General features: G+C 52.9%; 57 protein-coding genes (2 of these 57 only partly in view). 15 read left to right on the top strand and 42 right to left on the bottom strand.

What is annotated here, in order from left to right:
* The 19 genes from LX66_RS06975 to LX66_RS06885 all read right to left on the bottom strand — a co-directional run.
* Window positions 1–221 carry the 5' end (the start) of a S41 family peptidase gene (locus LX66_RS06975; RefSeq protein WP_145711240.1) on the bottom strand. It extends 1,444 nt beyond the left edge of the window, so only the first 221 of its 1,665 coding nucleotides appear in the window; the start codon lies at window positions 219–221; its stop codon lies off the left edge, out of view.
* A 135-nt stretch (window positions 222–356) separates the two neighbouring features.
* Window positions 357–605: a membrane protein insertion efficiency factor YidD gene (gene yidD, locus LX66_RS06970; protein ID WP_145712074.1), complete on the bottom strand. Its 249-nt coding sequence runs from the start codon at window positions 603–605 to the stop codon at window positions 357–359.
* A 25-nt stretch (window positions 606–630) separates the two neighbouring features.
* A complete protein-coding gene (locus LX66_RS06965) occupies window positions 631–1,035 on the bottom strand; it encodes a ribonuclease P protein component (protein ID WP_145711239.1) in 405 nt (134 codons plus the stop codon).
* 21 nt (window positions 1,036–1,056) lie between these two features.
* Window positions 1,057–1,212, bottom strand: a complete 156-nt coding sequence (rpmH, locus tag LX66_RS06960) for a 50S ribosomal protein L34 (protein ID WP_012788729.1) — start codon at window positions 1,210–1,212, stop codon at window positions 1,057–1,059.
* Between the two features lie 295 nt (window positions 1,213–1,507).
* A complete protein-coding gene (locus tag LX66_RS06955; protein ID WP_145711238.1) occupies window positions 1,508–2,017 on the bottom strand; it encodes an OmpH family outer membrane protein in 510 nt (169 codons plus the stop codon).
* Window positions 2,018–2,068: 51 nt separating this feature from the next.
* Window positions 2,069–2,584 (bottom strand): OmpH family outer membrane protein, encoded by a 516-nt coding sequence (locus LX66_RS06950; RefSeq protein WP_145711236.1) that lies wholly within the window; start codon window positions 2,582–2,584, stop codon window positions 2,069–2,071.
* A 67-nt stretch (window positions 2,585–2,651) separates the two neighbouring features.
* Window positions 2,652–5,390, bottom strand: coding sequence for a BamA/OMP85 family outer membrane protein (locus tag LX66_RS06945; protein ID WP_145711235.1), 2,739 nt, complete (start codon window positions 5,388–5,390; stop codon window positions 2,652–2,654).
* On the bottom strand, window positions 5,371–6,132 hold the full coding sequence (locus tag LX66_RS06940) for an isoprenyl transferase (protein ID WP_145711233.1): 762 nt from the start codon (window positions 6,130–6,132) through the stop codon (window positions 5,371–5,373). The genes LX66_RS06945 and LX66_RS06940 overlap by 20 nt, the downstream gene beginning before the upstream one ends.
* Window positions 6,133–6,372: 240 nt before the next feature.
* The gene (gene porG, locus LX66_RS06935) at window positions 6,373–7,239 is read right to left on the bottom strand and encodes a type IX secretion system protein PorG (protein WP_145711231.1); all 867 of its coding nucleotides are present in this window, start codon (window positions 7,237–7,239) and stop codon (window positions 6,373–6,375) included.
* 78 nt (window positions 7,240–7,317) lie between these two features.
* Window positions 7,318–8,205, bottom strand: coding sequence for an NAD kinase (locus tag LX66_RS06930; RefSeq protein WP_145711229.1), 888 nt, complete (start codon window positions 8,203–8,205; stop codon window positions 7,318–7,320).
* Window positions 8,206–8,223: 18 nt separating this feature from the next.
* Window positions 8,224–9,642: a POTRA domain-containing protein gene (locus LX66_RS06925; RefSeq protein ID WP_145711228.1), complete on the bottom strand. Its 1,419-nt coding sequence runs from the start codon at window positions 9,640–9,642 to the stop codon at window positions 8,224–8,226.
* A gap of 68 nt (window positions 9,643–9,710) precedes the next feature.
* The gene (locus tag LX66_RS06920) at window positions 9,711–10,373 is read right to left on the bottom strand and encodes a CBS domain-containing protein (RefSeq protein WP_145711226.1); all 663 of its coding nucleotides are present in this window, start codon (window positions 10,371–10,373) and stop codon (window positions 9,711–9,713) included.
* 216 nt (window positions 10,374–10,589) lie between these two features.
* Complete coding sequence (locus LX66_RS06915) at window positions 10,590–11,363, bottom strand: alpha/beta fold hydrolase (RefSeq protein WP_145711224.1); 774 nt, start codon at window positions 11,361–11,363, stop codon at window positions 10,590–10,592.
* A 70-nt stretch (window positions 11,364–11,433) separates the two neighbouring features.
* Window positions 11,434–11,976, bottom strand: coding sequence for a CvpA family protein (locus tag LX66_RS06910; protein ID WP_158642557.1), 543 nt, complete (start codon window positions 11,974–11,976; stop codon window positions 11,434–11,436).
* A gap of 8 nt (window positions 11,977–11,984) precedes the next feature.
* Window positions 11,985–12,437: a GatB/YqeY domain-containing protein gene (locus tag LX66_RS06905; RefSeq protein ID WP_145711219.1), complete on the bottom strand. Its 453-nt coding sequence runs from the start codon at window positions 12,435–12,437 to the stop codon at window positions 11,985–11,987.
* Window positions 12,438–12,461: 24 nt separating this feature from the next.
* Window positions 12,462–12,806 carry a gliding motility protein GldC gene (gene gldC, locus LX66_RS06900; protein WP_145711217.1) on the bottom strand — a complete coding sequence of 115 codons (345 nt, stop codon included), beginning with the start codon at window positions 12,804–12,806 and terminating at the stop codon, window positions 12,462–12,464.
* Between the two features lie 31 nt (window positions 12,807–12,837).
* Entirely contained in the window at window positions 12,838–13,953 is a 1,116-nt protein-coding gene (locus tag LX66_RS06895) for a glycosyltransferase (protein WP_145711215.1), read from the bottom strand.
* A 53-nt stretch (window positions 13,954–14,006) separates the two neighbouring features.
* Entirely contained in the window at window positions 14,007–14,438 is a 432-nt protein-coding gene (locus LX66_RS06890; RefSeq protein ID WP_145711213.1) for a hypothetical protein, read from the bottom strand.
* Between the two features lie 63 nt (window positions 14,439–14,501).
* Window positions 14,502–15,632 carry an ABC transporter permease gene (locus tag LX66_RS06885; protein WP_145711211.1) on the bottom strand — a complete coding sequence of 377 codons (1,131 nt, stop codon included), beginning with the start codon at window positions 15,630–15,632 and terminating at the stop codon, window positions 14,502–14,504.
* 118 nt (window positions 15,633–15,750) lie between these two features.
* Here LX66_RS06885 and LX66_RS06880 point away from each other — a divergent pair, with 118 nt between their 5' ends.
* Window positions 15,751–16,935 (top strand): glycosyltransferase family 87 protein, encoded by a 1,185-nt coding sequence (locus tag LX66_RS06880; protein ID WP_145711209.1) that lies wholly within the window; start codon window positions 15,751–15,753, stop codon window positions 16,933–16,935.
* A 76-nt stretch (window positions 16,936–17,011) separates the two neighbouring features.
* Here LX66_RS06880 and LX66_RS06875 read toward each other — a convergent pair whose 3' ends face one another.
* Window positions 17,012–18,154, bottom strand: a complete 1,143-nt coding sequence (locus tag LX66_RS06875; RefSeq protein ID WP_158642556.1) for a glycosyltransferase — start codon at window positions 18,152–18,154, stop codon at window positions 17,012–17,014.
* Between the two features lie 34 nt (window positions 18,155–18,188).
* A complete protein-coding gene (locus LX66_RS06870) occupies window positions 18,189–18,989 on the bottom strand; it encodes an alpha/beta fold hydrolase (protein WP_158642555.1) in 801 nt (266 codons plus the stop codon).
* 137 nt (window positions 18,990–19,126) lie between these two features.
* On the opposite strand from LX66_RS06870, the gene LX66_RS06865 reads away from it, so the two are divergent.
* The 4 genes from LX66_RS06865 to LX66_RS06850 all read left to right on the top strand — a co-directional run bounded on the left by LX66_RS06865 (window position 19,127) and on the right by LX66_RS06850 (window position 24,561).
* Window positions 19,127–20,920 carry an acyl-CoA dehydrogenase family protein gene (locus LX66_RS06865; protein WP_145711203.1) on the top strand — a complete coding sequence of 598 codons (1,794 nt, stop codon included), beginning with the start codon at window positions 19,127–19,129 and terminating at the stop codon, window positions 20,918–20,920.
* 111 nt (window positions 20,921–21,031) lie between these two features.
* A complete protein-coding gene (locus LX66_RS06860; protein WP_158642554.1) occupies window positions 21,032–22,783 on the top strand; it encodes an N-acetylmuramoyl-L-alanine amidase family protein in 1,752 nt (583 codons plus the stop codon).
* 271 nt (window positions 22,784–23,054) lie between these two features.
* The gene (locus LX66_RS06855; RefSeq protein WP_145711200.1) at window positions 23,055–23,402 is read left to right on the top strand and encodes a carboxymuconolactone decarboxylase family protein; all 348 of its coding nucleotides are present in this window, start codon (window positions 23,055–23,057) and stop codon (window positions 23,400–23,402) included.
* Window positions 23,403–23,520: 118 nt separating this feature from the next.
* Entirely contained in the window at window positions 23,521–24,561 is a 1,041-nt protein-coding gene (locus tag LX66_RS06850) for a 2-oxoacid:ferredoxin oxidoreductase subunit beta (protein ID WP_145711197.1), read from the top strand.
* 87 nt (window positions 24,562–24,648) lie between these two features.
* On the opposite strand, the gene LX66_RS06845 is transcribed toward LX66_RS06850, so the two are convergent.
* The 6 genes from LX66_RS06845 to LX66_RS06820 all read right to left on the bottom strand — a co-directional run bounded on the left by LX66_RS06845 (window position 24,649) and on the right by LX66_RS06820 (window position 33,848).
* On the bottom strand, window positions 24,649–26,430 hold the full coding sequence (locus LX66_RS06845) for a RagB/SusD family nutrient uptake outer membrane protein (RefSeq protein WP_145711195.1): 1,782 nt from the start codon (window positions 26,428–26,430) through the stop codon (window positions 24,649–24,651).
* Window positions 26,431–26,465: 35 nt separating this feature from the next.
* A complete protein-coding gene (locus LX66_RS06840) occupies window positions 26,466–29,726 on the bottom strand; it encodes a SusC/RagA family TonB-linked outer membrane protein (protein WP_211366043.1) in 3,261 nt (1,086 codons plus the stop codon).
* A gap of 86 nt (window positions 29,727–29,812) precedes the next feature.
* Entirely contained in the window at window positions 29,813–30,865 is a 1,053-nt protein-coding gene (locus LX66_RS06835) for a FecR domain-containing protein (RefSeq protein ID WP_145711193.1), read from the bottom strand.
* 62 nt (window positions 30,866–30,927) lie between these two features.
* The gene (locus tag LX66_RS06830; RefSeq protein WP_145711191.1) at window positions 30,928–31,443 is read right to left on the bottom strand and encodes an RNA polymerase sigma factor; all 516 of its coding nucleotides are present in this window, start codon (window positions 31,441–31,443) and stop codon (window positions 30,928–30,930) included.
* A gap of 102 nt (window positions 31,444–31,545) precedes the next feature.
* Window positions 31,546–32,184, bottom strand: coding sequence for a LysE family translocator (locus tag LX66_RS06825; protein ID WP_145711189.1), 639 nt, complete (start codon window positions 32,182–32,184; stop codon window positions 31,546–31,548).
* Window positions 32,185–32,309: 125 nt separating this feature from the next.
* Window positions 32,310–33,848 carry a GH3 family domain-containing protein gene (locus LX66_RS06820; protein ID WP_145711187.1) on the bottom strand — a complete coding sequence of 513 codons (1,539 nt, stop codon included), beginning with the start codon at window positions 33,846–33,848 and terminating at the stop codon, window positions 32,310–32,312.
* Window positions 33,849–33,916: 68 nt separating this feature from the next.
* Between LX66_RS06820 and LX66_RS06815 the strand changes: the two genes are divergently transcribed.
* Together LX66_RS06815 and thiL are read left to right on the top strand one after the other, a co-directional pair.
* Window positions 33,917–34,687 carry an inositol monophosphatase family protein gene (locus LX66_RS06815; RefSeq protein WP_145711185.1) on the top strand — a complete coding sequence of 257 codons (771 nt, stop codon included), beginning with the start codon at window positions 33,917–33,919 and terminating at the stop codon, window positions 34,685–34,687.
* Window positions 34,688–34,700: 13 nt separating this feature from the next.
* Entirely contained in the window at window positions 34,701–35,735 is a 1,035-nt protein-coding gene (gene thiL, locus LX66_RS06810; protein WP_145711183.1) for a thiamine-phosphate kinase, read from the top strand.
* Here thiL and LX66_RS06805 read toward each other — a convergent pair whose 3' ends face one another.
* The 14 genes from LX66_RS06805 to LX66_RS06740 form a co-directional block, all read right to left on the bottom strand.
* Window positions 35,736–37,421 (bottom strand): ArnT family glycosyltransferase, encoded by a 1,686-nt coding sequence (locus LX66_RS06805; protein ID WP_145711181.1) that lies wholly within the window; start codon window positions 37,419–37,421, stop codon window positions 35,736–35,738.
* Between the two features lie 8 nt (window positions 37,422–37,429).
* Window positions 37,430–38,527 carry an N-acetylglucosamine-6-phosphate deacetylase gene (gene nagA / locus LX66_RS06800; RefSeq protein WP_145711179.1) on the bottom strand — a complete coding sequence of 366 codons (1,098 nt, stop codon included), beginning with the start codon at window positions 38,525–38,527 and terminating at the stop codon, window positions 37,430–37,432.
* Between the two features lie 10 nt (window positions 38,528–38,537).
* Complete coding sequence (gene gloA2, locus LX66_RS06795) at window positions 38,538–38,921, bottom strand: SMU1112c/YaeR family gloxylase I-like metalloprotein (protein WP_145711177.1); 384 nt, start codon at window positions 38,919–38,921, stop codon at window positions 38,538–38,540.
* Window positions 38,918–39,712, bottom strand: a complete 795-nt coding sequence (locus LX66_RS06790; protein WP_145711175.1) for an amidohydrolase — start codon at window positions 39,710–39,712, stop codon at window positions 38,918–38,920. The genes gloA2 and LX66_RS06790 overlap by 4 nt, the downstream gene beginning before the upstream one ends.
* Before the next feature lie 32 nt (window positions 39,713–39,744).
* Window positions 39,745–40,206, bottom strand: a complete 462-nt coding sequence (locus LX66_RS06785; RefSeq protein WP_145711173.1) for a regulatory protein RecX — start codon at window positions 40,204–40,206, stop codon at window positions 39,745–39,747.
* A 35-nt stretch (window positions 40,207–40,241) separates the two neighbouring features.
* Window positions 40,242–42,578 (bottom strand): ATP-dependent helicase, encoded by a 2,337-nt coding sequence (locus LX66_RS06780; protein ID WP_145711172.1) that lies wholly within the window; start codon window positions 42,576–42,578, stop codon window positions 40,242–40,244.
* Window positions 42,579–42,631: 53 nt separating this feature from the next.
* Window positions 42,632–43,132 (bottom strand): RNA polymerase sigma factor, encoded by a 501-nt coding sequence (locus tag LX66_RS06775; RefSeq protein ID WP_145711170.1) that lies wholly within the window; start codon window positions 43,130–43,132, stop codon window positions 42,632–42,634.
* 414 nt (window positions 43,133–43,546) lie between these two features.
* Window positions 43,547–45,145, bottom strand: coding sequence for a M28 family peptidase (locus LX66_RS06770; protein ID WP_158642553.1), 1,599 nt, complete (start codon window positions 45,143–45,145; stop codon window positions 43,547–43,549).
* A 110-nt stretch (window positions 45,146–45,255) separates the two neighbouring features.
* Window positions 45,256–45,714, bottom strand: a complete 459-nt coding sequence (gene rpiB / locus LX66_RS06765) for a ribose 5-phosphate isomerase B (protein ID WP_211366040.1) — start codon at window positions 45,712–45,714, stop codon at window positions 45,256–45,258.
* Window positions 45,715–45,743: 29 nt separating this feature from the next.
* Window positions 45,744–46,568 carry a twin-arginine translocase subunit TatC gene (gene tatC, locus LX66_RS06760; RefSeq protein WP_244620319.1) on the bottom strand — a complete coding sequence of 275 codons (825 nt, stop codon included), beginning with the start codon at window positions 46,566–46,568 and terminating at the stop codon, window positions 45,744–45,746.
* 610 nt (window positions 46,569–47,178) lie between these two features.
* Window positions 47,179–48,447 (bottom strand): hemolysin family protein, encoded by a 1,269-nt coding sequence (locus LX66_RS06755; protein WP_145711164.1) that lies wholly within the window; start codon window positions 48,445–48,447, stop codon window positions 47,179–47,181.
* 19 nt (window positions 48,448–48,466) lie between these two features.
* Window positions 48,467–49,033 (bottom strand): guanylate kinase, encoded by a 567-nt coding sequence (gene gmk, locus LX66_RS06750; protein ID WP_145711163.1) that lies wholly within the window; start codon window positions 49,031–49,033, stop codon window positions 48,467–48,469.
* Between the two features lie 12 nt (window positions 49,034–49,045).
* Window positions 49,046–50,356, bottom strand: a complete 1,311-nt coding sequence (gene murA / locus LX66_RS06745) for a UDP-N-acetylglucosamine 1-carboxyvinyltransferase (RefSeq protein WP_145711161.1) — start codon at window positions 50,354–50,356, stop codon at window positions 49,046–49,048.
* On the bottom strand, window positions 50,353–51,030 hold the full coding sequence (locus LX66_RS06740; protein WP_145711159.1) for a DUF4290 domain-containing protein: 678 nt from the start codon (window positions 51,028–51,030) through the stop codon (window positions 50,353–50,355). Before LX66_RS06740 ends, murA begins: the two co-directional genes overlap by 4 nt.
* 255 nt (window positions 51,031–51,285) lie before the next feature.
* Here LX66_RS06740 and LX66_RS06735 point away from each other — a divergent pair, with 255 nt between their 5' ends.
* A complete protein-coding gene (locus tag LX66_RS06735; RefSeq protein ID WP_145711157.1) occupies window positions 51,286–52,038 on the top strand; it encodes an SDR family NAD(P)-dependent oxidoreductase in 753 nt (250 codons plus the stop codon).
* A 252-nt stretch (window positions 52,039–52,290) separates the two neighbouring features.
* On the opposite strand, the gene LX66_RS06730 is transcribed toward LX66_RS06735, so the two are convergent.
* On the bottom strand, window positions 52,291–52,758 hold the full coding sequence (locus LX66_RS06730; RefSeq protein WP_029465139.1) for an Lrp/AsnC ligand binding domain-containing protein: 468 nt from the start codon (window positions 52,756–52,758) through the stop codon (window positions 52,291–52,293).
* Window positions 52,759–53,191: 433 nt separating this feature from the next.
* Between LX66_RS06730 and trmB the strand changes: the two genes are divergently transcribed.
* The 7 genes from trmB to LX66_RS06695 all read left to right on the top strand — a co-directional run.
* Complete coding sequence (gene trmB, locus LX66_RS06725; protein WP_145711155.1) at window positions 53,192–53,899, top strand: tRNA (guanosine(46)-N7)-methyltransferase TrmB; 708 nt, start codon at window positions 53,192–53,194, stop codon at window positions 53,897–53,899.
* Window positions 53,871–54,074 carry a DUF5522 domain-containing protein gene (locus LX66_RS06720; RefSeq protein WP_145711153.1) on the top strand — a complete coding sequence of 68 codons (204 nt, stop codon included), beginning with the start codon at window positions 53,871–53,873 and terminating at the stop codon, window positions 54,072–54,074. The genes trmB and LX66_RS06720 overlap by 29 nt, the downstream gene beginning before the upstream one ends.
* Window positions 54,001–54,441: an MGMT family protein gene (locus LX66_RS06715; protein ID WP_145711151.1), complete on the top strand. Its 441-nt coding sequence runs from the start codon at window positions 54,001–54,003 to the stop codon at window positions 54,439–54,441. The genes LX66_RS06720 and LX66_RS06715 overlap by 74 nt, the downstream gene beginning before the upstream one ends.
* 18 nt (window positions 54,442–54,459) lie before the next feature.
* Complete coding sequence (locus LX66_RS06710) at window positions 54,460–54,903, top strand: IPExxxVDY family protein (RefSeq protein WP_145711149.1); 444 nt, start codon at window positions 54,460–54,462, stop codon at window positions 54,901–54,903.
* Window positions 54,904–54,981: 78 nt separating this feature from the next.
* Complete coding sequence (locus tag LX66_RS06705) at window positions 54,982–55,212, top strand: 4a-hydroxytetrahydrobiopterin dehydratase (protein WP_145711147.1); 231 nt, start codon at window positions 54,982–54,984, stop codon at window positions 55,210–55,212.
* 17 nt (window positions 55,213–55,229) lie between these two features.
* Window positions 55,230–57,311 (top strand): histidine kinase, encoded by a 2,082-nt coding sequence (locus LX66_RS06700; RefSeq protein ID WP_145711145.1) that lies wholly within the window; start codon window positions 55,230–55,232, stop codon window positions 57,309–57,311.
* A 37-nt stretch (window positions 57,312–57,348) separates the two neighbouring features.
* Window positions 57,349–57,671 carry the 5' end (the start) of a LytR/AlgR family response regulator transcription factor gene (locus LX66_RS06695; protein WP_145711143.1) on the top strand. It continues 424 nt past the right edge of the window, so the window shows 323 of its 747 coding nt (coding positions 1–323); its start codon is at window positions 57,349–57,351; its stop codon lies beyond the right edge, outside the window.

Below are 57,671 nucleotides of genomic sequence, written 5' to 3'. Positions count from 1 at the left end.
TCTTCCAGCATGGCCTCAATGCCTTTGTGCATTACCTGTTCCGGTGAAAGGTCATCTACATAATAAGTGTTCAGCTCCCGGTAAAAGGCGGCAAAAATGTCCAGGTTCTTGGCTATCTGGAAGTATTTGTCGTTCTCGGTAAAGGCCAGTATGCCGGCCCCTGCCAGCAGCACGGTTACCAGCAGCAGTATCTTTATTCTTTTATAGCGGATGTTGCGCATAGACTATAAATAAAAAGGAAAAAATTAAAAGGGAAAAGTTAAAATTACCCGCCCTGTATACAGCCTAAAGCAATTCTTCTATGCATGAAAGGCCAGCCCGATCTTTTTTATTTTTAATTTTTAGCTTTTTACTTTTCAAGGCACCGGGTCGTAGCCGTGCCCGCCCCAGGGATGGCAGGACAGGATGCGCTTTATGGTAAGATAGCCTCCCTTAAAAAGCCCGTATTTCCTGAAAGCGGTAATGCCGTATTGGGAGCAGGAGGGAGTATAGCGGCATTTGGCGCCCAGCAGTGGCGAAATTACCCATTGATATACCTTTATCAACCCAATGAAGGGATACCCCAGCCAAACCAGCACGGATGCCTTTTTCTCTGATCTGTCCATCACGCTATCGAAATTGCCGTAATATTTAAATTTTCCCGGGATTTTGCCCGGTCTCTTTCTTCAAACGTTCTAAAATTACCGATATTTTCTGGTGCAGGACGGGAAAGGGGGCTATTTTTTTGTCTGTATAAATGAGGAAAACGGCCAACTGCCGGGACTGCCCGCGAAGGTGATCATACAGGAACTGTTTCTGCAGGCGCCAGGCTTCGCGGCCCAGGCGTTTTACCCGGTTGCGGTCTACGGCGCGGGGAAAGTGGCGGGAGGAGGCGCTGAAACCTACCTGCACAGGATATTTGTCTGCCGGCAGGGTGGCCGGCAGGTACACTACGCGGTATGGAAAAACAGAAAACGCTTTTCCTTCCCGAAAAAGCGTTTCAATCAGTTTTCTGCTTTTTAACCTTTCTTCCTGTGTAAAAGAATAAGTTTTTATAGCGAGTTGCGTTTTATGATCTTATTTCAGCTTCCGCTCATCAGATACCGTCAACTTCTTACGACCCTTAGCCCGGCGGGAAGCCAATACTTTACGGCCGTTAGCAGTTTCCATTCTCTTTCTGAAGCCATGGACGCTCTTTCTGCGCCTGTTATGCGGTTGAAAAGTACGTTTCATCTGTTAATTTTTAATCTTTTAAGATGTCAGATGGAACTCCCATGCTATTTTACCCTATTCAGCAGCAGCACTTTCAGCATCACATCTGCCGCTATTGGTGTTAGCAAGGTCGTTTCATTTCAATTTTTGTTTTTACCTGTACTATACTAGATCCGCCGGAGACGGATACCCTGTTTTCAAAATGGAAGGCAAAGGTAGCAGATATTCTTTAAATTGTAAAGAAAAATTTGCCCTCAAACGTAAAAAGCCTGCTCTGCCGGCCGGCGAACAGGCTTTTACAAATGACTTATTTCAATTATTTAATCCCCAGCTTGGTCTTTACAGCAGCCAGCAGGTCGTCACCGGCAGGTGATACCAGCAGTACGCCTACAGAGCTGTCTACCACATAGTTATAGCCTTTTTCCTTGGCTACGTCTTCTATCGCCTTACGGGCCTTGTCATAGATAGGCTTCAGCACTTCCTGGCGTTTAGCGTCGATCTTCTGGTCTGCAGCATTGCGGTACTCTTCAATACGGCGCTGTATGTCCTGGATCTCCTTGCCTTTGATCTCCTTCATGTTATCTGTCATGCTGGCGGCTTTCTCGTCAAATTCCTTCATTTTCTTGGTATACTCTTCCACCAGGGCTTTTCCGTCTGTTTCCAGGCTCTGGGCATAGGTTTGCAGGGTAGTTTGCGCTGTTTTGGTTTCGGGCATGGCATCCAGCAGTGCCTGGGTGTTAATGTGAGCTATTTTGGATTGCGCCATCACACTTGCGCTGAATAACCCGGAAACGGCCACAAATGCAATAATTACGAACTTCTTCATGATGTTGTCTGTGTTTAAAAAAATCTGAAAACTTATTGGTTAAAAAATGGTTTACTTCTTTACGCCTAACGACCGCAATATGTCCTCGCTTTTATCCAGTTTGGGATCGGAGAAGATGACGGTGATGCCGGCAGACTTGTCCAGCACGAAATCATACATCCTGCTGGCGGCCAGCTTCTGCACCGCGTTATAGATCTTGTCCTGGATAGGTTTTATCAGTTCCTCCCTCTTTTTGAACAGGTCCCCTTCGTAGCCGAAACGCTTGCGCTGCAACTCCTTTGCTTCTTTTTCCTTTTCAATGATCTCGTCCTCCCTTTTCTGCTTCAGTTCTTCCGTGAGCATTACCTCTTCCGCCTGGTATGCCTTGTACATTTTATCGATCTCCTGGAAGCGGGCATCCACTTCTTTCTGCCACTGTTCCGCAATAGCGTCCAGCTTTGTTTGCGCCTCCTTGTATTCCGGTATGCTCTCCAGGATATATTTGGTATCTATCACACAATACCGTTGGGCATTGGCGGCAAACGTGGCGGCAAGGATAACAGCTAATGTGATGAATAATTTTTTCATTCTTTCCCTATTTTTTAATTCGCAACTTAACAGTATTGCAATATATAATTTAAAATCAAGTATAACATCATTCCGGCTCAAAGCCTAACATAAAGGTGAACTTAGCTGCATCCTTCAAACCATTGCCGGGGGTGAGACGGTCAAAACCTATGCCATAGTCAAAACCAAGCAGGCCAAACATGGGCAGGTAGAAGCGCATACCCAGGCCGGCAGAGCGACGCAGGCGGAACGGGTTATATTCGTTGAAATCGCGGTAACCGTTGGCCGCTTCCAGGAACGCCAGCCCGAAGATGGTGGAGCTGGGGTTGAGGCTGAGCGGGTAACGCAATTCCATCACGTATTTATTGAAGATGGTAAAGCCTTCATAACCAACGGGCTGCCCGTTTTCCGGGTTCAGCTTGGGATTGCTGGTATAATATACCGGGTAACCACGCTGCGAGATGATGTCGCGGTCGTAAATGGCGAAGTTGCTCAAACCATCGCCACCCAGCTCAAAGCGGCCAAAGGGCGACAGGGTGGTACGGTTATTATACCGGCTGATGTAACCGAACTTGGCGGCCACTTTCAGCACGAAGGATTTGTTGTCCGTGCCTTTGGGACGGCTCAGCGGTACATACCATTCCGCATTGAAGCGGTACTTCTGGTACTCGATGAAGTTAAACTGGTCGGAGATCGGCTCCTTCGTATAGTCCTTTTCGGGATTGAATACAGAGTACGGCGGCGTGAACTGCCCGCTGAGCATGAAGTTGGAACCGCTCCTGGGGAAGATCTGCTGGTCCACGGAAGAGCGGGCCAGCGTCAGCTTAAAGCTGATATTGTTGGAAGTACCGTCGTCAAAGCCGGGTATATTGAAATAGTTATAGTTCTTCAGCTTGTACTGCTGGTAGTTCAGTGAGTAGATCAGTGTGAAATAGTCATCGGGCCATTTCAGTTGCTTACCCAGGGATACGGAAGCGCCCAGCACCTTGAAGTAGGCATCCTCGCTGGTGGTGGTACCATAAATATATTCGTTGTACGCGCTCGGGTTCTGGTAGCTGCTGTAGAAGCTAACGGAGAACTGGTTCTGCTTCTTGCCTCCCAGCCAGGGCTCCGTAAAGGAGAAGTTATAGGAGCGGTAGGCCCGGCCGTTGGAGGATACCCTCACGGACAGCTTCTGGCCATCGCCGCTAGGCAGCGGGTCCCAGCTTTCCTTGCGGAAGATGTTGCGCAGGGAGAAGTTGTTGAACGTTACGCCCAGCGTACCGGTAAGACCGATATAACCACCCCAGCCGGCAGACAGCTCCAACTGGTCATTGGCTTTCTCTTCCACCTTATAATCAATATCTACGGTACCGTCCTGTATATTGGGCACCGGGTTGATGCCGATTGTTTCCGGGTTGAAATAGCCCAGGTTCGCGATCTGGCGCTGTGAGCGGATCAGGTCTGCACGGCTGAATTTCTCACCGGGCAGGGTACGCAGCTCACGACGTATCACGTGCTCATTGGTCTTATCGTTACCGGATATACGTACTTCCTTGATGGTGGCCTGCGGACCTTCCGTGATGCGGATCTCGTAGTCGATGGTATCGCCATGGATACCCACTTCCACCGGGTCTACCCGGAAGAACAGGTAGCCGTAGTCCATATACAGGCCGCTGATATCGCCGCCTTCGGGAGAAAGCTGCTTGCCCAGGCGCTTTTCCAGCAGCTCCAGGTTATAGGTATCGCCCTTCTTGATGCCCAATACGCGGGTGAGCAGGGAATCGTTATAGCGGGCATTACCTTTCCAGGTAATATCGCCAAAGTAATATTTCCTGCCCTCCAGCATCTCCATGTCTATGTTCAGGCCACCGGCGGGCGTTTTATACGTGGTATCCCTCAGTATCTGCGCATCGCGGAAGCCCTGTGAATTGTAGTAGGCAATCACCTTCTCCTTGTCCTCCATGTACTTGGTTTCGTTAAACTTGGCGGAGGTAAAGAGCTTGAAACGGAAATAAGGGTCCAGCGCTTCCGCGGTGCGGGTAGGCACCAGGAAGCCGAATGTTCTCCAGTAGTCGGATTGTTGTTCTACCGAGTCGGTATATACCTGGTACTCGTCCGGGTGCAGGGTAAAGCGGGTACGCTCCTTGGTGCCCTTCATCTTCTTCTTGATCTTCGCATCCGATATATTCTGATTACCAACTATGTTTATATCATTAATCTTTACCTTATTCCCTTTGATAACCGTAAAGATCACGTCCGCAGAGTTAACCTGGGAGGTATCGGTACGCTCGGTCACATTTACGGTCACATTCCGGAAGCCTTTCTCCTCGTAGTTCTTGCGGATCACCGCGATGGTGTTCTGCTTCATGCTTTCGGTGATCACGCTTCCTTTGCGGAGGGTGGCCTTTTTGGCCAGGTCTTCCGCTTCGGATTTCTTGATCCCCCGGAATATGAAATTGGCAAGGCGGGGCCTTTCCGTCAGGTTTATTTCCAGCCATATTTTGCCATCTTCCACTTTGGTGACGTAAATGGCTACGTTCGCAAAAAGGCGTTGGCCCCAGAGCGTTTGTATCGCCTTGGCAAACTGGTCGCCGCCGGGATATACCACCTTGTCACCTACATTCAGGCCAGACAGGGAGATCAGCAGTGATTTGTCGAGGTACTGGGTACCGGTAACGGTAATTTCAGCGATCTCGTATTGCTGGGGATTTCCCAAAGCCATGGGCACTTGTGGCTGGCTGGTTACAGGCACGGGTATGGTATCTTTCTGTTGGGCGGATACACGAATGCCTGCACTGCAACATAAAGCTATGGCCAGTAGGCTCTTAGGAAATAATTTCTTCATTCTGCTGGATTTGTTCGCTTGTTTTGCCAAAACGCCTTTCTCTGGTTTGATAGTTTAAGATGGCTTCGTAAAGATTTTCTTTGCGGAAATCGGGCCAACGGGTGTCAGTGAAATACAGTTCCGCGTAAGCCAGTTGGTACAATAAGAAGTTACTGATCCTGCATTCCCCGCTGGTCCTGATCATCAGCTCGGGGTCCGGCAGTGCGGCAGTACATAGGTATTGCTGCCATACGTCCTGGGATATATTTTCCGGCGCCAGTTTGCCGGACTTTACGTCTGCCGCTATTTTCCGGGCTGCATTCACGATCTCCCAGCGCGCGCTGTAGCTCAGCGCCATCACCAGGTTAAGGCCCGTATTACCTGCCGTAATGGCAATCGCCTCTTCCATTTCCTGCTGGCATTGTGCCGGCAGCATGTCCATATCCCCGATTACGTGCAGTTTTATATTGTTTTTGGTGAGCGTATTCACTTCCTTCCGGATGGTGTTCACCAGCAGTTCCATGATACCATTCACTTCATACACCGGGCGGTCCCAGTTCTCTGTAGAAAAGGCATACAGGGTCAGGTACCCGATCCCCAGCTCGGCAGTGGCCTCCACGATGTTCCGCACACTTTCCACCCCTTCATGATGACCATAAAGCCTGTCCTGCCCCTTCTCCTTTGCCCAACGGCCGTTCCCGTCCATAATGATAGCAATATGGCGCGGCAACCGTTGCAAGTCTAGTTTATCCTTCAAACTCATGAGTGTTTCAGGCGTATTAAACAGAATAACAGATGATTTACTAAAAGTGTGCAAAGATACAAAAATAGATATATGCCTCTTGCAGCAAAGTACGGCAAGGTGTTTTAACGTAGTTTTAACAGCGAAAGCCCGCTGGTTGGGAGTTTGCAGTTGGCAGTCGGCAGTTGGCAGTCGTTGGCCAGGAGTAAAATCGACAATTGGCGGTTTCATAACTGCCAACTGCAAACTGCTGTCTGTCAACTAAAATTTACAGCGATAGGAGGTGAAGAGAATGCTGATAGTAAATTCCAGGGAAACAAACTGGTCCTTGTCCCGGCTATTGCCCCGCTGGCGCCCTGCTACTCCTATGGGGTCGCCGGTGGCATAGGAACGGTCCTGCAGGAGGTAGGCCACGGTATTTTCCCCGTTAGGCTTGGGCGGGAAAAGGGCCGCGCCGGCGTAGGTCTTGCTGACATCGTCCAGGTAATCCGTTTGCGTAAAACGGTACAATAGCTCCAGGCCGATGTTCACCGACCGGGAAATGTTGTATTTGAAACCGCCGCCCAGCAAAAAAGCGTAGGATACCAGGCCGTAAGGCTTACGGTCCGGGTACTGGGCAGAGCCCTGGCCTTCCGTGCGCAGGGGCTGCAGGTCGTAACGCTGGCCGTCCAGGTAGGCATAGGGATTAAAATGAAAAAGCCCCACCCCACCGGTAAAATAAGGCGAGAAGCGATAGCGGTAGCTGCCTGGCTCAAAACGGAAGAAATTGAAGTCGCCCTGCAGATCCAGCTCATATACCTGGCTGTTGAAGCTCAGGTTGCGCCGGCGCTGGAACTCATTGGTATTATACACGTCGGAATAACCCAGTTGCGAAACGCGGAAATGGGCTCTTACGCCGATATAGTCGTTGAGATATTTACGGTAGAAAATGCCAACGGTGGGCTTAATGGTGTTCAGGGCGCCCCCGGTGTTGAGGTCCCCGAAATACTGGGCCCCGCCTACGGAAAAACCCAGCTCTCCTACATACTGCAGTTCATTCTGCGCCAAAACAGGGCTGGCCAGTAACATTCCCAGGGCAATAAGGCCGGAAGTAACGATACGCTTAGAGTAAAAAAAAGGTTTTTGCATAAATTCGGTCCTTCTTAAACGCGATAATCCCTGCTTTTGGTATTACAAAATAAACAAATGTAGGAAATAATGTGTACATCATTTAGGGTTCCTGGCATCTATGCCCCATAAAAGCTTGTGACGAAGGGTATGCAGGAAATTGCCATCGTCCAGGCGTAAGAGGCTGAGCTTGAACTCCTCTTTCTTCACAGCCAGTTGCACGGTATTGTCAATTGTCTCCATCCGGCTGTCCAGCGTACATAAAAACAGGTCGCTGCGGCCTTCCACCTCAAAGGATATGATATTGTTATCCGGCACCACGATAGGCCGTACATTCAGGTTATGCGGCGCTACCGGCGTGATCACAAAGCTGCCCGCCTCCGGAAACACCACCGGCCCGCCGCAACTGAGGGAGTACCCGGTAGACCCGGTGGGCGTGGACACGATCAACCCATCGGCCCAGTAAGTGTTCAGGAAAGCGCCGTTCAGGTACGTGTGGATCTTTACCATGGCGGAAGTATCCTTTTTGTGAATGGTAAAGTCATTGAGCGCATAAGGCACATCGCCAAACAGGGGAATGTTGGCGTCCAGGTGCAGCAGGGTCCTTTTATCCACTACGTATGTGCGGTGCAGCAGCGCATGCACGGCGGCCTGTATCTCCTCCTTGCCAATACTGGCCAGGAAACCCAGCCGGCCGAAGTTGACGCCCAGCACCGGGATGTTCTTATCCCGTACATAGCATACCGTATCCAGCAGGGTACCGTCTCCGCCCAGGCTTACCAGGCATTCTATGGTCATGCTGTTCAGGTCTTCCGCACGGGAAAAGGTGGCCGGCCGCTCCTTAAAAGGAATATGCGGCTGCAGGCTATGATAAAACGGCTCGTAAATAACCGCGGTGATCTCCTGCCGTTGCAGTTCATCCAGCAACTGCCGGATATTGGCCAGGTCTTCTGTAATAAATCCACGACTATAAAGGGCAATTTGCATGTTGGATCCGCTGTTTTATCACATATCAATTTTAGTGTGTAAAAATAGCCCTTTTTGCCCTAACTGGTTGATGCTGTATTCCAGCCGCACACAGGAATCATAAAAAGAAACGATGTCCATCCCGATACCGCCGGTGTACAACATGCGGTTGTTCAAAAAGCCGTTGCCCGGAAACCTGCTGTAGGTATAGCCTGCATCGCCATAGATCTTCAGCAGCATCCGTACATTCACCGTATTGAACTTCTGCGGCACCCAGGGCAGTTTCACATCAAAAGCGGCAACCTGCCTGCGCAGGGTGGACTTGAGTATAAAAAAACTGGTGCCGTCCACTACATAGTATTCCAACCCGCGCAGGTAATCTTCCTGGTAACCCATGGCCCGCTGGTTCAGGTAAGGCTGGTCTGCCGGGAACTTGGCCTGGCCCCTCAGGCCCAGGGCGCCATAGGTAAGGGGGAACAACTGCCAGTAGCGGTTGGCCTTTAGCCTTATCTTCCAGTGGTCCATATCGTTCAGCGGGGCAATGCCCAGCTTTTCCAGCTCCCCTTCCAGTGCAATGCCTTTGAGGGGATAGATCCAGCTATCCGCTTTGATGTAGGAAACACGGTACAGCAGGTCCAGGTACTGGATGCGGCTGCGGCCCCGGCCCAGGTAGTTGGGTGTGTGCAGGGCCACGGAGTCGCCTATCTTTTCAAAATTATAGGTAAGGAATACCTGGTGGCGGGTATGAAGGGCGCGGCGGTAGGCATAGCTGAAGCCTACATTGTACACTTCCCGCAGGAAATTATCCCGCCGGTAGAACACCTGCTTGTTGCCGCTGGAGCTGTCGTTGATCTCACGGTTACGGCTATAGGCGAATGTAAAGCCGATCCCCCGGCGGAAGCTCCTGTCCACGTAGGGCAGGCTGTAGGTAAAGGCCAGTTGCTGGGTATAGCCTATCTGCACAATGCCGTTCAGGTAATCATTACGGCCGGTAAGATTGCTGTGGGTGCCTTTCAGGCCCACGTTCACGCGGTTCAGGCTCCTGCCCTGCTCCACCCACCACTGGTTGAAGTTACGGTCTGCCAGCTTAAAGATGGGAAGCGCCAGCAGGGGCCAGCGTTCGTACACTTCAAACACCAGGTCGGCGGAATGGCCCTCCCAGTTCCTGACATTGCCAATCACATTGAGAAAGAGGGTGGTATTCATCAACTGGCGGCGGCCGGCTTCCAGGGTGGCGGATAGATCTTTTAAGCGGATGGTATCCCCGGGCAGGTAGCTTAGCTCGCGGAGCACATAGGAGCTGCGGGTCCTTTTATTGCCGGTAATGGTCACATTGCGCACCACGATGTAGCTGGTATCCGTTACTACAGCCAGCGTTGACGCTGCGGCCTCCTGCGCCCGGCAGGGTCGTAGGCAGCAGAGCCATAGTAAGGCTGACAGATAACAGATCCTGAACATGCAATCGTGACAGTAGCGCTTTTGTAAAAACCCGGAAAGCGGCAAAGGTAGTAAAAAAAGCAGCGATGTTACAGGCTGATGTAGTTCATCAGGAGGTCGTAATTCTTTTTGAGGGTGTCTTCTTCCTCCTCGGCGGAAATGGCATATCTCACCACGTAATATTTAAACCGCTCAAAGGTGGCGATGAGGGACTGCAGCTCCTGGCGGTTGGTTTTCAGCAGCACTTCCAGGCGGCCGGTGTTGGGGTTGGTAATGGTATTCACGCTGAGCAGGATCACGTCATTGGATTCCGCGATACGGGCTATTTCGCTGAGGCTGTAATCGCGGGGCTCTATTTCCAGGGACAGGATACCGCCGGGCTCCTTTACGCCGTTGTACTGCGCCAGCACATCCAGCAGGTTGTCGCGGGTCAGTATGCCCAGGTATTCATTGTCCTTGCTGATAACGGGCAGTACGGACAGCTTCTGGTCATGGAAAACCTTGAGGGCTTCGTAGAAGTGCACGTGCTCGGGAATGGCCGGCCTGCCGCCGTTGTACTCCATGTTCTCCAGGAGGGTATCCGGGTCTTCCAGGTCCAGGATATCATCTTCCTCTACCATCACCAGGTACTTGTTCTCCAGCACCATGGGCAGTTGGGTAAGGTGATACTCATTCATGAGGCGCAAAGCCCTGGCTGCTGAATCCATGGGATGCAGAACAGGAACTGTTGATATGAGGTCTCTCGCCAACATGACTGGAAAAATTGCGATTTGGTCACTTACAATATAACAAAGAATATTCCAAACTTTTCACCAATATACCTCACCGTTATGGACGGTGTCTATACAAAGATACGTTTAATCACAGCGTAGAGATTGCAGGCAGTGTAATTTAATTACGAATGGACGATTACGGATTACGAATGGTGATAACCGCTGCCCGGAATACAGCAGGCCGCCGGCGGATACTCAGCTCACCTGTTTCTTCAGTTTTTCCAGGAAACCGTGCAGTATGACGTTGAATTCCCCTGGCACTTCCATCATTGGCGCATGGCCGCACTTATCAATGAAATGCAGTTCCGAGTTAGGTATCAGGTTATGGAACTCTTCCCCTACCATCGGCGGGGTGATCGTATCATTCTGCCCCCAGACCAGCAGCGTGGGTATCTTAATATCCCGCAGCTCTTCCCCCAGGTTGTGCCGGATGGCGGATTTGGCCAGGGCAATGATCTTGATAACCTTTAACCGGTTATTAACAATTTCGAACACTTCATCCACGAGCTCCTTGTTGGCGATAGCCGGATCATAGAAGGTGAGCTCCGTCTTTTTACGGATATATTCGTAATCGCCCCGCTTCGGGTATGTTTCCCCCATCCCGTTCTCAAAGAGGCCGGAGCTGCCGGTAAGCGTAAGCGAGCTTACAGGCGCTTCAGGGTGCTTCAACAGGTATACCAGGGCTACGTGCCCCCCCAGGGAGTTGCCCAGCAGGTGCACGTTCTGGTACCCCCGGGCTTCTATGAACTTATGTACATATTTTGCCAGTCCGCTGACAGTAGTTTCCAGGATATTCAGATCAAACAAAGGCAACATCGGGATCACCACTTTATTGTACTGCCGGAAATGGTCCAGCAGGTCCCTGAAATTACTTAATGCACCGAACAGTCCATGCAACAGCACCAGCGGCTCCCCTTCTCCTTCCTCAATATACTTAAACTTCCCCTGTGTTTTGATTTCGTAATCCATTGCCAAAGCTTGAAGTCAATTTTGCGCTAAAATAATTCTTTTTATTAATTCAAATAATCTTTGAAGCGAGTTAGATAGCTTGTAATTCTTTAGCTGCATTATCAAAAAAAGCCTGCAATCCGGCAAATATATCTTTAAAGACGGGTACGATCCTGCCCATACCATCTATTACGGCAGGACCCAGCGGAGCAATAAGCGGGTATACAACAGACTGCAGCTTCGTTTCCGGGCTCAGCCAGTACAACTGGTTCGCTATCCACAGCAGGATACTGTAATTTAAAGTAAAGATAACACTATACAATAAAATCCCTCCCAGCCGGTTCAGCCATCCCAGGAGGGCCAGCTCTACCAGTTGCTGTAAGGCGCCGGCGCCCAGGCGCACCAGCAGGATCACACCAAGGAACAACACGATGAAGCAGAGGACCGGGAGCCAGCGCCAGTGCACCTCCCAATGCTCCTGGGCATAGAGGGCGGCCACGGAAGTGAGCTTCAGGGCGGCCGCCAGGCCCAGCAGCACGGCAATAAACGAAAACACAGCCACGATCAGGCCCCGCATATATCCTTTATATATAGCGATAACCAGGATAATGGCAAAGAGGATGTCGATAACCAAAAGCGGGACTATTTGCTTAGCAATTCTTTTACGATGGCGGAAATGGCTTTGCCGTCGGCTTTACCGGCCAGTTGTTTGGTGGCGGCGCCCATTACCTTGCCCATGTCTGCAGGGGAGGTAGCTCCCGTTTCTGCGATAATATGGGTAACGGCTACCCGTAATTCCTTTTCATCCAGTTGTTTAGGCAGGAAACGCTCGATCACTTCCAGTTCTTCTTCTTCTTTTTTGGCCAGGTCTTCCCGGTTCTGCTGCCGGAAAATGTCCAGGGAGTCTTTCCGCTGCTTGGCGAGCTTCTGCAGCATTTTTGATTCTTCTGCCTCCGTTAGTTCGCCGCTGCCGCCTTCTGCCGTTTTAGCCAGCAGGATAGCGGCCTTGATAGCGCGGAGCGCACGCAGTTCCGCCTCGCTTTTAGCCAGCATGGCTGCCTTGATGGCGGCATTGATGTTCTGTTCTAATGACATACGGTTTATTTTGGGTCTGTTGGATTATTGTTGCGTTTTCAGCTTTTCGTTCACCTTGCGGAAGAAGTCCTTTGCAAAGGCGCGGAGCTCCTCCGACTGGTCTTTGTAAGGCGTGGCCCGCTGCCAGGTATCGGCCATGGTCATCATGGTCTGGTAGAAAAAATCGGCCATTTCATCCAGCATCATATCCTTGGTCCAGAGGTCAATACGCAGGGCGGTAGATTCTGTTCTATCCCAGAAGGCCACCATCATGGCTTTGGCTTTGTTCATCTTTTCGGCGGTGGTGTCAGACGCGGTCCACTCTATTGTTTCCGGCACTTTGTTATCATCCAGTCCCACCTGGATCTGGATCGTAGATGTTTTACCCATAACTTTTTATTTCGAAAGGCAAAAGTAATGTTTAATATGCGAATGTGCAGATGAGTTCATCCGCGCAGGCGTCCCATCCCCCCGTGCGGGGCAGCGCCGCCATTTCCTGCAGGAGGCGGGCGCGGAGCTGCTCATCCTTATAGAGCAGGCAAAGCTTGTCGGCCAGGTCCTCCTGGCGCCGGGGATCGGCGTACAGGAGGGCGTCTTTACCGGCTTCCCGGGCAGCCGGGCCGTCCAGGGCAATGACCGGCACTTCGCATTGCAGGGCGGCGTATACCGGCAGGGCCGTGCCGGCGAGGCGGGTAGTGTATATCATGGCGTAGGCGGCGGCAGTAAGCTGCGCCAGCGCAGCCTGGTCCGGCTCCTGCAGCCATACCACATCCTGCCGGAAGCGGTAGGTGCGCAGGCTGTCGGCTATTTCCAGGCCGGCGGGCGTTGGGCTGCCGGCCAGCACCAGCTTCATATTGGAATGCAGGCGGCGTTTCAGTGCAGAGAATGCCTTTAGCAGCGGCGTAATGTTGTTGCGTGGATGCAATGCCCCTGTTACGATGAAATATTCCACACCATTGGTATACTGCTGCTTCACCGCTTCCCGCTCTTCCCAGGAAAGGGGGTGGTAGCTTTCATGCACGGCGGCAGGCAGTACCCGGAGCTTGCCGGCCGCGGCGGGCGCATATTCCAGTAATGCCTGCCGGAGGGCACCTGTGAGCAGGAGCACCTTTTGCGCTTTGTCAACATACTGCACCGTTTGCCGCTGCAGGTAGCGCTGCCATTTCCCCGGCATGCCGGCCGCGCCTTGTAAAAAGGAAAGGTCATTTATAAAAAGCACGGCGGGTATCCGGCTGCGCAGCGGCAGCATGCCGTCCATGGCCAGGAAAACAGCCGGGCGGTGGCGCAGCAGCGCACGGTGCAACTGCCATTGCCACCACCAGCGGCGGCGCCAGCGTGCATTGCCTTTCAATGGCAGCACTACGGGCGTGGCGTTGACTGGCAGGGATAGCTGCGGCGGTACGGGCCGGTCAAAAAACAGGATAAAGGAATGTTCAGGATGGCGCGCGCACATGCGCAGCACTATTTCCGTATAGGCATTGTTACTGTCTGCAGGCGTATCCTCCGGGATGGATACGGCGCTCACTCCGATGGTCATGGAGCAAAAGTAAAACTAATGTGCAAATGTGCGGACCTGCACATTGCACATGCTTATTCGTCGGATTTATTCGTGATCCAGAATTCTTTGATCAACTGGTTGTTAGGATTGCTGACGGAGGCGATGGTCACGATCACCTTCACGGTCCGGATCGGCTCCAGGTCAGTAAGGGTGAAGGTGGTAGTGGCGGTCTTTACCGGGGAAGGCACCGTATCCTGCGGCACCGGCACCCCGCCCGGGTCGGTAGTAGCGGTCACCTTAATGGTTACGCCGCTTGCCGGCAGCGGGGAAGTGATATTGATGGTAAATGGATAGGTGGCGCCGGGGGATGCGGTATAGCTACCTTCTGCCACACCATCCAGCGTGGCTTTGATCAGCTCCTCCTGGGGAGCAGGATCTCCGCCGGAGCCTTTTTTTTTCTTGCAGGCGGTAACAGTGAGCAGCAGGAGCGCACAGCAGGCTAAAAGATATGATCTGATAGGCATAGTCTTCTGTTAAGAATTGAGGATTTGCATAAAATTATATTATTTTATAATACTATGCAAATTTCACCCTCTTACGTCCATGGCGTCCCGTAAACCATTGCCCAGCAGGTTAAAGGCCAGCACCATCAGCATAATGGCCACCCCGGGCGCCAGGGCCAGCAGCGGGTTGTGGGTAATAATGAAATTGTAGTTCTCCTTGATCATCAGGCCCCAGGAAGGCTGTGGCGGCTGTACCCCTACCCCCAGGAAGCTCAGGCCGGCCTCTACCACGATAGCCGTGGCAAAATTGCCGGCCGCCACCACCATTACCGGGCCCATGATATTGGGCAGGATATGCCGGGCGATAATGCGCCCATGACCGTATCCCAGCGCCCGGGCTGCTTCCACAAACTGCAGCTCGCGCAGGGCCATTACCTGCCCGCGGATAATACGGGCCACCTGTACCCACATGGTGAGCCCCACGGCAATGAACACCTGCCAGAAGCCCTTGCCCAGCGCCAGCGTGATGGCAAATACCAGCAGCAGCGTAGGTACCGACCAGATCACGTTGATCAGCCACATCACCACATCGTCCGTGCGGCCGCGGAAATAACCGGCCAAGGCGCCCAGCAGCACCCCGATACTGAGGGAAATGATCACCGCTATGCAGCCTACGCTGAGGCTAACCCGGGTGCCCACCAGCAGGCGGCTCAGGATATCACGGCCAAAACGGTCTGTGCCCAGCCAGTAGGTTTTACTGATGATGCGCTCCTCTGCAATGCGCTGCCGGATCACTTCAGCCGGCTCCTGCAAGGGCTGCTCCCGGCCATACCACACTTTAGCCAGGCTGTAATGCTCCGCTATGACCGTTTCTTCATCCACGTACTTTTGCACTACGATCCCGTTACCGGCAAAGCGCCATTTACGTACAGGCACATAAGTGAGCGGCGCCTCCCGGCCGTACAGCAGCCGTTCAAAAAATCCGGCCTGCGGCACCGTGCGCTCCTTCTGCAGGGCCAGCATGGTAATGCGGAAACCCGGGCGCTGCCCGCTTATTTCCAGCACCATGCGGTTGGCATAAGGCGTGCTGTCCGGCGCTATCCAGTAGGCCGTAATGCTGACCAGCACGGCCAGCGTTATCAGGCCGAGCCCGGCCACCGCGCCCTTGTTGCGCAGCAAGCGCTTCCATGCCTGGCGGCTGAAAGAGGACCGTATGTTAGCGGCGGGATGAATGATTAAAAATTGAAATGCTTAAGTTCTGAAAAATTTCTATCATTGCTGCGCAGTAAGTTACAAACTCTGCTGCGTATTGTGGAGGACATTCTATCACCCTATGGACAAACATCAACAGCCGGCCAAGTTCTTTATCAACCTGGGAGAAAAAATCTCGTTGCTTCCTGTACGTTACCTGTTCCTGTTCTTCCTGCTGATGGCGGCAGGCATATCCTGCCATGCCTGGTTCAGCTCACAGGATATGGAGCAATGGACCCGTTACAACAACTTTGTGATCTTCAAGCAATCCTTCTTCCACCTGCTGCATTACCAGGACCTTTATACGCACTACCCGGCGGAGCATTACGATGTATATAAATACAGCCCCTCCTTTGCCTTATGGATGGGGCTTTTCGCCTGGCTGCCGGACCTGCCGGGGCTGATCCTCTTCAACCTGCTGAATATGATCGTGCTGCTGGCAGCGCTGCGCAGGCTGCCGGTGGCAAAAGAGCGCTTTAACCTGCTGCTGCTCTTTATCCTGATAGAAACCATGATCTCCCTTACCAGCTCGCAAACCAATGTGCTGATAGCCGGCCTGCTGATACTGGCCTGGCACCTGCTGGAAAACGACCGGCCCTGGTGGGCGGCGCTGCTGATCGTTGTGACGGTGTACATCAAGCTGTTCGGCGTTGTGGCCTTTGCCCTGTTCCTGCTGTACCCTTCCCGCTGGAAAGCGGCCATCGCCACGCTGTGCTGGCTGATCGTACTGGGGCTGATGCCGCTGCTGGTGGTGTCCCCGGCGCAACTGCAGTTCCTCTATAAAAGCTGGGGCGACCTGCTAACGGCGGACCATGGCGCCTCTTACGGGGTGTCGCTGTACGGGTGGTGGCATACCTGGTTTGGATTTGATATGAACAAACAGGTGTTCGTACTGCTGGGGGCAGGGTTGTTCTGCCTGCCGCTGCTGCGTGTCCGCGCCTGGCGACAGCCCCTGTTCCGGCTGCTGATGCTGGCCTCTGTGCTGATCTGGGTGGTGATCTTTAATCATAAAGGAGAATCGCCTACGTATATCATTGCCATGACCGGCATCGCTATCTGGTATTTTACCCAGCGGCCCGGCGGTTTTCACCTGGTGCTGCTGCTGCTGGCACTGGTGTGCACCTCCTTCTCCTCCACGGACCTGATTTTTCCGTACAAACTGGCAAGAACGTATGTAGAACCTTATGCGGTGAAAGCGGTGTTTTGCAGTGTGATCTGGTTTGTATTGATTGCGGAGCAGTTGAAGCAATTAATAATTAAGAATTAACAATTAATAATCGTAATGCCGGTGTTTTAGCGAAACACAAGTGCTACAGGTATTATTAATTATTAACTGTTAATTATTAATTAACCGTTCGTCCCTTCCACTGGTAAGTACCAAACTTACCCAGCCAGCCTGCTATTACAATGTAGGGGATGTGGAACAACTGGCCCGGGATCACCCATAGCAGGAAAGTGGTTTTCCCGAAGAAGCGGGCCACCGGCACCATGAAATACAACTCCACGGTTATTTTAAACAGCAAAAATATCAGCAGCCAGTACCACCACAGGGGGAAAAACACCGCCGCTATTCCCATCAGCAGCAGCGCGGCATTCCAGAGGTACACCACGGCCAGCATCCAGGTAAGGCGCTTGTCGTCATACTTGTCCGCCTTGGACGACCAGCGAATACGCTGATGCATAAACGCTTTTAAGGTATCCACAGGCAGCGTGCGCACAATGGCCGCCTCATTTTTGAGATAACCAATACCATCCGGGTACCTGCGGTATACCTTATACATCAGCAGCATGTCGTCGCCGGAAGCAATATTGTCAATACCACTAAAGCCGCCCACTTCATAAAACACTGCTTTTTCATAGGCCAGGTTGGCGCCGTTGCACATAGTGCCGATCTTCAATTGCGTGACCGCGCCGGTAATGCCCTGCATGTTCATAAAATCGAGGGACTGCAGTATCTTGAAAAAGTTCCGCTCCTGGTAAAAGCTCACCGGGGCGGCAATAAATTTGCGCCCGTGGGTTTCGTAGTACTGCACCAGGGTTTCCATCCACTGCGGGCCCATAACGCAGTCCGCGTCCGTGGTTACAATTAGCGCACCGGTAGCCTGGCCTACGGCTATTTCAATGGCTTTTTTCTTGAAGGAGTTCAGGCGCTGCTCCCGGTCCAGGTGATCGGACAGGCGCAGCAACCGTACATTGGCTGCGGGGAAATCACGGACCACCTGCTCGGTATTATCCGCAGAGAAATCATCTATCACTATGATCTCCAGCAGCTCCGCAGGATAGGTTTGCCGTTGCAGGGCCTCCAGCAGGGGCGGCAGGTTCTGCGCCTCATCCCTTGCAGGTATAATAACGGTGACGCGGGTACGCCCGCTTACCGGCGCAGCCGGTGAAAAGACGGGCAACCGCTTCCAGCCGAGGCCATACCACAGCAGCAGCAGGCCGTAACCGGCGCCCAGCAACCCTATTATAACAAGCAAAATGTTCATAGCCATGTCCCTTGCAACGGGGGTCAAAAGTATATCATATTTTTAACATGATCTCTTTACCCAGTTCTTCGGACATGAGCTGATGCCCTTTATTGAGCACCAGTATCTCTCCTTTAATGGAGCCGTCTGCCAGGCGTCGGCCCAGCACGGCCGGCATAATACGGTCATATTTGCCATAAATGAGCAGGGTGGGAATATGGTATTGCGCCAGCAGGCGTTTGACCTTTTTAAGGTCCGGCAGCATCCTGCGCATGCACATCCACACCTTGTACACCAGCAGGCGCTTATCCAGCTTGTCCATGCTGAAAAAAGCGAACTTGTAAATGCTTTCATTCAGCCACCCCAGTTTGCGCACGGTGAGCAAGAGCCAGAAAAACAGTTGCGGATGCCAGGTGAAGTATTTAAAAAGACGACGGCCCAATACCGTACGGGTCACAAACATATGCCAGGGATTGTTCCTGATGCCATCGGGCGCCAGCAGCACCAGGTGCTGCAACTGCGGCGCCATAGCAGCGGCCAGGCACAGGGCCAGGCGCCCGCCCATGCTGTAGCCCAGCAGGGAGAACTGCTGCCGCTCCTGCCGCTGCAAGATCATGGCTACCAGGGCCTGCAGGTCATGGCCGGAGAAGGGCCGGTTCTCATTCCATTCTGTTTGGCCGTGAAAAGGCAGGTCCAGCCCTACAATGGTAAAACGCCGGCCCATATGCTTTACCAGGGGCAGGAAATGCATCGCACTCTCCCCAAAACCATGCAGGCATACCAGCAGTTGCGGGCCGCTGCCTTCGCAGATACCATGAAAACGGCTATTGGCATATGGCAGGAAAAATGAGGGCATAATTTTAACAGTAACAATTTTAATCAACTTTTGCCAATTGCCCCAAACTAAGTAAATTACGAATAGGCCGGTTGCTTGCATTCCTGACATCCTGCTCCTGCCTGTTTCAATATCAAATACGCTAAAAAAAGTTCAACATGGACGCAACAGTTGATAAAAAGGCCGCCTTGAAAGGGGCCGAATTCCTCGTAAAGGAAAGCGCCCCTTATGATGTGTTTGCCCCGGAAGATTTCACGGAAGAGCAGCGCATGATCAAGGAAATGGCGGAGCAATTTGTAGAAAAAGAGGTAACGCCGTTACTGGACCGGCTGGACAAGCTGGAGGAAGGGCTGATGCCTTCCCTGCTGGACAAAGCCGGCGAACAGGGCCTGTTGGGCGCCTCCTTCCCGGAAGCATACGGCGGGCTGGGAAAGGATTTTGTCACCGCTACCGTGATCAATGAAGCGCTGGGCTCCGGCCATTCCTTTTCCGTAGCCATGGCCGCGCATACCGGCATTGGCTCCCTGCCCATCCTGTACTTTGGTACGGAAGAGCAAAAGCAAAAGTATGTGCCCAAGCTGGCCACCGGCGAAATGAAAGGCGCCTATGCCCTTACGGAGCCCAATTCCGGCTCCGATGCGCTGAGCGCCAAAACCACCGCCAGGCTGACAGACGACGGGCAGCACTATATCCTTAACGGGCAGAAGGTCTGGATCACCAACTCCGGTTTTGCGGACGTGTTCACCGTATTTGCCAAAGTGGACGGCGACAAGTTCACCGCCTTCATCGTAGATAAGGATACGCCCGGCTTTACCCTGGGCGTGGAAGAGCATAAAATGGGCATCAAGGGCTCCAGCACCCGGCAGATCTATTTCCAGGATGCTAAAGTACCGGCAGCCAATGTGCTGGGCACCATCGGCAAGGGCCACCTGATCGCCTTCAACATCCTGAACATCGGCCGCCTGAAGCTGTGCGCCGCCGCGCTGGGCGCCTGCAAAAGGTCCATTACCAACACGGTGCAGTATGCCAATACCCGTGAGCAGTTCAAACAACCCATCGCCAACTTTGGCGCCATAAAACATAAACTGGCCGAAATGGTGATCCGCACCTGGATGTGCGAATCCTCCCTGTACCGCACGGCCCAACTCATAGAACTGCAGGAGCAGGAGCTGCTGGCTGCCGGCAAACCCTTTAACGAAGCGGTGCTGGGCGCAGCGGAAGAATATGCCGTGGAATGCGCCATCCTGAAAGTAAACGGATCAGAAGTGCTGGACTATGTGGTGGACGAAGGCGTGCAGATACACGGGGGCAACGGCTTCAGCGATGAATACGTGATCTCCAAATCCTACCGCGACGCCAGGATCAACCGCATATTTGAAGGCACCAACGAAATAAACCGCCTGCTTACCCTGGACATGACGCTGAAACGCGCGATGAAAGGCAAGCTGGACCTGATGACGCCCGCCATGAACGTGATGAAGGAGCTAATGAGCATACCGGAATTCGGCAGCGACGATGAAACACCCTTCAGCGCGGAAAAGAAACTGCTCGGCAACCTGAAAAAAGCCATCCTGCTGGTAGCCGGCGCCGCCGTGCAAAAACTGGGCACCAAACTGGAACAGGAGCAGGAAGTGCTGATGAACATTGCCGATATGGCCATTGAGACCTTTACCGCCGAAAGCGGGCTGCTGCGTCTGCTGAAGATCGTGGACAAGGAAGGCGAAAGCGCCGCCGCCCTGCAGGCTGACATGGTGCGCACCTACTTCACGGATGCGGCGGACCGTATCCACAAGTACGGCAAAGACGCCATCAACAGCTTTGCAGAAGGCGATGAACAACGCATGATGCTGCTGGGCCTGAAACGTTATACCAAAACAGCGCCCCTTAATACCAAGGACGCCCGGAGACGGATAGCGGACAAAATGATCGGGGAGAACCGGTATGCCTGGTAAGGTGCGGTTATGGTTATTTAATGCATTAGCATATATTTGAAGATGTATTGACGTGTTGATGTGATGCCTGGATGTTGCATCAACACATCAATACATCAAGAAGACGGGATCATGATGAAACTAATGCGACGCCGCCTGTTGGGAGTGATGGCTTTATTATGTATACAGCAGCAGATCATTGCACAGGCCTTTATACACCTGCAACAACCTACCCGGGAACAGAACAATGTAAACAGCCCCCGGCAATTCCTGGCGGGGCGCACCTGCAAAAGCTGCGCACTGCGCATTAATAACGACAGCATTTACGTATATCCTACCGGCACTTTTGCCATTAAGCGGGAGCTGGGCGCCGGCCGTACTGCTTTTACGGTGACCGCTACCGATACGCTCACCGGCCGCAGCGCCAGCAGGCAGGTAGTGTACTACTACCACCCCCTGCCGCCGGCCAAAGCCACGCCTGTTTTTAAGATCGATTATTTCAGCATCAGCCCCCGGGGTAACCTGCAGGTGACCGAAGGCGATACCCTGCGCATTAAAATGAAAGCCTTCCCCGGCTGCAGTGCCACCTGGATCAACGATATGCCGCTGCGGGAGCTGCCGCCCGCGCAAAGCGAGGGCCTGCCCGGTTTCTACGAAGGCGTATACGTGGTCAAAGCAGCGGACAGCCTGCTGAACGGCCGTATCACCATCACGCTGAAAGACGGCGAGGGCCATACCACTTCCCGCCACAGCCCCAACACCTACCGCTACCTGCCCAACAACGGGCTGTTTACCGGCCGCACCATCGATAACATGACCTACCTCACCACTGCCGCCCGCGGCGACCGCCTGGGACCGGAAAAGGCCGGCTACCTGGACGAAGGCGTGCTGCTGCACATCAGCGGACGGGAAGACAATTATTATAAAGTAAGACTGTCTGCCCGGCACAGCGCCTACATACCGGAAGCGCTGGTAGATACCGCCACCCTGGCGGAGCCGTCGCCGGTCAGCATCGTTACCCAGGCCAGGGTATGGGCGGATGATCAGTATGATTACGTGTCCGTGCCGCTGGCGGACAAGCTGCCCTATCTTTCCACCCAGGAAGTGCGGCCGGGTAAGATCATCGTGGATGTGTACGGGGCCTATGCGGAAGAAGGGTTGAGCGCCCAACTGGGCAGTACCCGCGAAATACGGCGGGTAGCCTGGCAGCAGGTGGAGCCGGAAGTGTTCCGCATAGTAATAGACCTGCAGCATGCCTTCCCCTGGGGCTACCAGTTGTACTACGAAGGCAATACCCTGACCGTAAAGATAAAGCCTACCCCGGCCAGCCTGCGGCTGCGCGACCTGACCATAGGCGTGGACGCCGGGCACGGGGGCAGCAATGTAGGCGCCAGGGGGCTTACCGGTACCTACGAAAAGGAAATGACCCTGACCATTTCCCGGCTGCTGACAACCGCGCTGGAAAAAGAAGGCGCTATCGTACTTACCACCCGCACCCGGGAGCAGTTTGTGGCCAACGAGGACCGCCTGCTGTATTTCCGCCGCACCAACCCGGACCTGCTGCTGAGCATACACCTCAATGCCTCCGGCAACCCGGTGGATATCAGCGGCACCGCCACCTACTACAAGCACCCCTTCTGCGAGCCGCTGGCCCGCGCCATCTATAACAGGATGCTGGAAACCGGGCTGAACGGCTTCGGGTGCAATGGCGGCTTTAATTTCATCCTGAACAACCCTACGGAATTCCCGGACGTACTGGTGGAGACCCTCTTCCTCAGCCACCCGGCAGACGAGGCCCGGGTGCTGGACCCGGATTTCCGGCAGGAAATGGTGCAAAAGATCATCCAGGGGCTGAAGGATTTTTTGGAGGAATGTAAAATGTAAAATGACGAATATAAAATGTAAAAGTTGGTGGCAATGTTTCATTAAACCGGTAAGGCTGCGTTGGAACGCTTCCTCCAACTTTTACATTTGAAATTTTACATTTAGAATTTGACATTCCCGGTATAATAAAAGGTTATCGGCAATAACCTTTTATTATGCCGGCAGGAGCGGCAATAGTCCACTAATACGGTAGATTATTAATATATTTGCCAATCCTTTCATAGTTTTAGCCATGAAAGCCTGGCTTGAAAGAAGGCATAAAAAAACAGATATGTCAGACGAGATCAAAGCATTTAACGATTACCGGGCCAGGATGAACGAGGTCATCCTGGGGAAACAGAACAAGGTGATCAACCGGCTTTTTAACCTGGATACCAATACCTATGCGGAAGGTGCGCTGAGCACCAAAGTGAAGGAAATGCTGGGCCTGGTGTCCTCCATGGTGCTGCGCTGTGACGACTGCATCCGGTACCACCTGGGCAAATGCCATGAGCAGGGCGTGACCACCGAGGAAATGTATGAAATATTTGCTGTAGCCAATATTGTGGGCGGCACCATCGTGATACCCCATACCCGGCGTGCGGCAGAGTACTGGGAACTTTTAATTAATAATGAATAATTAAGAATTAATAATATGCGTAACATTATTGCCCAGAGCAACACTTGTGTTGCAGATATTATTAATTATTCATTCTTAATTCTTAATTAATTTTGTGGTATACCTCTAATATAAAACAATGTCAACAACTACTATAAACACACCAGCGCAAACGCTAACGGCCAAAGATTTTGCAACGGACCAGGAAGTACGCTGGTGCCCTGGCTGCGGGGACTATTCCATATTAAAACAGGTACAGACCATTATGCCGGGGCTGGGTATTCCCCGTGAAAATATCGTGATCATCTCCGGGATCGGGTGTTCTTCCCGCTTCCCGTACTATATGAACACCTATGGGATGCACTCTATTCACGGGCGCGCTACCGCTATTGCCTCCGGCCTGAAAGCTACCCGCCCGGAACTGAGCGTATGGGTAGTGACCGGCGATGGCGACGGCCTGTCCATTGGCGGCAACCATACCATCCACCTGCTGCGCCGCAACTTTGACCTGAACGTGATGCTGTTCAATAACCAGATATACGGGCTCACCAAAGGCCAGTACTCCCCTACTTCAGAGGAGAACAAGGTGACCAAGTCCACTCCCTTTGGCAGCATAGATCATCCCTTTAACCCGCTGGCCCTGGCCCTGGGTGCGGATGCTACATTCATTGCCCGCAGCATGGACCGCGACCCCAAGCACCTGCAGGAAATGCTGAAACGCAGCCACGCCCACAAAGGCGCTTCCTTCCTGGAAATATACCAGAACTGTAACATATTCAATGACGGGGCTTTTGAAGTATTCACCGAAAAAAGCACCAAGGCGGAGGAAGCCATCTTCCTGGAACAGGGACAGCCGCTGGTGTTCGGTGCGCAAAAGAACAAAGGCGTGCGCCTGGACGGCCTGAAACCAGTAGTGGTAGAGCTGGGCGGCGAGTACAGCGCCAGCGACCTGTGGGTACATGACGAGCAGGACTTCTATAAAGCGCAGCTCCTGACCCGCATGTTCGACGATCCGCGTATTGAAGGTCACCTGCCCCGCCCCTTCGGCGTGTTTTACCAGGCCAGCCGTCCTACCTACGAGGACAGCATGGCCCTGCAGATCGAGCAGGCCATTGCCCAGCGCGGCGCCGGCGACCTGGACAAACTGCTGGCCGGCCGGGAAACGTGGACGATCAGGTAAGTAAAAAAGAAAAAATTAAAAAGAAAAGGAGCGAGTGATATACATCATTCGCTCCTTTTCTTTTTCTTTTTTACTTTTTACTTAAAACTACCAGCCCGGGTTTTGCCCCAGCGCGGGATTCACCAGGCGGTCTGCTTCCGGTATGGGGTACAGGTAGTACTTATCATTCCATTTCCGGGTAATGTGGCTCAACCAGGTAAGCTCTCCGCTGGTACCCTGCGAAAGCCGCTGCGGGTTGGTGGAACCGTCGCCAAGGGTGGGCGCTACGTTTATGTAGGTAACACCGGGCAACTGGGTGGCGGGCGCCTGCTGGTAGAACACTACATCATTCACGCCATCGCCGTTCAGGTCCATCGGCACATCCAGGGCAGGCACATAAAAGCCGTTCCATACCTGGTCCATCAGCTCCCCGCGTTTCCAGCGTACAATATCATAAAAGCGGAATCCTTCCAGTGCCAGCTCAATGCCTCTCTCCCTTCTTATCTCCAGCAGGGCCGGGTCCGTAATGCCGGGGAAATAATTCGCAGTAAGGTAGGGATCAGCCGTTACCGGTTTAGCGGTGAGCCCGGCGGTAATACCAGCCCTGCTGCGCAGTGCGCCGATCGTTTCGCTCCAGTCTGCATCCGTAAAGGCGCCCAGCTCGGCTTTGGCCTCCGCATAATTCAGCAGCACTTCTGCATACCGGATAATGGAGATGGAGTTATCATTCCGGTTGCCGCCGTCATAGTAGGTATCGTCCAGGCACCACTTAATAGGCTGGTAGCCGGTATAAGTGTAAGAGAATACGGGCGGGGCCGGTGCTGCTGCACCGCCGTTGATACGTTTGTAGTCGCCCATGCGGATGGTCTGCTGCAGCCGCTTGTCCCTTCCTTTTACTTCCTCCGCAAAAGGCAGGGTAGCATAACCGGCTTTGGAGGTAAAGGGCGTGCCGTCAATATTCAGGTAAGTATTGATAAAGGTCCGGGTGAAACTTACCCTGGAACCGTAGGTAGAGCTGGTCCACCACCAGTTGGCGTCATTGAACACGCTGAGCTCGGGATCGCAGATAGCGGCCAGCATCACCTCGGAAGCTACCGGGGCTTTGCTGATGAACAACTGCCGGTAGGACATATCCGTGCCATTGGCGGTGTTCAGCGTAAAACCGGATTCGTCCATCACGGTGCGGGCGGCATTCATGGCTTCGGTCAGCCAGCGGTCTGCGGTGCCTTGCAGGTTGTATTCCGTATGATACTTCCTGAAAGTGCCCTCAAACAGGCATACCCTTGATTTAAAGGCATAGGCCACGTATTTGGTGATCAGGCTGCGGGAATCATCCTCCAGGGTAGTAATGCTGGCGCAGGCGGAATCCAGGTCGGCCAGTACGGAGTCCATGACCAGCGTGCGGGAGTCGCGCCCCTTGTACAGGTCCGGATCGTCAATGCTCATGGTCTTGTTGATCCAGGGCACATCGCCAAACCTTTTTACCTTATCGAAATAGAACCATGCCCGGAAGAACTTTGCCAGCCCGATGTAGTGCCGCCTTACAGCCGGCGCTATTTTGGGGTTGGTGCAGTTCTCAATGAAGTAATTGATATTACGCAGCTCATCCCAGTCCCAGCCGTCACTTTGCTGGGGACCATAGGCGCCGGCCCGCAGAAAATCGGGCACCTGTGTCCTGGCGGCGTAGTCGGCCATGGCGTCGCCCTTATGCACATCATTGGCCATAGGCAACACTTCATAAAAGGAATTTGCATAGGTGGCCAGCCCTGTTTCACTGCCGAATATCGTTTCGCCGGTGGCCGTATCTTTCGGCACCTGGTCCAGGTCCTTGGTGCAGGCAGCAAAAAGGAGGGTGGAAAAGACCAGTAGCCGGGAATATTTTATACGCATATGTATCGCTGTATTTTAAGTTTTACAAAGTCTGGTTATAAAGTCACGGACAGGCCGAAGGTGATGCTCTTCAGTATCGGGTAGTTGTTACCGTTACCACTGGTGCCGCTGGTCAGCACCCGGTCTGATCCCTGGATGCTTTCCACATCCAAGTCCCTGGTGATGCGGTAAAGCGGCGACCATGACCATAGGTTTTCACCGGATACGAACACCCGGGCATTGCTGATCCCGATCCTGCTGACCAGGTGTTTGGGCAGGTGGTAGCCCAGTTGAATATTTTTCATACGGATGTAGGCCACGTTCTGCAGGTAACGGGTTTGCGCCGTCAGCTCACGCGTATCGCCCAGGGCCACATATCCTTTATAGCGGGGGAAATAGGCATCCGGGTTTTCCGGCGACCAGATATTGCCCAGCATGGATTTGGGAATATCATTATACGGACGGTTATACTGCCCCCAGAAGGTGCCTGCTTCGCCGCCGGGCCACCAGTCCTGCTTGCCTACGCCCTGGAAGAACACGCTGAAGAAAAAGTTGTTCCAGTCTGCATCCAGGTTAATGCCGTAAGTATAACGCGGGGTGGCGTTACCGATCACTACCCGGTCGCCGGGGTTCGTTACCGTTTTATCACCGTAGCTGATCACGCCATCGCCGTTCACGTCCCTGAACTTGATATCGCCGGGCAGCCATTTGCCGCCGGTAGAAGCGCTTAGCAGGGCCTGGCTGGGAGATTTTGCCACATCTTCTTCGGAGGTAAAGAAACCCTCTGTAACATAGCCCCATATTTCTCCTACCTGCTGGCCGGTGTAGTAATCACTCAGGTTCTTGTTGGGATTGTTATACTTGGTGACCTCCGACTGGTAATCTGCCAGCACCAGGCGTACGCCGTACTGGAAGGGTTTGGCAGACAGGCTGAAGCGGTCGTTCCAGGCCAGGGATACTTCCCAGCCTCTGGTCCGCAGGTCGGCATAGTTGCCTTTGGGCACGCTCGTACCAAACACTGCGGGGAGCGTCATGCCCACGGTAAACATATCGGTAGTGTTACGGATATATGCATCGGCCGTTACACGCAGGCGGTCCGACAACAGGCCCAGGTCCAGGCCCAGGTTCTGCGTAGTGGAGGTTTCCCAGGTAAGGCCGTCCGGTATCACACCGGGCTGGCTGGTTTTCTGCGGGCGCACGCCGTTGAGCACCAGACCCGATTGTGAAATGGAAAATTTTTCCTGGAAAGCATAGGAGCTGATGTTGCCATTGCCCAGGGAGCCCCAGGAGCCGCGGATCTTCAGGTCAGAGATGATCTCCTGCGGCACATGCCAGAAAGATTCGCGCGATACGCGCCAGCCGGCAGATACAGAGGGGAAGAAAGCGTACCTTTCATCCGCCGGGAACTTGGAAGAGCCGTCATACCGGCCATTCACCTCCAGCAGGTACTTATCATTGTAGATGTAATTCAACCGGAAAAAGCCGCCCAGAATATTCCATTTTTCCCAGCCGCCGGAAGTCGTAACCGACTGGCCCAGGGCCAGGTTAATGTCCTCCGCATCTTCAGAGATCAGCCCGTTGCGGGAAGTGGTCAGTCTTTTGTAGGTAGACTGCTCGTAGTTGTAGCCCAGCATGGCCTTTACATAGTGGCGGCCTGCAAAGCGGTTCTCATATTCGCCGTAAATGTTGGCCGCCAGGTATTCCGTTTGCCGGTAGGTATTCTGCAGATCGTTGGTATTGGTGCCTACATACTCTATCACGCCCGGTATACGGCTGTAGGGCACAGGCACGCGCCGCTGCTTTGCAGTACTGTCCGTGTCCTGGAAAGTGAAATTACTTTTGATCCGGAACTTGTTATCGAAGAACTGGGCGGAAAGGCCGGTGGTATTGCGGATAACGCGCTGGTCCATATCGATCCCGTTCTTGCCATAGTAGAAGTCTCCCACCGTATAGGCGGCAGAGTAAGTAAGCGTGCCATCCGGGTTCAGCAGCGGCGACATGGGATGCCCTTCATCCGCCAGGTTACGCCATATACTGCCGCCTTCTCCCACATTCAGCGGGTTATGGTACTTCGAGTAAGAGTAGTTGGTGCTATTCTCCAGTTGCAGCCAGGGCAGCAGCTCGATAGTGCCTTTTGCACGGAAATTGTACATCCTGTAATCATCGGAATTATAGCGGAACAGCCCGTCCTGGCCATAGTACCGGCCGGTCACGTAAAAGCTGGTCTTGCCGCTGCTGCCGGAAAGGGAGAGGTTATGCTCCGTAGCGCCGGTAGTGTTCTTGTACAATTCCTTATACCAGTCCGTACTGCCGTAATACACGTACTCCCCGTTAGGCCCCACCTCTACTTTGGGCAGGCTGGGATCCTTGGAGCGGCGCTCAAATTCAGCCAGGTATTCCTGGGAGAACTTCACGGTCTTGTTCACGTTCTGCGGCGTCTGGGAATAGTCGTTCCAGGCGGTCCATGCTTCGTTGAACATCTTGGCGTACTGGTAACCGTCCGTCACCACATCGGGTACCGTAGTAGGGCTTTTGATGGAGTGGCTTACCGAATAGGTAATGCTGGTCTTCCCCTTGGCAGGTTGCTTGGTAGTGATCAGCACTACGCCAAAAGCGCCCCGGGCGCCGTAAATGGCGGCGGAAGATGCATCTTTCAGCACCGTGATGGTAGCAACATCATTCGGGTTGATCAGGCTGGGATCGCCTTCCACCCCGTCTATCAGCACCAGCGCATTGCCGCCCTGGCCAATGGAGGTAGTGCCCCGGATATTGAATGCAGGCGCCTGTATGGGCTTACCATCACCCATGACAAGGTTAAGGTTGGGCACCACGCCCTGCAGGCCCTGGGTGAGGTTGGTCAGGGAGCGGTTCTCCAGCACTTCCGGCCCTACCTGGTCTACCGCGCCGGTCAGGTTGGCTTTCTTCTGCGTGCCGTAGCCCACCACGATCACTTCTTCCAGCGATTTGTTATCGGGCTTCAGCTTCACGGCCAGTGAAATATGCCCGTCTGCCGTTACCATGTAGCCACTCATTTCCCTTGGCGCATAGCCAATGCTGGAGAACTTGAAGGTGTAAGGCCCTCCTTCGGGCAGGCGTGCAAACTGGAAAACGCCTTTTTCATCTGTAAAGGTGCCGGTGGAGTAGCCGGTAGCCGTGTTAACGGCGCCTACGGTCACCCCGAACAGGAACTGGCCGGTGCTGTCCTGCACCACGCCTTTTACCGCCGGCTGCGCAACGGTTTGCGCCATGCTGCTGCCGGCACAGATCAGCAACCCCAGCGTCAGCCACATGTATACATGCGCTTTCATAAAATGCATACGAGTACCATTTAATACCATAAATCGCGTTTTTGATATTATCAGAAATAATAGAATATGTGATGTGAATACCGCCTGTCTAAAGATTATGGTTTAACCGCTGACAATGTAAAGCCGGTACTGTCCTCTTTTACCTGCAGTCCGTTCAGGGCACTGATCGTATTCAGGATATGTGATAATGAATCGTTCGCTGTAAACTCGCCGCTGAAATAATACTGGCGGAGCTCCTTTTGCGGATAGTGCAGCGGAACACCGAAATGCGCTTCCAGGGCCGCCAGCACGGTAGTCAGCCGCTGGTTCTCAAATACCAGTCCGTTAACAGCAGCCGGCGCCGTTTCTTCTACCTGCCGCTGCGTTGCGGGCTGCGGCACTGCCGGTTCCTTTTCCCCGAATGACTGCACGGCCCAGGTACCCTGCTGGTAGCGAAACTCCTTACCGGGCAGGAGGTCTATCTCTTTCCCCGCCGTTCCTGCTATGGCCGGTGTCCCTATCCGTATCCTGCCGCTGAACAGCTTAATGTTCGTTCCTTCTCCTGCCTTGTCAGCATATACAAAAAAACGTGTGCCCAATACCGTTATATCCAACTTTCCCGTATGGACCCTAAAAGGATGGGCCTCATTTTTCGCCACATCAAACAGCGCGTCGCCCTGTAGCAGCACCTGGCGGTTGTGCCTGAAGTCCTCCGGGAACTGAATGGTGCTGCGGCCTTCCAGCAGCACCAGCGATCCATCCTGCATGCGTATAGCCTTTACCGTATCCAGCGGATTGGTTATGGTGATCATGGCCGCGGCTACCGGGGCGCTGTTCCCGCTGTCGCCAGCCTGGCGCTGCTGCCACCACAGGAAGCCGGACACGGATACCAGCACACACAGCATGGCGGCCACCGCCAGCCTGCGGTAATGCACGCGCCTGGTTTTGGGCGCTGTTGTGCTGATGGCCTGCATCACCGCCTGCTTCATGGCAGCGGAGCGGGGCGTAAATGCCTGCTCCTGCGTAATGAGATCCATCCATTCCGCTTCGCCCAGGTAGCGTTCCATCTCATCGGGATGATCATGTAAATATTGCGCCACCAGTGCTCTTTCTTCCGCGTCACATGCATTGTTTAAAAAGCGGGTAATTAAAGACGGATCTAATTTCATCTGATTCCTTTCGCCTTTAAATACGATAAACAGGAAAGGCACTCCCTACTGTTAACATTAATTTAAAACAGCCACTCCTGCAACTGGCGCACGGCATGGCTGACCTGGTGCTCTACGGTGCGGGGAGAGATCTGCAGGCGGTGGGCAATTTCCTTGTAGGTGAGGCCTTCCAGGCGGCTCATGCGGAAAATAGTGCGGCGGACGGGGGGCAACCGGTCAATGGCTAACTGCAGGCGTTCCATTACTTCTTTTTCCTCGTACAGGGAGGAGGTTTCCGTAACGGTTTCCAGTTGCTCGCGGATCACGTGCATGCGCTTACTGGCTACGGCCTCGGTCCGGAGCTTATCTATTAAAGTAGTGCGGGCAATGCGGAACAGTTGTATGGGCAGGTCAATATCCGGGGCCAGGTGCCGCCGGTGGTTCCAGAGTTTGATAAAGGTAAGCTGCACCAGCTCTTCTGCCAGGAAATCAGAGCCGGTCTTTTTCCTGAGGAAGAAAAACAGGTGGGTATGGTATCTGTCAAAAAAATCTGCGAATGCGGTTTCATCATCATGTCTGATCCTGTCCAGCAACTCCATGACACTTCAGGTATTTGAAAAATGATACGGTGTAGATACGGGGAACAAAATTAGAATATGGAAAAGAGCCGGCAGGTTATCTTTATGTGAAGAGATGGTAAATCAGTGTCCCAGGCCTGCTGCATCAAACAGCACCTTGTAGAGCAGCACTACGCCAAACAGCACCATGCTGGCGCCCGCAATGCGGTTGAGCCACACCACGTTGTTCAGCGTGAGCTTATGCCGGATCTTGTCGCTCACAAACACTTTTAAAATATCCATGGACAGTACAAAGGTGAGACAAACAATATACATCACCAGGCGGTGGCTGACGGTAGTGGCGCTGTTGGCTACGCACACGCCCAGCCAGAATATCATTACGCCGGGGTTCAGGGTGTTCATGAGGAAACCGGCCAGCCATATTTTCAGGTAATCATGGGTGCGGAACATTTCCGGTTTCTCTTCCCCGGTGCTGATCCTGATCTTCTTAAAGAACAGCCCGTACAATCCCATGCCTACCAGCATCACGCCCCCTACAACGCCTATGCTCCTTTTATAATCTTCCAGCCCCACGATAAAGGAAGTAGCGAGGTTACCTACCAGCACAAACACGATATCGCTGAGGGATACACCGAGCACAAAGCTGATGCCGGCCTTAAAACCATTATTCACACTGTATTTGATGATGGCGAATATAACCGGCCCCACCGATACTGATAGAAATACTCCCAGCCCTAATCCTGCTACGATTGCTGCTACCATGCCTTAAAATTCCAAATCCCAAATCCCAAATTCCAAACCTTGAAGAAGTGTCAAAAATAAAAGCAGTATGCTTTTAGTCCGGACCTTTGTTTTCATTTTGGGATTTGGAATTTGGATTTTGGAATTTATTTACCTACAGTTTTTGTTTCCAGGAAATGCTCCCAGTCCTTCAGTTTGTCGCCCTTCAGTACCCGGGGAAACTTGTTCATAGCGCCCTCCTTGCCTTTACAGCGCAGGTAGTCGATAAACACCTCGTTGGGCAATACTTCCACAAACACCTCTTTTAAAGCGGAGGTTCTTTCCACAGCGTAATCGTCATTCACCTCGCAGAGGGTCTGGTCAATGATCTCCCGCACTTTGGCGGCATCTACAGACACATCGTTGGTGCCTACGTACCAGCGGTGGGCAAACAGGTTCTCATAAGGGAACCCGGCAATGGTAAATTCCTTTACCGTAATGCCCAGCTTTTTCTGCACGGTATCAATGGCCTTGTTCATATTGTCAATGCTCATATGCTCCCCGCACAGGCTCAGGAACTGCTTGGTACGGCCCACGATCACGATCTCGTGCTCTTTCACGGAAGTGAACTTCACCACATCTCCTATCAGGTAGCGCCAGGCGCCGGCGCAGGTGCTCAGCATCACGGCGTATTCCACATCTTCCACCACCTCGTGTATCATGTAGGATTTGGGATTGGGTTTTACCTCCCCGTCCGCATCAAAATTATCTTCGTTAAAGGGAATGAACTCAAAGAAGATACCGGCGTTCAGCACCAGCTTGATGCCTTTGGTACCGGGCCGGGCCTGGAAACCGAAGGAGCCTTCGGAGGCCATATAAGTTTCAATGAAAGTGATGGGCTTGCCCAGCAGCTTCTGGAAGCTTTCCCGGTAGGGCTCAAAAGAAACGCCCCCGTGTATGTAAATGGCCAGGTTAGGCCATATTTCGTGAATATTTTTTACGCCGTGGTATTTGATGATCTCCTCCAGCACGATCTGTACCCAGGCAGGCACGCCGCATACGGTGCCTACGTCCCACTGCGGGGCCTTTCTCACGATCAGCCGGATACGCTGCTCCCAGTTGGGCTTTTTGGAGATGCGGCCGCCGGGCTTGTAAAAGCGCCGGAACCAGCGGGGAATGTTCTTGGCCTGTATGCCGCTCATGTCACCTTCGTAATAGTCGCCCTTTTCGTACAGGGAGGTGGTGCCCCCCAGCATCAGGATGCCTTTCTCGAATGATTTGGACGGTATGTTGAAGTTGGCCATGGAGTAGAGCTGCTTCACCCCTACTTTCTTTACCGTGCGCAGCATGTCGCGGGTAACAGGGATGTGCTTGCTGGCGGACTCCGAGGTGCCGGAGCTGAGAGCGAAGTACTTTACCTTTTCCGGCCAGCTTACATTGTCTTCCCCTTCCAGGCACTTGTGCCACCACTCCCGGTACATCTTATTGTAATTATGCACCGGTATGCGGGTGCGGTACTGGGCCATAAAGTTAGGACTGTCCAGTATCTCCTGGAACTTGTAGTGGCGGCCGAACTGGGTGCCCTTGGCCTTCATCAGCAGGCGGTGCAGTACCTGGAGCTGGTATTGGCGTGGTGTTCCTAACTTGACCGTGAATTTTTTACGGATGCGTAGTGACCTGGATATAAGATTACCGATGATGGCCATTAATTTCCTTCACATTATTTGAAATGCAAAAATACACTAATTAGTTGTAAGTGTCCTACCTTTGCGGCATGTTAAAAGCCACATTACTCAAAGCTACGCAAGCCGGAGGAAAAATCTTACAGGAATATTTTAACGGCAGCTTCCAGATAGACAGTAAAAGTACCGTTAACGACCTGGTGACGGAGGCTGACAAACAGGCGGAAAACGCCATTATCGGTACCATCCGGGCCACGTTCCCGGATCACTATATCCTGAGCGAGGAAGCCGGGGAGATCAGCACCGCTTCCAATATCAAATGGATCATAGACCCGCTGGACGGCACGGTGAACTTTGCCCACGGTATTCCGCTGTGCTGCGTATCCATTGGAGTGGAAAAGGATGGCGAAATGATACTGGGGGCGGTGTACAACCCCTTTATGAACGAATTCTTCTTTGCGGAGAAAGGCGCCGGCGCCACCCTGAATGACCAGCCCATCCGCGTATCCGGCAAAAGCCACCTGGCCAATGCCTGCCTGGTGACCGGCTTCCCCTACACCTGGGAAGAGCAGGACAACGACCCGGTAGCCGTGTTTGGCCGCTTCATCCGGGAGGGTCTGCCCCTGCGCCGCCTGGGATCCGCCGCCATAGACCTGTGCTGGGTAGCCTGCGGACGCTTTGACGGCTTTTACGAGCACAAGCTAAACGCATGGGACTCTGCAGCCGGCTTTATTATTGTGGAAGAAGCCGGGGGCAAGGTGACTGACTTCAGCGGACAGCGCTTTTCTCCCCACCAGAAAAAGATCATTGCCACCAACGGCAAAATACACAGCGAGCTGCTGGATGCCGTAAATGGCAAATAAACCATACCAACACATGAGCGAAGAAAGGACGGAAGTCAGCTCCCTGGGGGAGTTTGGACTGATAGACTACCTGACCCGTAACATAGAGATACAGCAAGCCGGCACCGTTTTAGGCGTAGGCGACGATGCCGCGGTCATCGACCATTTTGGCAAGCAGACCGTGATCAGCACGGACATGCTGCTGGAAGGCATTCATTTTGACCTGATGTACACCCCCCTGAGGCACCTGGGCTACAAGTCCGTGGTAGTAAACCTGTCGGACATTTACGCCATGAACGCCACCCCTACCCATATTACCATGAACATCGGCTTCAGCAACCGCTTTTCCGTAGAGGCGCTCAGCGAGTTCTACGAAGGCGTGTACGCGGCCTGCGAGCGATACGGGGTAGACCTGGTCGGCGGCGACACCTCCTCTTCCCAAAAAGGGCTGGTGATCAGCGTAACGGCCATCGGGGAAGTAGCGCCGGACCAGTTCGTAAAACGCTCTACCGCCCAAAAGGGCGACCTGCTCTGCGTATCCGGCGACCTGGGCGCGGCCTTCCTGGGCCTGACCCTGCTGGAACGGGAAAAGAAGGTGTACCGGGAGCACCCGCAACTGCAGCCCGACCTGGAGAACCAGGCCTACATCATAGGCCGCCTCCTGAAACCGGAGGCCCGCAAAGATATCATTGCCTACCTGGAAGAACAGGATGTGCGCCCCACGGCCATGATGGACGTTAGCGACGGCCTCAGCTCCGAAGCCCTGCACATCTGCAGGCAAAGCAACCTGGGCTGTGTGATATACGAAGAGAAAATACCTATAGACGACCAGAGCAGGCAGCAGGCGCTTAAATTCGGCCTGGACCCTACGGCTTGTGCGCTGAGCGGAGGAGAAGATTATGAGCTGCTGTTCACTATCCGGCAGGAAGACCATGATAAACTGGTGCTGTCTGAACAGATCAGCGTGATCGGGTATATGACGGATATCAGCGAGGGCGCCCACATCGTCACCAAAGGCGGCAACAAATTCAAGCTGGTAGCACAGGGATGGAACGCCTTTGAGCAGTAACTACTCTTTCACTTCCACCGTCACGGCATCACTGTTATGCGTAGGCGGCAGCACTCCTGCAAACACGCAGAACTTCAACTGGTAAATGCCCGGCTGTTCCGGCATGTTCACCTGCATACGGATGAGGTGGCGCTGTAATGCACGGAACAAGCCTACATCTGTTCTTACCGGCGGCAGCCCTTCTTCTTTATTACGGACAAATGCATAGCCCAGCACAGCTTCATGCACGGTATCCTCCTGCACCGGCTGCCCGTAACCGTTGCGCAACTGGAGAATGAAGGTCATATGCTCCCCGGGCCTTACCTGCAGGCTTTTAATAGCCGGCACCAGCCGTACCAGGGAATAGGAATAGTACTGCGGCTGCATATAATACTCCCAGGTACCCTTTGCGGTATGCACACTATCGGTAACCGGCATCTCCATGCCCCGCTGGAAGGCGATCATCACCGGCTTGCCCCATAACTGCGTCTCCGTATCCCAGTAATTATACTGGTTGCGACGGGCATAGCGGCTGTTTACGCTGTAGGATAAACCATTATTGCTATAGAACATGTACTTGGAGGGCAACTGGTAGCTGTTCAGGAACACCACCGGCCGGTTGCCGGCCCTGGATTGCAGGGCAGCCGCCCACTCGCGGTTATGATGTATTTCCGGCCGGATCTCAATGCCCGGCGCAAAATCCCATACCATGTAGATCCTGGCTGCCAGCACCACTACCAGGGTGGCCAGGGTAAGGTACTGCAGCAGCTTCCAGGTGCCGCGGCGGCGGATGATGGCCTGGTGCGCCAGTATAACGGCCGGCGTAAACACCATCACCGTCCAGTTGGCCTCTACCCGCCCTTTATAGGTGCTGAACAGGAAGAACACCAGCACACCGGCAAGGCACACTTTCAGGGTACGCTCAAAGCTGCTCTGGATAGGGCATATAAAAGCATAGTACAGCAGCAGCCACCCGGCCAGGGGGCCGAATAACAGCAACTGGCCCAGTATGTATTCCAGGGTATAGCTGATATTGTAGGAAGCGGCGTTGCGCTCCACCAGGTGGTATTGCAGGGAAGGAAAACCGTGCGCGTACTGCCAGTAAAGATGGGGCAGCATCAACAGGGTGGTGAGCGCGCAGGCGGTATAGAACTTGAATACCCTCAGCAGGCTGGGGGTGGATACCACGGTAAAGAATACCAGCAGGATGCCATGGTACTTGCTGTAAAACATGAGGGCCATGCTGATGCCCAGCAACAGCGTATTGGTCCAGCTCTGCTGCTCCAGGAAACGCCGGTATACCCAGAAGTATACCGTGGCAAAAAATATCAGCGGCACATCCGGTACAGCCAGCATACCGCCTATCTGCATGGCGCCCATTGCGCCCAGCACCAGGTACAGGAGGCGGTTGTGCCGTTGCGGCAGCAGTTCCCAGGTGATCCACAGCGTCAGCACGTTGATCACCACCATCAGCAGGCGCACGCCCAGCTCGTTATGGAACAGGGCATAGCCCAGCTTTATCAGCAGGGCTATCATAGGCGGATGGTCAAAGTACCCCCAATCCAGGTGGCGGGAGTATACCCAGTAATAGGCCTCATCGTCCATAAGCTGGGTAAAGCAGGCCTGCAGCAGGCCCAGTAGCAGCCAGCCCAGTAAAAAGGCGTACTTGTAATGATCTTTAGTAAAAAAGCGTCTTAGTGCCGACATACAGTTTTTTATATCATCCTACTTACGTTCAGGTTCTCATCAAAGGCCACCATGCAGGCCTGGTAGCCGGCAGCAATGCGGCCCAGCTCCCGGTCCATGCCGGCCAGCGCGGCCGGGTAGGCGGAGGCCATGCGCAGCGCCTCGTCCAGGGGAATACCTACCTGCTGCACACAGTTCTTGACCGCCTGCATCATGGTGAGGCAGGAACCGGAAAGGGTGCCCTGTGCATTCACATAACGGTCCTTATCAAAAATATAGATATAGTCGCCGGTACGGCTTTCCGCCACCGCATCGGTGATCAGGAAAAGCCGCGGACCCATGATCTTTTTGCTGATACGGATGGATGCAAAATCCACGTGGATACCGTCCGCCACTACGCTGGCGCATACCCGGTCATGATCGTAGATAGCGCCTACCATGCCCGGGGCGCGGCTCTGCAGGGCAGACATGGCGTTGAACAGGTGGGTGGCAGCAGGAATGCCATTGTCAAAAGCAGTATAGGCCTGCCCGTAAGTGGCGTTGCTATGCCCGGCAGACACCAGTATGCCGGCATCCTGCAGTTGTTTTACCAGTTGGGGTGCGCAGCATTCCGGCGCCAGGGTCATCATTTTGATGATGCCCTGCCCCTGCTCCAGCAGGAGGTCAATATCCGCCTGCGCAGGGGTGGTAATGTACTGCTGCAGATGCGCGCCTTTCTTTTCGGCATTAATGAAAGGCCCTTCGAGGTGCAGGCCCAGCACGCCTTTCCCTCCCTGTTCCCAATACTGCCGTACCGCCTGTATGGCGCGCAGCATCACTTCCCGGGAACTGGTAGGCACGGTGGGCATAAACCAGGCGGCCCCGCCGCTGCGGCAGTACTCATAGGTAGCTGCCAGCGAAGCCATATCCGTGCTCAGGGGAAACAGTTGCCCGTTTCCGCCATATATCTGCAGATCTATCAGCGCAGGTGCCAGGGTAGCGCCCTGCAGGTCCACCGTTTCGCCGCTGCCCGGTACTTCCGATACCGGCAGCACGCCAATGATACGTCCATTGTCCGTGAGTACCGCATGGTCGTCCAGGAAGCGGTCGCCTGTGAAAATACGTGCATTGAGATAAGTAACCGGCATGGCAGTATCGTTAAAGTTCGTATAGTTCTAACGGTAGTCCGTCAGGATCTGTAAAGAAAGTGAACCGTTTACCGGTATGGGGATCGGTACGGATCGGTTCCGTTATAACACCCTGCTGCTGCAATTGTTGCACCGCCGTGTCAAGATCCCTTACTGCAAAGGCCAGGTGCCGCAGTCCGCAGGCTTCCGGGCGGCTGGGCCTTGGCGGCGGATCAGGGAAGGAGAACAGCTCTATGATGTATTGCGGCCCCAGGGCCAGGTCCAGCTTCCAGGACCGGCGCTCCTCCCGGTACACTTCCTGCACCACCTGCAGGCCCAGCACCTGCGTATAGAACGCCTTGCTGCGTTCGTAGTCAGCGCAGATAATGGCGATATGATGTACGGCGGCTATCAAAATACCTGGAATTTATCCGCGTCTTTCAGGAAGGGCAGTTTTTCCCTCACCTCCTGCAGGCGGGCGCGCTCCAGGGTGCAGGTGAATATATCTTCATCATGGCTCCTCCGGTAAACGATCTCGCCCAGCGGGTCTATAACGCTGCTGTCGCCCCTGTGGTAAATGTTGTTACCGTCATTTCCAACCCGGTTCAGGCCCACCACGTAACATTGATTTTCTATGGCGCGCGCCTGCAGCAATGTTTCCCAGGCAAGGCTGCGCCGTTCCGGCCAGTTGGCCACATTAATGAGCACATCATACGCCGGTGCGCCGGTTTCCGGCACAATAACGTTGCGCGCCCATACGGGAAAGCGCAGGTCGTAACAGATCGAGAGGTTGATCTTCCAGCCTTTTACCTGGGCAATGAGGCGCCGGTCGCCCGGCTGGTAATGTTCCTGTTCGCCGGCATAGCCAAACAGGTGGCGCTTGTCGTAAGTGCCGTATACGCCATTGGGCTGCATCCATACCAGGCGGTTCACATAGCGGTCATTATCCCTGATGATAAGGCTGCCGGTAATGATCACGTTCTTTTCCGCCGCTTTTCGCTTCATCCACTGCACGGCGCTGCCATCCATGGTTTCCGCCAGCTTTTCGGATTGCATACTGAAACCGGTGCTGAACATTTCCGGCAGCACGATCACTTCCGTACGGCCGGGAATAGCATTGATCTTTTCATCGAACATCCGCAGGTTGGCAGCGATGTCTTCCCAGTGCAACTGCGTCTGGATAAGTGTTACTTTCAGGTCTGACATGATAATACAAGTTGTGCTAAACGCCTGAAGCGCTATACGTCTATAATTTCTGCTATGGCCGCCTGCGCCAGCTCCGGCTCAAACCCCTTCTGCAGCAGGTACTGCATGGTTTTCTGCTTTTGCCTGAGCGGGTGCTGGCCCTGCAGGGTGGCGTACTTCTTTTCCGCCAGTTGCGCCAGCACACGGCGATAATCCGCCTCGTCTATTTCCTGCAATCCTTTTTTAATGCAGTAGGCGGATACCTGGCGGTGCTGCAGCTCCATCACGATCCGGCGACGGCCCCATTGCCTGCTGCGGAACTTGCCGCCGGCAAAGGCTTTGGCAAAACGCTCCTCGTTCAGGAAATTATCTGCTATCAGCTCCGCAATAATCGCTCCTGCGGCATCGCCCCACACACCCAGCTCCCGGCATTTCTGCAGGACCTCGCTATGGCAGCGTTCCTGGTAGGCGCAGTAGTGGCGGAGCTTTTGCAGGACAGTTGTATCCGTATTCATAAGACAAGCTGTCAGCGTTAGCTATCAGCTAATCGCTATTTCTTCACTATCATTAAGCGGGCATAATTCAGCATGATCTTTTTCTCGCCGCCACCCTTGGGAAATACTACGGTGGCAATGCGGTTATTGGGCGCGCCCTCCATGCTCAGGATGGTGCCAAACCCGAACTTCTGGTGCTCCACTTCCATGCCGGTTTCCATCAGGGCCGGGTCATCCGGCGCAAAGCCGGGCGAGGGTACATGCGTGCTGGCCGGGGCCGAAGCAGGCTTGGGCGCAGGGCGGGCAGCCGGCGAAGCCGCAGCGGCAGGCGTTTTTTTCTGCATGCGGTCAAACATATTGTTGCCGCCGCCATTGTTCCAAAGGCCACCGCCGCCGCCAAAAGTGTTGCGCATGGCGCCGCCACCGGCGTAGCTGCGGTCTATGAACTGCTCGGGCATTTCCTCTAGAAAACGGCTGGGCTCATTCTGCACCAGGCTGCCAAAACGGTAGCGGCTGTTGGCATACGTGAGCCACAGGCGGGATTTGGCGCGGGTAATGGCCACATAGAACAAGCGCCGCTCCTCTTCCAGCTCTTCCCGGGTATTGATAGACAGGGTGCTGGGAAAAAGGTTCTCTTCCAGCCCCACGGAAAATACTACGGGAAACTCCAGCCCTTTGGCGGCATGGATGGTCATCAGCTTTACCACGTCACTGTTCTCATCATCACCCTGATCCGCATCGGTCAGCAGGGTGATCTGCTGCAGGTAGGAGCCCAGGCTTTTATCCAGCAGCTCCCCGTCCTCGGTAGGTGTTTCCGTAAATTCCTTGATGGAGTTCAGCAGCTCCTGTATATTCTCATACCGGGCCAGGCCTTCAGTGGTCTTATCGTTGAACAGCTCTTTGACGATATTGGTGCTTTTACCTACCTGCACGGCCACATCATAGGCATTATGCTTGTCCATAATGGCCTGGAAGCTGCGGATCATAGTGACAAAGCCATCAATGGCTTCCAGGGTGCCGCCCTTGAAACCAAACTCCCGGGCGCGCTCCAGCACTTCCCAGAAGGTAATGTTGTGCTCGTTGCTGTAGATAACCGCTTTTTCTATGGTGGTTTTACCAATGCCTCTTACCGGGTAATTGATAATACGTTTCAGGCTTTCCTCGTCGCGGGTATTGATGGTAATGCGCAGGTAGGCCAGGAAATCCTTGATCTCCTTGCGCTGGTAGAAGGAAATGCCGCCGTAAATACGGTAGGGAATGGCCTTGCGCCGCAGGCTTTCCTCGAAGGAGCGGCTCTGGGCGTTGGTACGGTACAGGATGGCAAAGTCGCGGTTCTCATAATGGTTACGCAGCTTCTGCTCCGCAATGGTATCCGCCACGTGCTTACCTTCCTCGTTGTCCGTCATGGTGCGCACCAGCTTTATCTTTTCGCCCTCCATGTTATTGGTCCAAAGGGCTTTTTCTATCTGGCCTTTGTTATGCGCGATCACCTCGTTGGCCACGTTCAGGATGGACTTGGTGCTGCGGTAGTTCTGCTCCAGCTTTACCACCCTGACGTCTTCATAATCCTTTTCAAACTGCAGGATGTTCTGGATGGTAGCGCCGCGGAAGGAGTAGATGCTCTGCGCATCATCCCCCACCACGCAGATGTTCTCGTGCACGGCGCCCAGCAGCTTGATGATCTCGTACTGGGCCGGGTTGGTATCCTGGTACTCGTCGATCATGATGTACTTGAACTTGTGCTGGTACTTGTGCAGCACTTCGGGGAACTGCTTCAGCAGGATGTACATTTTGAACAGCAGGTCGTCAAAATCCATCGCCCCGTTCTTGAAGCAACGCTTGGCGTACATCTCGTATATCTTACCGATCATGGGCCGGTTGCCCCGCATGTCTTCCTGCTGCACGTAGTAATCATGCTGGTATTCCTCCGGGCCCATCAGGCTGTTCTTGGCCGCGGAAATGCGGTTGTATACAAAGTTGGGCTTGTAGTGCTTGTCGTCCAGGTTCTGCTCGTTGATGATGGTCTTGATCACGCTTTTGGCGTCGTCGGTATCGTAAATGGTAAAGTCGTTGGGATAACCGAGGCGGTGGGCTTCTGCGCGTAACAAGCGGGCAAATACGGAGTGGAAGGTGCCTATGTACAGGTTGCGGGCTTCGCTGCCGCCGAGTATCTTTTCCACGCGCTCTTTCATTTCGCGGGCAGCCTTGTTGGTAAAGGTCAGTGCCAGTATGTTGAAGGAGTCTACTCCATTACGCATCAGGTGGGCAATACGGGTGGTCAGTACCTTCGTTTTGCCGGAGCCTGCACCGGCCACTATCATCAGGGGGCCATTGATATGGGCAACGGCTTCCCGCTGGCGTTCGTTCAGTTCGTCTAAATAATTTGGATTCATCACATTCGTTGAATGAAAATGTAAAAATACCAAATTTAGACAGACCGAAGGGGTTAATAACGGGCAATGCGGGATTTAAGCATCTTACGGGCAAAGTGGATCCGGCTCTTCACCGTGCCCAGCGGCTCATTGAGAATAACGGCGATCTCATAATATTTATACCCTTCGTAGTACAATAGGAAGGGCTGCTTGAATATGGGTGGCAGGTTGTAGATAGCCATGTGCACGTCCTTTACCCGCAGGCCGTTCTCTGCATAGTTGCCGATTGCCGGCTGCTGGTGATGCAGCAGGTAATCGCCGGTAGCATTGTCCAGCAGGCGGAACTGGCGGTTGCCGCGGCGGTAGTTGTTAATGAAAATGTTGCGCATGATCGTGTACAGCCAGGCGCGGATGTTAGTGCCGGCCAGGTACTTGTCACGATTGGCGAGTGCGCGGTAAAGGGTTTCCTGGAAAAGGTCTTTCGCAGACTCCGAATCCTTGGTGAGTGTAATTGCGTAGGGCCTCAGAAAATCTGCGTTCCCCATTAACAAATTGTTGAATTCGGTGGACGACATATGGTGTATTTTTTAGGATTAGACAATAGGGTTTTACCTGGCGCCTGCAGCCGGGAAGCTAAGCCGGGCGGTACGGGGGCTACATACAACAGGAGGTGTTTTCATGACGGTACTATTTAAGGTTACCAAAAGCAGGGCACAATGCCTCATCTTACTTTAATGACTCTGACAAATAATTAAAATAACAACTGACTGATAACTGGTTATACTGAAAATGTACGTGGATTTCCCGTTTGTTGCATTACTACATGACACTTACCGCATTAAGCTGAGATATTTTTATTTAATGCGTTAATGTTGTTATCTAAGTTATTGAAAAAAAAGGGGATTACCTATTTTTTTTTGCGACTATACGAAAAGAATGTATAAATACGCGGATATGTATATGCACAAATATGCAGATTCATATGCGGATCATTTCCTGTGCCGGTCCACCGTCAGCCTTTCCTCCCGGTTCGCGATCTCCCAGGCGGTATAGAACACTAACTGCGCACGGCGGGACAGCAGGGGATAATCTATCTTTTCCACCGTATCCGTGCTGCGGTGATAATCTTCGTGCGTGCCGTTAAAATAGAAGATCACCGGGATGTCGTGCCGGGCAAACATATAATGATCGGAGCGGTAATAGAAACGGTTGGGATCATCCGGGTCATTGTACTTGTAATCGAGGTGCAGTCTGGTAAACATTTCATTGGCCTTTTCATTGATGGGGCGCAGGGCGGAGCTGAGCTTGTCATCGCCAATAATGTATACGTAATTGGTATCCTTTTCATGCATGGGGTCTACGCGCCCTATCATATCTATGTTCAGGTCCACCACTGTCTTTTCCAGCGGGTATATAGGGTGCTCCGTATAATACTTGGAGCCCAGCAGGCCCTTTTCCTCGCCGGATACGGCCATAAACACCAGGCTGCGGCGGGGGGGATAGCCGGCCTCTTTAGCGCGGGCAAAAGCAGCGGCTATTTCCAGCACGGCTACCGTACCGGAGCCATCATCGTCCGCACCGTAATAGATCTGCCCGTCCTGCGTACCCAGGTGATCATAGTGAGCGGTCACAAATACCACCTCGTCTTTTTTATCCGTGCCTTCCAGGTAGGCCAGCACATTGCTGGAGCGCAGCTCCCTTGTACCTTTTTTGAACTGTATCTGCACGGGCCGGTCTATCACGCGGGGTGTCAGCCGGTCGGCCACGGCCTGCTCCAGCAGGTCCTCGGGGTGCTCCACGTTCAGCAGGCCGGCGGCCATTTGCGGTGAAATAAAATAGACATTGGGCATCTTGTTTTTCTTCTGGCGGGCATCCTCGGTGTAAATGCCCGTTCTGCGCAGGCGGTCGCCGGCCACCTGCTCTATGCGGCTGGCGCCTTCATTCACTACCAGTACGGCTGCTGCTTCGCGGGCCGCGGCCTCTGCTATCTTTTTGCCCAGCCCTCCCCAGGAAGAAGGACGGCGGGTGCCGCTGAGCACAAAAGTGGTATCATTCTTATGCGGTTCCCCGGGCAGTATCAGCACCACATTGCCGGCTACTTCCATTCCCTGGTAGTTATTGTAGCCTGCCGTATTGATGCCGTAACCGGCAAATATGATCCTGGAGGCGCGCAACTGCTGGTTGCTGCATTCCTTCAGGCTGCTGTAATAGTCCTCGCCAAAAGTATAGCGCTGCCCGTTGAGGGTCAGGGTGCTGGCGGTAAGGGTATCCTGGTAGAGGTAAAAGTATTGCTCCCACTGGCCGTTGGCCCCGGGTTGCAGGCCCGCTTCGGCAAAGCGGGAGATAATGTAGGCAGCCGCCTTGCGCTGCCCTTCGGTGGCGGTTTCACGGCCGGCCATTTCAGGGGCTGCTACTACCTGTAACTGTTGCCGTACTGCGTCTGCCGTAATACCGGCACCAAACCTGGCGGCCGCGGAAGGTTTGCCGGCAGGCGTGGCAATACGTTCATCATGCTGGGCCAGCACCGGCAGACTGCTGCCGAGGAGCAGCACGGCGAAAAAAAATATGATGGCTGGTTTCAGTTGCATACTGAATAAATTGATCAATACAAGATAAAATAAAAGCCGGGAAAGATGGCATTCCTCTCCCGGCTTCATAAATTTTTGCTCGTCAACCGCACTCTTCTCCTGCTGCTGTATTATAAACAGGCAATCTTTCTTACCCTGGTTTCATGGCGGCCGCCTTCAAAAGGCGTGTTTATAAACACGTCCACCATCTGCTTGGCCACCGTGGTGTCTACAAACCTGGCCGGTATGCAGAGCACATTGGCCTCGTTATGGCCGCGGGCCAGCCTGGCCAGCTCTTCGCCCCAGCATACAGCGGCCCTGATGCCCTGGTGCTTGTTGGCGGTGATGGCTACGCCATTGGCGCTGCCGCAGATCAATATGCCAAAGGCGGCTTCCTCCCTTTCTACCGCGGTGGCTACCGGGTGCGCATAATCCGGGTAATCTGCAGACTCGCTGGAATGCGCCCCGTAATCCTTTACCTGTATGCCATTGGCTTCCAGGTAGGAAATGATCTCTTCTTTATAGTCAAAGCCGGCGTGATCGGAACCTACCGCTACCGGTAATGACATATTGAATAATGTTGCGTGCATAATTCATTCCTTTGTCAATCATTCACTACTTAAGACCACTCTTCTTCATCATCGGCTAAAGGCCTGTTATCTCTCTCCTCCATCTGGCGAACCGCTTTCCTGGATATAAAGATACTGATTTCATACAGCAAATACAGCGGCACAAACACGATCAACTGGTCTATCACATCGGGCGGGGTAATAACGGCGGCCAGCACCAGGATCACCACAATGGCATGACGGCGGTAAGCGCGGAGGAACTCCGGCGTGATCAGCCCTACCTTGGACAGGAAGTACACCAGTATAGGCAGCTCAAACAGTACGCCCATGCCGAATACGATCTGCGTCATCAGCGCAAAGTAGTCGTCCATGAAGAACTGGTTCACCGCTTTGTCTGTAACGGTATAACCGGCCAGGAAGTTAATGGTAAAAGGCGCCATCAGGAAATAGGCGAACGCAATGCCCAGGAAAAACTGGAAAGACACCCAAAAGATGATGCCACGGGCGCCCCGCAGCTCCCTTTCCTTCAGCGCGGGCTTCACAAAGCGCCAAAACTCGTAGAATATGTAAGGGAAAGCGGCGGTAAAGCCCACGATAAAGGCCAGCTTGAACTGCAGCATGATCTGCCCCGCCATCTTAAAGTTCTGGAACTCCACTTTCACCGGGGTGATACACAGCTTGTCCCCCAGCCCCAGGAAATGGCTGAACCTGCACAACAGGCCATAGGAAGGGAAACCAGGGTTGGTGGGCCCGAAGATCACATTGTCCAGTATCTCACGGGTATAAACAAACCCGAATATGCTGAACAACGCGATGGCCGCCACTGATCTGACAATATGCCAGCGCAGGTCTTCCAGGTGATCAAAAAAAGACATCTCTGCCTTATCAGTATTATTCGCGAAAATCTTCTTAAACATTTTACCTAAAGTAGATCAGTGTAGAATTAGTACGAATTCAAGAGCACAAATATATAGAAAGGCGCAAAGGAAAACGGAAAAATTAGATAGCCGCGAAAGTGAAGGTAGTAAAGCGTGACGGGAGATAGCTATAAAAAAAGAGCCAGCCCAAGAAGAATCAAGAGCCGGCCTTTCATCCATTGTTTGTTAACCCCAAAAAAGTTGAATTCGAGAATGTCTTCTGCTTCCAGATTTGCTACTTATTCGATTGATGGCAAGCTTTCAAAATAAGTTTTATCTCTGGTTGCGTCTTAAATTTCTATCACAAAAATAGCAAGAATTCTTTTATTATCAATGTTGTAACAATTTTTTTTACAACCCTTTAACAAAAATCAAATAATAGTGTTACATCAACCACAGCAAATGTATAAAATCCGTGTTAAATTCCTACTACTTTTTTTAAATCGATTTAGCAACGGGTTACTCAATCAATTTTGCAGGCTTTCCCCACATTTGATAATGCAAATATATTAAAAAAAATACAACAATGTCAAGGGGGCGCTTTTTTTCTTTGAACTTGTAAAGAAAATCAGGCCAGAATTTTCATTTTCACCATCTCGATCCGGGTTTCCGTCACATTCAGCACATCAAACTCATAGTCATCGATGATAATGCGCTCCTTCAGCTTGGGAATGGTTTCATGGTGGTTAATGATATAGCCGGACAGGGTCTCGCTTTCATCTTCCGGGAAATCAAAGCCGTAACGCTCATTCAGGTAGTCCAGCTCCAGCCGCCCGGAAAAGATGTACTCTTTTTCAGCGATCTGCTTTTCCACGAATTCCTCCACGTCATGCTCGTCCCTGATCTCGCCAAAGATCTCCTCCAGCACGTCCTCTATGGTCACAATGCCGGCGGTGCCGCCAAACTCGTCCACTACCCAGGCAATACTCTTACGCTCCTTGTTGAACTTGCTGAGCAGGTCTATGGCGCTCATCGTTTCCGGCACCACCATGATCGGGTGCAGGATGGCCGGGATGTCTGCCGGGTTCTTGAACATGTCCAACTGGTGGATATACCCCAGGATATTGTCAATGGTCTGTTCGTAGATAATGATCTTGGACAGCTTGGTTTCCATGAACTTGCGCCGGGTTTCGGCAATAGGCGTGGTAATTTCCAGGGCCTCTATCTCCTTCCGGGGAATGAGGCAACCGCGGATCTTCACATGAGCCAGGGACAGCGCATTCTCAAACAGCTCCGTATTCAGCTCCTGGTTCTCTGCAAAATGCTGCTGCGACTGGCGGATGAAGTGCTCCACGTCCACCCGGGCAAAAGAGGGCCGGTTTTCCAGTATCCGCACATTGAACAGGTATTTAAGTATCCATTCGGAAACGGATACCAGCAGGTTGCCTATTACATACAGGGGCTTGGATATAACGGATACCGGCAGCGCAAAAAAGCTGAGGAGGGTTTCCGGGCGGGAACGGAAAACCGCCCGCGGGATGAAAAAGCCCAGGAACAGCACGATGAAGGTAGCTACCAGCACTTCCATCAGGAGCAGCGCGGGCTGAAAAGCCGTGCTTTCCGCCGGCGGTACAACGGCCTCCCAAAGGGGCTGAAAGATACCGGCGAACAGGATGCTGTAGATAACCAGCACAATACTGAGGCCCAGGAGGCTGGTGGCCAGGAAACGGCCGGGGTTTTCATTGAAGCTGGCCAGTATCTTGCCGGTGGCATGGCCCTGCTTCTTCTTCAGCTCGATACTGAGCTTATTAACATTGGCAAAAGCGGTTTCCAGCCCGGCAAAGAAGCCTGCCAGCAGTACCAGGAACGCTAATACCAGAATAGTGTAACTGTCCATCGTTAACAAATATAAGGTTTTAACCAATGAACTTTAACACCAGGTCCTTTACCGCCTTACAGGCCGTTTCCAGCTCGTCGTTCAGCACAATGGCGTCAAATTCATGCGCAAAGGACAGCTCGTAACGGGCTTTAGCCAGGCGCTCCTCCAGGGAAGAGGGGGTTTCCGTGCCCCGCTCGCTGAGGCGCAGGCGGAGCGCCTCCAGGGAAGGCGGCTGTATAAAAATGCTGAGCGCAGCCTCCTGGTACTTTTCCTTGATGGAAAGCGCGCCTTTTACGTCTATGTCCACCAGGGGCACCTGCTCATGGTCCCATATGCGCTGCAGCTCGCTTTTGAGAGTGCCATAATATTTGCCGGCGTACACCATTTCGTATTCGGCAAAGGCGTCCTCTTCTATTTTGCGGTGAAACTCCTCCGTGGTCAGGAAATAGTAGTCCTTCCCGTGCACTTCTGCTTCCCGGGGCCGGCGTGTGCTGGCGGAAATGGAAAAGGCCAGTTGCGGCAGCTCCGATAATAGTTTTCTTACAATAGTGGTTTTACCTGCACCGGACGGCGCAGTGATGATGATGATCTTTTGCGATGACATCCTTGCTTGAAATTACACTCTCTTAATATCCGCACCCAGTTTCCTGAGCCTTTCATCAATATACTGATAACCGCGGTCTATCTGTTCAATGTTCTGGATGGTGCTTTTGCCTTCGGCGCTGAGGGCGGCGATAAGCAGGGCTACACCAGCGCGTATGTCGGGCGATGACATGGTGATGCCTCTCAGCAGGTGCTGGCGGCCCAGCCCTATCACTACGGCGCGATGCGGGTCGCAAAGTACGATCTGTGCGCCCATGTCTATCAGTTTGTCTACGAAGAACAGCCGGCTTTCGAACATTTTCTGGTGGATCATGACGCTGCCCCTGGCCTGTGTGGCTACTACCAGCACAATGCTGAGCAGGTCCGGCGTAAAGCCCGGCCAGGGATGATCGTATACGGTAAGGATGGAACCGTCCAGGAAGGTCTGTATCTCGTAAGATTCCTGGGCCGGTATATAGATGTCGTTGCCTTTCAGCTCCAACCGGATGCCCAGTTGGCGGAATTTTTCCGGTATAATGCCCAGGTGCTCCACGCCGGCATTGCGGATGGTGATCTCGCTTTGCGTCATGGCAGCCAGGCCAATGAAAGAACCGATCTCTATCATATCAGGCAGCATGCTGTGGCTGCAGCCTTTAAGGGAGCTTACGCCTTCAATGGTGATGAGGTTGGAACCTACCCCGCTGATCCGGGCGCCCATGCTGTTCAGCATTTTGCAGAGCTGTTGTATATACGGCTCGCAGGCGGCATTATAAATGGTGGTGGTTCCCCGGGCCATTACGGCGGCCATTATAATATTGGCGGTACCGGTAACGGAGGGCTCATCCAGCAGCATGTAGGCGCCTTTCAGGCCGTCTGCCGCATCCAGGCGGAAAAAATTGTCGTCATTGTCATACACAAAGCGCACACCCAGCTTCTCAAACCCGATGATGTGGGTATCCAGGCGGCGGCGGCCTATCTTGTCGCCGCCGGGCTTGGGAATATAGGCCTTTCCAAAGCGGGCCAGCAGGGGGCCGGCAATCATTACGGAGCCCCTGAGCCTGCCGGACTTCTTTTTGAATTCCGGGCTCTGGAGGTAAGCCATATCGATCCGGGCGGCGGTAAACTCACAGGTATCGCGGCTGATGCGGTTTACCTCTACGCCGATATCACTCAATAATTCTATCAGCAGGTTCACGTCCAGTATGTCCGGTATATTGCTGATGGTCACTTTTTCCGGTGTCAGCAATATTGCGCTGATAATCTGTAAAGCTTCGTTTTTGGCACCCTGGGGCGTAATTTCCCCCTTAAGACGATGGCCGCCTCTTACTTCAAAAGCGCTGCTCACTTGTTCCTGTTTTTGTATTTATTGCTGTGTTTACTGGTTTTACCGTTGCTGCTCTTGTACTTGTTCTGCTGGTAGGTTTTGCTGCGCTTGGCGCCGCCTCCGCCGCTGCCTGCACGGTGGAAATCGCTGGGGGGCGGGGTGTAGCTGGTGCCGCTGCCCGCCTGGTATTCCAACTGCCCCTCTGTAATGGCAGCCAGTTCGGATTTTACAGCGTCATCATGCACGCTTTCCTTGTGCCAGTTGCTGTAGGCCAGCTTCATGTAGTTGCCAATGCACTGGGCAAAGCCTTCCCGCTTTTCCTGGTCGGTCTCGTGCATGGCCTTTTCAATAACGGCCTCCAGGTTCCGGCCGAAGTGGCGGAGCTTGGGATATTTTTTAGGATATTCCAGCCTTTCCGGCTTGTACTTTAATGTTTCGCGGGTGGGGATGGGATACGGAGATTCCACATCCAGCTTAAAATCGGAGATCAGGAAAAGGTGATCCCACAGTTTATGCCTGAAATCTTCTACGTTACGGAGGTGGGGGTTTAACGTGCCCATCAGCTCTATTAAAGCCATGGCATTGCTCTGGCGCTGGTCTCTGTCCTCTATGGTCAGCAGGTATTCGATCATCTTCTGGATGTTCCTGCCATACTCCTTCATTATCAAATGGTTGCGAGTGGTATTATATTCCATTATCTGAATTTAAAAACAATAATTTCAACTGGATTGTTAGTCAACTTACGGGAAGAAACAAAGTAGGGAATAAAATGTACTTTGTACTGTGAAGTAACCGTACCTGCAAACTTAGCAAAAAAAATCATATATAGCCTCAAAACATTGGGGTTCCGGCGGACCTTAGAAAAACATTAACACATGCGACCGGCATTTCCTGCCAGGTAGCATGTTGACAGGGCTCCGGGGAGACCATTAAAAATTCAAACATTCACCATGAAACAGTTAAAAAATAAAGTTGCGCTGATAACCGGAGCCGGCTCCGGCATTGGCCGCAGTGTGGCCGAACTGTTTGCCCGGAACGGCGCCCGGGTGGTAGTAGCGGATATTGACGAAAAAGGCGGCACCGAGGTGGCGGAAAACATTGTGAAGGCCGGGGGCCAGGCCGTTTTCTTCCGCTCGGACGCGGGCAGGCCAGAAGATGCCGAATCGCTCACCGCGCAAACCCTGGCGCACTACAAGCGGCTGGACATTGCCTGCAACAATGCCGGCATAGGCGGGGAAAGCGCTCCGGCAGGCGAATACGCCATCAGCGAATGGCAGAAAGTGATCGCCATTAACCTGAACGGGGTTTTCTACGGCATGCGGTACCAGATACCGGCCATGCTGCAAAACGGCGGCGGGGTGATTGTGAACATGGCGTCCATACTGGGGCAGGTGGGCTTTGCCAACTCCAGCGCCTATGTAGCCGCCAAGCACGGGGTGGTAGGGCTTACAAAATGCGCCGCCATGGAATATGCCAGCCAGGGCATCCGCATTAATGCAGTAGGGCCGGGCTTTATTGAAACACCCTTGCTCACCCGGCACATGACGGAAGAAGCGATGCAACAACTGGTAGCGCTGCACCCCATAGGACGGCTGGGCCAGCCGGAGGAAGTGGCAGAACTGGTGCTCTGGCTTAGCCTGCCGGCATCCTCTTTTGTTACGGGCGCCTACTATGCGGTAGACGGCGGATATTTAACAAGGTAAAAGGAAAATTTATGCCCCCTATCCTGCTCTTACACGGCGCATTAGGCAGCCGCGCGCAATAGCAACCGCTGGCGGCCATGCCGCCAGGCACGCCCTACCCGGTGGAAAAAGCAGACCTGGCGCTGCTGGCTACCCTGCTGCAACGCTTTGTAGGTGAATAATGCCTTAAATACGCGCTAAATAGTTTTTACTGTACGCTATACAGGAAGAAGGCGTGAAGCATCTCTGTTTTTCACAACGCGTGGCGGTAATTTACTCTACTACATTAATGGTACGGTAAAAGCTCTCCTCCAGTGAAATGAGGGTTTCCGTTCTTTCTATTCCCTTGATCTTCTGTAATTCATCATGGAGTATCCGGCGGAGCTGGGTTATGTCCTTGCAGATGATCTCCGCGAACATGCTGTAGCTGCCGGTGGTATAGTTCAGGCGCACCATTTCCGGTATCTTGCGCAGCTCCTTGGCCACGGTGTCATACATGGAGCTTTTTTCCAGGTAGATACCGATAAAAGCGATCACGTCGTACCCGATCATTTTTAAATCTACATGTAATTTTGTACCTTTAACGATACCAAGCTCTTGTAATTTCTTCATCCTAACGTGGATCGTGCCGCCGGAAACGAACAGTTTCTTCCCCAGGTCGGCATAAGAGATCTCCGCATTGTTCATCATCTCGCTGATGATCTGAAGATCAAGTTTGTCAATATTCAAATTGTGACTCATTTTTACAATTTGTTTTTGATTATATTAAACACACTTGCAAATATTTAAAAAATATCGAAATTTCAAAAATTTTTCTTAAAAAATTTGCAAAAAATCCCCCCTGTATTTAGATTTGCATCATTGAAAGTACAGAATCAGGGTACTGACAGCACTTTCAACTGAATATTGTGGGGTGATGGAATTGGCAGACATGCCCTCTTGTCTCGGGGGTGGGGAGTTCGGGATAAACGTAGCATAATGGGTTGACCACTAATCTTATTTGTGCTAAGGCTAACCGCCCCGTGAAGGTTCGAATCCTTCTCCTACAGCCGGAAGCGGCCGTTTCAGATCAAATGGAACGGCCGTTTTTTATTGCCTGCAACCGTCTTTCCTGCCTGTGTTCCAACCTGTGTACCATTTATTTTAACGTGAAAATGAAATACTTTTGCTGCCGATGGGACAGAAGAAACTGCAGCGCTTTGCTGAAATAGAAACATTTCCGAACGTATTGATCTACCCGGAAGGCATGCAGGGCCGGTGGCGGGCGTTTTTCAAAAATACCCATCCGCTTACCCTGGAGCTGGCCTGCGGCAAAGGCGATTATACGCTGGCCCTGGCCCGGCACTTTCCTGAAAGGAACTTCCTGGGCGTGGACCTGAAAGGCAACCGCATCTGGCGGGGCGCTAAAACCGCCCTGGAAGAACCGCTGCCCAACGCGGCCTTCCTGCGTACCCAGATAGAGCAACTGGGCCAGTACTTTGCGCCGGGAGAGATCTCGGAGATATGGATCACCTTCCCGGACCCCTTCCTGCGCAAGTCAAAATCCAAAAAGCGGCTTACGCACCCCCGGTTCCTGCAGGTGTACCAGCCGCTGCTGGCGCCCGGCGCCACCATCAACCTGAAAACGGACTCCGAAGAGCTGTACGCCTTTACACAGGAGGTAACAGCCGTATGTGGCTGCAAAGTGCTGGAAGACATACCGGACGTGTATGCGCTGCCGGAAGTACCGCCGCTGCTGCAGATAAAGACCCATTATGAAAGGATGCACCTCAGCAACGGGCGCACCATCCGGTTCATCCGGTTTACCCTGCCGGAAGCACCTATTGACTGGCGGCAGATCAAGCTACCTTCTGATGCAGCTACCACTGAAGGAACATATTGATTTCTATTATAACCGGGACGGCTATATGGTGTTCACGGAAAAATACCACCTGGAAAGGGGGTATTGCTGTGGCAACGGTTGTAAACATTGTCCATTTGATTATGAAAACGTACCGGAGCAAAAAAGAGCCCGCCTCCTTGCCCAGCGCCGGCAGCAGGAAAAAGGCCCCGACTGACACACATTCGTTTTTTGAAAGGGTGTACGAGCTGGTAAGACAGGTGCCCCGGGGACGGGTCACCACTTATGGCGCGCTGGCCGAGGCCTCGGGACTGAAGATCACCGCCCGCATGGCAGGCTGGGCGATGTATGCGGCAGACCGCGCCCAACCGCCCATACCGGCGCACCGCGTGGTGAACAGCAGCGGGATGCTGAGCGGCAAAGACCATTTCGCCACCCCTACCCTCATGCAGGAATTACTGGAACAGGAAGGGGTTACGGTAAAGAATAATAAGATACAAGCATTTAAAACCGTATTTTGGGACCCGTCTGAGCCGGAAAAAGTAAAAAAACGAAGTACAAAAAGGGACAAGGGTGAAAAGTAACGCCAAATCTGCACCGTTATGTCGACACTAAAGTTAAAACTGGACCAGGACCAACTCATAGAGGATTTCTTCGACAGCACCCACCTGCTGGGCGTGGTGTCCACTGCCCGGGACTACCAGCTCTGCTGGCAGATCAACCGGCAATTGCACTACCAGTTCAATGTTAACAATTCGCTGGAGATCAACCTCAGCAAGCACCAGCGGTCCTTCTACTTCAGCGTGTTCGAGTACCAGGAGCCTACCAAATCCGTTGCGCATTACTTTTACAACAATCACTGTAAGGCGGAGTTTTTGCTGCCCGAACTGAGACATATAGACTACCTGTGGCTGATCAAGGGAGACTATTATCAGCAGCAGGATGTAAAAAAATTAATCGAAGAACTACGCCACGTTGAGCTTGTACAATTAGTATCTTTATTGGATCTTAGAGAGATAAAGAACAAAATGAATCTTATTTTTTAAAACGCAGGACAGTACACCGTTGTAAGATTCCCTGATCAGCTCCGTGCATATTATTGTTTGATACATAAAACTTATTTTATGTGGCAAGAGAAAGATAATCGACTGTACCGTTCTTTCCAGTTCAGCGATTTTAAAGAAGCATTTGCTTTTATGACCAAGGTGGCGCTGGTAGCGGAAAAAATGGACCACCATCCCAACTGGACTAATGTGTACAACAAGGTGGATATATACCTCAGCACACATGATGCCGGCAACGTGATAACAGATAAGGATCACCGGCTGGCAAAGGCCATAGACGGTTTGTTATAAAACTTATACCAGCGCCCGTGAACCGCATCTGTTTTTTACTGTTGTATGTATGTTACTCCACCAGCACCTTTGCACAACTACCCGCTGAAGATACTTTAACGCTTGACCTGGGAGCGCCCCCGCCCAGCGTGGACCTCCGTTCCTATATCTACAGCCTGGAAGCACAGGAGGATCAGCCGCTAAGCCTGCAGCAGGCGGCCAGCCGGCGCTTTACCCATGATCCGCAACTGTTTCATACGGATAAAAGGAACAACGGGCGGGATCATGACCTGTGGCTGAAGCTGCACGTGCGCAACACGGGCCTGAAAGATTCCAGCCTTACACTTTTTACCGGCTGGCATGACTATATGTACTGGTATGCAGCAGCGGCAGACGGCACCTATACCCTGCTCTCGCAAACCGGGCTGATGCTGGACAAGGGTGGCGTGGAAAGGTGGGAGCGCTACGGCTTTCCTGTACGGGTGCCCGCCGGGCAAACACGCACCTTCCTGCTGCACATTGTTAATAAATCATATGACGAGAACGCCCTGATGCCCGTGCTGTATAATGCGCTGCAGTATGAGCGCTTCCGTAATGAGCAGCTTAGCACCTACCGCGGGGAAGCGGTGGTGATACAGGTGTTGCTGGGCATGCTGCTGGTATTCCTGAGCATTGCGGTCATTAACTACATACAGTTGCCGGACCGGTCTTACCTGTATTTTGCAGCCTACATACTGGGGCTCATCCTGTTCTTTGCGCTGCGCCTGGAGAGCAAGCCCTACCAGTTGTCTGTTTTTCACCACTGGCCCATGCTGAAGTACTACTGGGACATCCCGGCCCTGCTCTTCTGTTTTTACCTGATGTACGTGCTGTTCGGCAACGCCTTCCTCAACCTGCGGGAAAGGTATCCCTACATGGAGCAGGTGTTCAGCATTGTAGCGGCCAGCACCGGCGGTATTATCATCATCTGCTTTTACTGTATTGCCCGGGAGCGGTATCATTTACCGGGCATTATTTACAGCTATGTATACCTGGGCACCCTGCTGCCGCTGCTGATGGTGTTTGTGGCGCTGGCCAGGCGGTCCCGCCACCACCCGCTCGTGCGCTTCTTTTTGTTCGGCTCCCTTTGTTTTTACCTGGCCTGCCTGGGCTCTTTCCTGATGCAGATACGGCCGCTGGGGCTCATCAGCGCGTTGGGTGAACTGTCTGCCCCTTCCATGCTGATGATAGCCGGGGTGCTGCTGCAGGCCATGTTCTTCCTGGCGGGCCTCAGCTACCGCAACAAACTGGCGCACCTGGAGCGCACCAAGACCCAGGAAATGCTGATCAAGCAACTGAACAAGAACAAGGAGTTGCAGCGCAAGCTGAACGAGCAACTGGAAGAGCTGGTGAAGGAACAGACCTCCGAAATACTGCGGCGCAAGCAGGAGCTGGAAGAGCAACGGCAGATACAGCTTGACATTGAGTACGATAAAAAGCTGACGGAAATAGAGCTCAAGGCCATCCGTGCGCAGATCAACCCGCACTTTATCTTCAATTGCCTGAACTCCATACAGTTATTCGTGATGCAGCGGGACTATGAATACGCGCAGAAATACCTGTCGGACTTTTCTTACCTGATCCGCAAAACACTGGACTTTTCCCGGCGCAATTTTATTTCCCTGACTGACGAGATCACCTACCTGAACACTTACCTGGGGCTGGAGAAAATGCGCTTTGAAAACAAAATGGAGTACGATATCCGGGTAGATCCCACTATCAATACCACGGAGCTGGAAGTGCCGGCCATGCTGCTGCAACCCTACGTGGAAAATGCCGTAAAATATGGCATGACCAACCCGGACCAGCCCATCGGGCGGCTGACCATCCATTTCCGCCAACTGGCAGGTGATATGCTGGAATGTGTGATAGAAGATAACGGTATAGGCATTAACCGTTCAAAAGAACTGCGTACCTTGCCCAAGCATCACCAGTCATCCGGTATGGAGATCAGCTCCAACCGGGCCGAGTTGCTGAATAAAATGTATAATACCGGTATCCACATAGAGATAATCGATAAATCTGTGCGTAACTTTACCGAAAGCGGTACGATCGTGAGGATACTGATACCGCAGCTATAGCCAACAGATTCCGGTACCCCATAATAACGGATAGTAAATGATAAAAGCAATTATTATTGATGATGAGCGGAACAGCCGGGACATTATTGCCCTTATGCTCGGCAAATACTGCCCGCAGGTGGATATTGCCGATACGGCCTCTGACTGTGCGGACGGCATCAGCAAAATAAAGCTGCATCAGCCGCAACTGGTTTTCCTGGACCTGGAAATGCCGGACGGCACCGGCTTTGATGTGCTGCAAGGCACACAGGAAACACCTTTTGAAGCCGTGTTCGTAACGGCTTTTGAAAAGAAGTTCCTGCACGCCATCCGTTTCAGCGAGGTGGAGATCATCCTGAAGCCCATTGATAAAGAAAGCCT

It is taken from the genome of Chitinophaga japonensis (assembly GCF_007830125.1).
In the GTDB taxonomy this organism is placed as follows: Bacteria; Bacteroidota; Bacteroidia; order Chitinophagales; family Chitinophagaceae; genus Chitinophaga; species Chitinophaga japonensis.
The sequence above is the reverse complement of the archived record's forward strand: the minus strand, read 5'-3'. Positions and strand labels throughout refer to the sequence as shown.

Bases quoted from the DNA above. Each gene is read 5' to 3' on its own strand.
- LX66_RS06870 (WP_158642555.1), bottom strand. From the start codon at position 18,989: ATGCCCTCATTTTTCCTGCCATATGCCAATAGCCGTTTTCATGGTATC.
- LX66_RS06915 (WP_145711224.1), bottom strand. From the start codon at position 11,363: ATGGATTACGAAATCAAAACACAGGGGAAGTTTAAGTATATTGAGGAA.
- thiL (WP_145711183.1), top strand. From the start codon at position 34,701: ATGAGCGAAGAAAGGACGGAAGTCAGCTCCCTGGGGGAGTTTGGACTG.
- LX66_RS06905 (WP_145711219.1), bottom strand. From the start codon at position 12,437: ATGTCATTAGAACAGAACATCAATGCCGCCATCAAGGCAGCCATGCTG.
- LX66_RS06790 (WP_145711175.1), bottom strand. From the start codon at position 39,712: ATGTCAGACCTGAAAGTAACACTTATCCAGACGCAGTTGCACTGGGAA.
- LX66_RS06735 (WP_145711157.1), top strand. From the start codon at position 51,286: ATGAAACAGTTAAAAAATAAAGTTGCGCTGATAACCGGAGCCGGCTCC.
- LX66_RS06895 (WP_145711215.1), bottom strand. From the start codon at position 13,953: ATGACCATCGGAGTGAGCGCCGTATCCATCCCGGAGGATACGCCTGCA.
- trmB (WP_145711155.1), top strand. From the start codon at position 53,192: ATGGGACAGAAGAAACTGCAGCGCTTTGCTGAAATAGAAACATTTCCG.
- rpiB (WP_211366040.1), bottom strand. From the start codon at position 45,714: ATGCACGCAACATTATTCAATATGTCATTACCGGTAGCGGTAGGTTCC.
- LX66_RS06890 (WP_145711213.1), bottom strand. From the start codon at position 14,438: ATGCCTATCAGATCATATCTTTTAGCCTGCTGTGCGCTCCTGCTGCTC.
- LX66_RS06880 (WP_145711209.1), top strand. From the start codon at position 15,751: ATGGACAAACATCAACAGCCGGCCAAGTTCTTTATCAACCTGGGAGAA.
- LX66_RS06860 (WP_158642554.1), top strand. From the start codon at position 21,032: ATGATGAAACTAATGCGACGCCGCCTGTTGGGAGTGATGGCTTTATTA.
- rpmH (WP_012788729.1), bottom strand. From the start codon at position 1,212: ATGAAACGTACTTTTCAACCGCATAACAGGCGCAGAAAGAGCGTCCAT.
- LX66_RS06835 (WP_145711193.1), bottom strand. From the start codon at position 30,865: ATGAAATTAGATCCGTCTTTAATTACCCGCTTTTTAAACAATGCATGT.
- LX66_RS06955 (WP_145711238.1), bottom strand. From the start codon at position 2,017: ATGAAGAAGTTCGTAATTATTGCATTTGTGGCCGTTTCCGGGTTATTC.
- LX66_RS06830 (WP_145711191.1), bottom strand. From the start codon at position 31,443: ATGGAGTTGCTGGACAGGATCAGACATGATGATGAAACCGCATTCGCA.
- LX66_RS06940 (WP_145711233.1), bottom strand. From the start codon at position 6,132: ATGAGTTTGAAGGATAAACTAGACTTGCAACGGTTGCCGCGCCATATT.
- LX66_RS06850 (WP_145711197.1), top strand. From the start codon at position 23,521: ATGTCAACAACTACTATAAACACACCAGCGCAAACGCTAACGGCCAAA.
- LX66_RS06855 (WP_145711200.1), top strand. From the start codon at position 23,055: ATGTCAGACGAGATCAAAGCATTTAACGATTACCGGGCCAGGATGAAC.
- porG (WP_145711231.1), bottom strand. From the start codon at position 7,239: ATGCAAAAACCTTTTTTTTACTCTAAGCGTATCGTTACTTCCGGCCTT.
- LX66_RS06845 (WP_145711195.1), bottom strand. From the start codon at position 26,430: ATGCGTATAAAATATTCCCGGCTACTGGTCTTTTCCACCCTCCTTTTT.
- LX66_RS06920 (WP_145711226.1), bottom strand. From the start codon at position 10,373: ATGTTGGCGAGAGACCTCATATCAACAGTTCCTGTTCTGCATCCCATG.
- tatC (WP_244620319.1), bottom strand. From the start codon at position 46,568: ATGTCTTTTTTTGATCACCTGGAAGACCTGCGCTGGCATATTGTCAGA.
- LX66_RS06875 (WP_158642556.1), bottom strand. From the start codon at position 18,154: ATGAACATTTTGCTTGTTATAATAGGGTTGCTGGGCGCCGGTTACGGC.
- LX66_RS06820 (WP_145711187.1), bottom strand. From the start codon at position 33,848: ATGGCCATCATCGGTAATCTTATATCCAGGTCACTACGCATCCGTAAA.
- LX66_RS06805 (WP_145711181.1), bottom strand. From the start codon at position 37,421: ATGTCGGCACTAAGACGCTTTTTTACTAAAGATCATTACAAGTACGCC.
- LX66_RS06930 (WP_145711229.1), bottom strand. From the start codon at position 8,205: ATGCAAATTGCCCTTTATAGTCGTGGATTTATTACAGAAGACCTGGCC.
- LX66_RS06785 (WP_145711173.1), bottom strand. From the start codon at position 40,206: ATGAATACGGATACAACTGTCCTGCAAAAGCTCCGCCACTACTGCGCC.
- LX66_RS06950 (WP_145711236.1), bottom strand. From the start codon at position 2,584: ATGAAAAAATTATTCATCACATTAGCTGTTATCCTTGCCGCCACGTTT.
- LX66_RS06740 (WP_145711159.1), bottom strand. From the start codon at position 51,030: ATGGAATATAATACCACTCGCAACCATTTGATAATGAAGGAGTATGGC.
- LX66_RS06755 (WP_145711164.1), bottom strand. From the start codon at position 48,447: ATGGACAGTTACACTATTCTGGTATTAGCGTTCCTGGTACTGCTGGCA.
- LX66_RS06825 (WP_145711189.1), bottom strand. From the start codon at position 32,184: ATGGTAGCAGCAATCGTAGCAGGATTAGGGCTGGGAGTATTTCTATCA.
- LX66_RS06775 (WP_145711170.1), bottom strand. From the start codon at position 43,132: ATGTCGTCCACCGAATTCAACAATTTGTTAATGGGGAACGCAGATTTT.
- LX66_RS06730 (WP_029465139.1), bottom strand. From the start codon at position 52,758: ATGAGTCACAATTTGAATATTGACAAACTTGATCTTCAGATCATCAGC.
- LX66_RS06945 (WP_145711235.1), bottom strand. From the start codon at position 5,390: ATGAAGAAATTATTTCCTAAGAGCCTACTGGCCATAGCTTTATGTTGC.
- yidD (WP_145712074.1), bottom strand. From the start codon at position 605: ATGGACAGATCAGAGAAAAAGGCATCCGTGCTGGTTTGGCTGGGGTAT.
- nagA (WP_145711179.1), bottom strand. From the start codon at position 38,527: ATGCCGGTTACTTATCTCAATGCACGTATTTTCACAGGCGACCGCTTC.
- LX66_RS06720 (WP_145711153.1), top strand. From the start codon at position 53,871: ATGCAGCTACCACTGAAGGAACATATTGATTTCTATTATAACCGGGAC.
- gmk (WP_145711163.1), bottom strand. From the start codon at position 49,033: ATGTCATCGCAAAAGATCATCATCATCACTGCGCCGTCCGGTGCAGGT.
- LX66_RS06705 (WP_145711147.1), top strand. From the start codon at position 54,982: ATGTGGCAAGAGAAAGATAATCGACTGTACCGTTCTTTCCAGTTCAGC.
- LX66_RS06715 (WP_145711151.1), top strand. From the start codon at position 54,001: ATGAAAACGTACCGGAGCAAAAAAGAGCCCGCCTCCTTGCCCAGCGCC.
- gldC (WP_145711217.1), bottom strand. From the start codon at position 12,806: ATGGGTAAAACATCTACGATCCAGATCCAGGTGGGACTGGATGATAAC.
- LX66_RS06710 (WP_145711149.1), top strand. From the start codon at position 54,460: ATGTCGACACTAAAGTTAAAACTGGACCAGGACCAACTCATAGAGGAT.
- LX66_RS06780 (WP_145711172.1), bottom strand. From the start codon at position 42,578: ATGAATCCAAATTATTTAGACGAACTGAACGAACGCCAGCGGGAAGCC.
- LX66_RS06865 (WP_145711203.1), top strand. From the start codon at position 19,127: ATGGACGCAACAGTTGATAAAAAGGCCGCCTTGAAAGGGGCCGAATTC.
- LX66_RS06770 (WP_158642553.1), bottom strand. From the start codon at position 45,145: ATGCAACTGAAACCAGCCATCATATTTTTTTTCGCCGTGCTGCTCCTC.
- LX66_RS06840 (WP_211366043.1), bottom strand. From the start codon at position 29,726: ATGCATTTTATGAAAGCGCATGTATACATGTGGCTGACGCTGGGGTTG.
- LX66_RS06925 (WP_145711228.1), bottom strand. From the start codon at position 9,642: ATGTTCAGGATCTGTTATCTGTCAGCCTTACTATGGCTCTGCTGCCTA.
- LX66_RS06815 (WP_145711185.1), top strand. From the start codon at position 33,917: ATGTTAAAAGCCACATTACTCAAAGCTACGCAAGCCGGAGGAAAAATC.